The 49,700-nt window shown below is 46.9% G+C and carries 48 protein-coding genes and 1 tRNA gene; 22 read left to right on the top strand and 27 right to left on the bottom strand.

Going from position 1 to position 49,700, the window contains the following annotated elements:
- Positions 1-385: 385 nt before the first annotated feature.
- Complete coding sequence (locus MDMS009_RS00240) at positions 386-1,399, bottom strand: hypothetical protein (protein ID WP_043887662.1); 1,014 nt, start codon at positions 1,397-1,399, stop codon at positions 386-388.
- Positions 1,400-1,597: 198 nt separating this feature from the next.
- Positions 1,598-1,673, bottom strand: a tRNA-Phe gene (locus MDMS009_RS00235).
- A gap of 138 nt (positions 1,674-1,811) precedes the next feature.
- On the opposite strand from MDMS009_RS00235, the gene MDMS009_RS00230 reads away from it, so the two are divergent.
- Both MDMS009_RS00230 and MDMS009_RS00225 read left to right on the top strand, forming a co-directional pair.
- A complete protein-coding gene (locus MDMS009_RS00230; protein ID WP_008289795.1) occupies positions 1,812-2,918 on the top strand; it encodes an efflux RND transporter periplasmic adaptor subunit in 1,107 nt (368 codons plus the stop codon).
- A 41-nt stretch (positions 2,919-2,959) separates the two neighbouring features.
- A complete protein-coding gene (locus tag MDMS009_RS00225) occupies positions 2,960-6,043 on the top strand; it encodes an efflux RND transporter permease subunit (RefSeq protein WP_008289785.1) in 3,084 nt (1,027 codons plus the stop codon).
- 75 nt (positions 6,044-6,118) lie between these two features.
- Here the strand turns inward: MDMS009_RS00225 and MDMS009_RS00220 are convergent, their stop codons facing one another.
- The 5 genes from MDMS009_RS00220 to MDMS009_RS00200 all read right to left on the bottom strand — a co-directional run bounded on the left by MDMS009_RS00220 (position 6,119) and on the right by MDMS009_RS00200 (position 12,377).
- A complete protein-coding gene (locus tag MDMS009_RS00220; protein WP_043887660.1) occupies positions 6,119-7,249 on the bottom strand; it encodes a hypothetical protein in 1,131 nt (376 codons plus the stop codon).
- 25 nt (positions 7,250-7,274) lie between these two features.
- Complete coding sequence (gene mutL, locus MDMS009_RS00215) at positions 7,275-8,933, bottom strand: DNA mismatch repair endonuclease MutL (RefSeq protein ID WP_008289802.1); 1,659 nt, start codon at positions 8,931-8,933, stop codon at positions 7,275-7,277.
- A gap of 34 nt (positions 8,934-8,967) precedes the next feature.
- Positions 8,968-10,320 (bottom strand): N-acetylmuramoyl-L-alanine amidase, encoded by a 1,353-nt coding sequence (locus MDMS009_RS00210; RefSeq protein WP_008289791.1) that lies wholly within the window; start codon positions 10,318-10,320, stop codon positions 8,968-8,970.
- 98 nt (positions 10,321-10,418) lie between these two features.
- On the bottom strand, positions 10,419-10,874 hold the full coding sequence (tsaE, locus tag MDMS009_RS00205; protein WP_008289784.1) for a tRNA (adenosine(37)-N6)-threonylcarbamoyltransferase complex ATPase subunit type 1 TsaE: 456 nt from the start codon (positions 10,872-10,874) through the stop codon (positions 10,419-10,421).
- 12 nt (positions 10,875-10,886) lie between these two features.
- Entirely contained in the window at positions 10,887-12,377 is a 1,491-nt protein-coding gene (locus tag MDMS009_RS00200) for a bifunctional ADP-dependent NAD(P)H-hydrate dehydratase/NAD(P)H-hydrate epimerase (RefSeq protein WP_008289808.1), read from the bottom strand.
- Positions 12,378-12,424: 47 nt separating this feature from the next.
- Between MDMS009_RS00200 and queG the strand changes: the two genes are divergently transcribed.
- On the top strand, positions 12,425-13,495 hold the full coding sequence (queG, locus tag MDMS009_RS00195; protein WP_008289805.1) for a tRNA epoxyqueuosine(34) reductase QueG: 1,071 nt from the start codon (positions 12,425-12,427) through the stop codon (positions 13,493-13,495).
- A 60-nt stretch (positions 13,496-13,555) separates the two neighbouring features.
- Positions 13,556-15,502 (top strand): methyl-accepting chemotaxis protein, encoded by a 1,947-nt coding sequence (locus tag MDMS009_RS00190; RefSeq protein ID WP_008289809.1) that lies wholly within the window; start codon positions 13,556-13,558, stop codon positions 15,500-15,502.
- A 7-nt stretch (positions 15,503-15,509) separates the two neighbouring features.
- On the opposite strand, the gene phrB is transcribed toward MDMS009_RS00190, so the two are convergent.
- From phrB to orn, 6 genes are all read right to left on the bottom strand, one after another.
- On the bottom strand, positions 15,510-16,904 hold the full coding sequence (phrB, locus tag MDMS009_RS00185) for a deoxyribodipyrimidine photo-lyase (protein WP_008289804.1): 1,395 nt from the start codon (positions 16,902-16,904) through the stop codon (positions 15,510-15,512).
- Entirely contained in the window at positions 16,901-18,454 is a 1,554-nt protein-coding gene (locus MDMS009_RS00180; protein ID WP_008289829.1) for a cryptochrome/photolyase family protein, read from the bottom strand. The genes phrB and MDMS009_RS00180 overlap by 4 nt, the downstream gene beginning before the upstream one ends.
- Entirely contained in the window at positions 18,454-18,849 is a 396-nt protein-coding gene (locus tag MDMS009_RS00175; RefSeq protein ID WP_008289825.1) for a DUF3429 domain-containing protein, read from the bottom strand. Before MDMS009_RS00175 ends, MDMS009_RS00180 begins: the two co-directional genes overlap by 1 nt.
- The gene (locus tag MDMS009_RS00170) at positions 18,846-20,312 is read right to left on the bottom strand and encodes an exonuclease domain-containing protein (protein ID WP_008289797.1); all 1,467 of its coding nucleotides are present in this window, start codon (positions 20,310-20,312) and stop codon (positions 18,846-18,848) included. Before MDMS009_RS00170 ends, MDMS009_RS00175 begins: the two co-directional genes overlap by 4 nt.
- Positions 20,305-20,457 carry a DUF2256 domain-containing protein gene (locus tag MDMS009_RS15965; protein ID WP_008289783.1) on the bottom strand — a complete coding sequence of 51 codons (153 nt, stop codon included), beginning with the start codon at positions 20,455-20,457 and terminating at the stop codon, positions 20,305-20,307. Before MDMS009_RS15965 ends, MDMS009_RS00170 begins: the two co-directional genes overlap by 8 nt.
- Before the next feature lie 64 nt (positions 20,458-20,521).
- A complete protein-coding gene (orn, locus tag MDMS009_RS00165; RefSeq protein WP_008289806.1) occupies positions 20,522-21,079 on the bottom strand; it encodes an oligoribonuclease in 558 nt (185 codons plus the stop codon).
- Between the two features lie 106 nt (positions 21,080-21,185).
- Here orn and MDMS009_RS00160 point away from each other — a divergent pair, with 106 nt between their 5' ends.
- Together MDMS009_RS00160 and MDMS009_RS00155 are read left to right on the top strand one after the other, a co-directional pair.
- A complete protein-coding gene (locus tag MDMS009_RS00160; RefSeq protein WP_008289798.1) occupies positions 21,186-22,430 on the top strand; it encodes a M48 family metallopeptidase in 1,245 nt (414 codons plus the stop codon).
- Between the two features lie 28 nt (positions 22,431-22,458).
- Entirely contained in the window at positions 22,459-22,707 is a 249-nt protein-coding gene (locus MDMS009_RS00155) for a hypothetical protein (protein WP_237700435.1), read from the top strand.
- Here the strand turns inward: MDMS009_RS00155 and MDMS009_RS00150 are convergent.
- The 4 genes from MDMS009_RS00150 to trxB are packed head-to-tail and all read right to left on the bottom strand — an operon-like array spanning position 22,704 to position 26,525.
- Positions 22,704-23,738 (bottom strand): GGDEF domain-containing protein, encoded by a 1,035-nt coding sequence (locus MDMS009_RS00150; protein WP_008289814.1) that lies wholly within the window; start codon positions 23,736-23,738, stop codon positions 22,704-22,706. The two genes, MDMS009_RS00155 and MDMS009_RS00150, sit on opposite strands and share 4 nt — an antisense overlap.
- Before the next feature lie 60 nt (positions 23,739-23,798).
- A complete protein-coding gene (locus MDMS009_RS00145) occupies positions 23,799-25,076 on the bottom strand; it encodes an MFS transporter (protein ID WP_237700434.1) in 1,278 nt (425 codons plus the stop codon).
- Between the two features lie 6 nt (positions 25,077-25,082).
- Positions 25,083-25,529, bottom strand: a complete 447-nt coding sequence (locus MDMS009_RS00140) for a universal stress protein (protein WP_008289782.1) — start codon at positions 25,527-25,529, stop codon at positions 25,083-25,085.
- A 60-nt stretch (positions 25,530-25,589) separates the two neighbouring features.
- Positions 25,590-26,525: a thioredoxin-disulfide reductase gene (gene trxB / locus MDMS009_RS00135; RefSeq protein ID WP_008289821.1), complete on the bottom strand. Its 936-nt coding sequence runs from the start codon at positions 26,523-26,525 to the stop codon at positions 25,590-25,592.
- Positions 26,526-26,657: 132 nt separating this feature from the next.
- Between trxB and MDMS009_RS00130 the strand changes: the two genes are divergently transcribed.
- From MDMS009_RS00130 to MDMS009_RS00120, 3 genes are read left to right on the top strand one after another with little or no spacing between them, the layout of a single operon-like run.
- Positions 26,658-28,955 (top strand): DNA translocase FtsK, encoded by a 2,298-nt coding sequence (locus tag MDMS009_RS00130; RefSeq protein ID WP_008289811.1) that lies wholly within the window; start codon positions 26,658-26,660, stop codon positions 28,953-28,955.
- Between the two features lie 60 nt (positions 28,956-29,015).
- The gene (gene lolA, locus MDMS009_RS00125) at positions 29,016-29,654 is read left to right on the top strand and encodes an outer membrane lipoprotein chaperone LolA (protein ID WP_008289788.1); all 639 of its coding nucleotides are present in this window, start codon (positions 29,016-29,018) and stop codon (positions 29,652-29,654) included.
- Positions 29,651-30,976, top strand: coding sequence for a replication-associated recombination protein A (locus MDMS009_RS00120; RefSeq protein WP_008289819.1), 1,326 nt, complete (start codon positions 29,651-29,653; stop codon positions 30,974-30,976). Before lolA ends, MDMS009_RS00120 begins: the two co-directional genes overlap by 4 nt.
- Positions 30,977-30,988: 12 nt before the next feature.
- On the opposite strand, the gene MDMS009_RS00115 is transcribed toward MDMS009_RS00120, so the two are convergent.
- The 3 genes from MDMS009_RS00115 to MDMS009_RS00105 all read right to left on the bottom strand — a co-directional run bounded on the left by MDMS009_RS00115 (position 30,989) and on the right by MDMS009_RS00105 (position 33,292).
- Positions 30,989-31,759, bottom strand: a complete 771-nt coding sequence (locus MDMS009_RS00115) for a class I SAM-dependent methyltransferase (protein ID WP_237700437.1) — start codon at positions 31,757-31,759, stop codon at positions 30,989-30,991.
- Entirely contained in the window at positions 31,734-32,651 is a 918-nt protein-coding gene (locus tag MDMS009_RS00110; protein ID WP_008289816.1) for a YVTN family beta-propeller repeat protein, read from the bottom strand. Before MDMS009_RS00110 ends, MDMS009_RS00115 begins: the two co-directional genes overlap by 26 nt.
- A 77-nt stretch (positions 32,652-32,728) precedes the next feature.
- Positions 32,729-33,292 (bottom strand): SRPBCC family protein, encoded by a 564-nt coding sequence (locus MDMS009_RS00105; RefSeq protein ID WP_008289820.1) that lies wholly within the window; start codon positions 33,290-33,292, stop codon positions 32,729-32,731.
- A 214-nt stretch (positions 33,293-33,506) separates the two neighbouring features.
- Here MDMS009_RS00105 and MDMS009_RS00100 point away from each other — a divergent pair, with 214 nt between their 5' ends.
- The 10 genes from MDMS009_RS00100 to hisC are packed head-to-tail and all read left to right on the top strand — an operon-like array spanning position 33,507 to position 41,058.
- The gene (locus MDMS009_RS00100; RefSeq protein ID WP_043887652.1) at positions 33,507-34,325 is read left to right on the top strand and encodes an ABC transporter ATP-binding protein; all 819 of its coding nucleotides are present in this window, start codon (positions 33,507-33,509) and stop codon (positions 34,323-34,325) included.
- Positions 34,322-35,104: a lipid asymmetry maintenance ABC transporter permease subunit MlaE gene (gene mlaE, locus MDMS009_RS00095; RefSeq protein ID WP_008289807.1), complete on the top strand. Its 783-nt coding sequence runs from the start codon at positions 34,322-34,324 to the stop codon at positions 35,102-35,104. Before MDMS009_RS00100 ends, mlaE begins: the two co-directional genes overlap by 4 nt.
- 2 nt (positions 35,105-35,106) lie before the next feature.
- Positions 35,107-35,574 (top strand): outer membrane lipid asymmetry maintenance protein MlaD, encoded by a 468-nt coding sequence (mlaD, locus tag MDMS009_RS00090; protein WP_036315728.1) that lies wholly within the window; start codon positions 35,107-35,109, stop codon positions 35,572-35,574.
- A complete protein-coding gene (locus MDMS009_RS00085; RefSeq protein WP_008289792.1) occupies positions 35,574-36,212 on the top strand; it encodes an MlaC/ttg2D family ABC transporter substrate-binding protein in 639 nt (212 codons plus the stop codon). Before mlaD ends, MDMS009_RS00085 begins: the two co-directional genes overlap by 1 nt.
- Positions 36,209-36,514: an STAS domain-containing protein gene (locus MDMS009_RS00080; RefSeq protein ID WP_008289800.1), complete on the top strand. Its 306-nt coding sequence runs from the start codon at positions 36,209-36,211 to the stop codon at positions 36,512-36,514. Before MDMS009_RS00085 ends, MDMS009_RS00080 begins: the two co-directional genes overlap by 4 nt.
- Positions 36,515-36,562: 48 nt before the next feature.
- A complete protein-coding gene (locus MDMS009_RS00075) occupies positions 36,563-36,763 on the top strand; it encodes a BolA family protein (protein WP_406564436.1) in 201 nt (66 codons plus the stop codon).
- 22 nt (positions 36,764-36,785) lie between these two features.
- Positions 36,786-38,069, top strand: a complete 1,284-nt coding sequence (gene murA, locus MDMS009_RS00070; RefSeq protein WP_008289803.1) for a UDP-N-acetylglucosamine 1-carboxyvinyltransferase — start codon at positions 36,786-36,788, stop codon at positions 38,067-38,069.
- Positions 38,062-38,706 carry an ATP phosphoribosyltransferase gene (hisG, locus tag MDMS009_RS00065; RefSeq protein WP_008289786.1) on the top strand — a complete coding sequence of 215 codons (645 nt, stop codon included), beginning with the start codon at positions 38,062-38,064 and terminating at the stop codon, positions 38,704-38,706. The genes murA and hisG overlap by 8 nt, the downstream gene beginning before the upstream one ends.
- Entirely contained in the window at positions 38,699-40,003 is a 1,305-nt protein-coding gene (hisD, locus tag MDMS009_RS00060; RefSeq protein ID WP_008289832.1) for a histidinol dehydrogenase, read from the top strand. Before hisG ends, hisD begins: the two co-directional genes overlap by 8 nt.
- A complete protein-coding gene (hisC, locus tag MDMS009_RS00055) occupies positions 40,003-41,058 on the top strand; it encodes a histidinol-phosphate transaminase (RefSeq protein ID WP_008289831.1) in 1,056 nt (351 codons plus the stop codon). The genes hisD and hisC overlap by 1 nt, the downstream gene beginning before the upstream one ends.
- On the opposite strand, the gene MDMS009_RS00050 is transcribed toward hisC, so the two are convergent.
- Positions 41,055-41,732: a DUF4124 domain-containing protein gene (locus MDMS009_RS00050; protein ID WP_008289827.1), complete on the bottom strand. Its 678-nt coding sequence runs from the start codon at positions 41,730-41,732 to the stop codon at positions 41,055-41,057. The two genes, hisC and MDMS009_RS00050, sit on opposite strands and share 4 nt — an antisense overlap.
- 30 nt (positions 41,733-41,762) lie before the next feature.
- Here MDMS009_RS00050 and MDMS009_RS00045 point away from each other — a divergent pair, with 30 nt between their 5' ends.
- Positions 41,763-42,518 carry a sulfite exporter TauE/SafE family protein gene (locus MDMS009_RS00045; protein WP_008289823.1) on the top strand — a complete coding sequence of 252 codons (756 nt, stop codon included), beginning with the start codon at positions 41,763-41,765 and terminating at the stop codon, positions 42,516-42,518.
- 9 nt (positions 42,519-42,527) lie between these two features.
- Here MDMS009_RS00045 and pyrE read toward each other — a convergent pair whose 3' ends face one another.
- From pyrE to MDMS009_RS00015, 6 genes are all read right to left on the bottom strand, one after another.
- The gene (gene pyrE / locus MDMS009_RS00040) at positions 42,528-43,169 is read right to left on the bottom strand and encodes an orotate phosphoribosyltransferase (RefSeq protein WP_008289826.1); all 642 of its coding nucleotides are present in this window, start codon (positions 43,167-43,169) and stop codon (positions 42,528-42,530) included.
- The gene (metW, locus tag MDMS009_RS00035; RefSeq protein ID WP_008289796.1) at positions 43,169-43,771 is read right to left on the bottom strand and encodes a methionine biosynthesis protein MetW; all 603 of its coding nucleotides are present in this window, start codon (positions 43,769-43,771) and stop codon (positions 43,169-43,171) included. Before metW ends, pyrE begins: the two co-directional genes overlap by 1 nt.
- Positions 43,768-44,919: a homoserine O-succinyltransferase MetX gene (gene metX / locus MDMS009_RS00030; RefSeq protein WP_008289794.1), complete on the bottom strand. Its 1,152-nt coding sequence runs from the start codon at positions 44,917-44,919 to the stop codon at positions 43,768-43,770. The genes metW and metX overlap by 4 nt, the downstream gene beginning before the upstream one ends.
- 68 nt (positions 44,920-44,987) lie before the next feature.
- Entirely contained in the window at positions 44,988-45,554 is a 567-nt protein-coding gene (locus MDMS009_RS00025; RefSeq protein ID WP_008289787.1) for a YggT family protein, read from the bottom strand.
- Positions 45,547-46,380 carry a pyrroline-5-carboxylate reductase gene (gene proC / locus MDMS009_RS00020; protein ID WP_008289813.1) on the bottom strand — a complete coding sequence of 278 codons (834 nt, stop codon included), beginning with the start codon at positions 46,378-46,380 and terminating at the stop codon, positions 45,547-45,549. The genes MDMS009_RS00025 and proC overlap by 8 nt, the downstream gene beginning before the upstream one ends.
- 49 nt (positions 46,381-46,429) lie before the next feature.
- A complete protein-coding gene (locus tag MDMS009_RS00015; protein ID WP_008289822.1) occupies positions 46,430-47,125 on the bottom strand; it encodes a YggS family pyridoxal phosphate-dependent enzyme in 696 nt (231 codons plus the stop codon).
- A 90-nt stretch (positions 47,126-47,215) separates the two neighbouring features.
- Between MDMS009_RS00015 and MDMS009_RS00010 the strand changes: the two genes are divergently transcribed.
- A complete protein-coding gene (locus MDMS009_RS00010) occupies positions 47,216-48,253 on the top strand; it encodes a type IV pilus twitching motility protein PilT (RefSeq protein WP_043887648.1) in 1,038 nt (345 codons plus the stop codon).
- A 12-nt stretch (positions 48,254-48,265) separates the two neighbouring features.
- Entirely contained in the window at positions 48,266-49,408 is a 1,143-nt protein-coding gene (locus MDMS009_RS00005) for a PilT/PilU family type 4a pilus ATPase (RefSeq protein ID WP_008289812.1), read from the top strand.
- Positions 49,409-49,700 lie beyond the last annotated feature (292 nt).

The following is a 49,700-nucleotide window of genomic DNA, read 5'->3' as shown; positions in this document are numbered from 1 at the left end:
TTTAATTTCTCTCGTAACCGTACTGATTAACGGTTGAATGCTAATTTTGCACAGAAAAAAACTCATTGCAACACTTTTACAACAAAAAAGAGAATTTTGACGCATATTTCATATTTATGTGTCTTTTTTACAACAAAAGTGCTGTTTTGGTAATATAAACTCATAGTGGCTGCGGTGATGACGCGGTATTACACCCGTCTGAAAACAGTTGTGCGTTACAAACATTAGTGACTGTTTTGGCTTTTGTTGTACTCAAGCCAATGCTTAAAAAATCAGTGGCCCTACATTCGCGTAGGGCCCTGATAACTGGCAAAAGACAGTCATGGAGAGATGTTTTTAGCGTTATATGGACAAATTACTGATACGAAAAGCATACCTATGCTGACTAAAAGGTGGATGTGAGCTCCACGCCGACGGTTGTTACCAGCATCGTGTCGGTATCAAGCGAACTGGGAACAAAGGTATTGTTTGATGTTGCTCCGGTGGCATGTTTAATTTCTGGTACATCATTGATATAGGTTGTAGCGATGTTGAGGCCAAAAGCAACAGCAGGAGTCACTTGATAGCGGGCTGCTAACTTCAGGTCTGCGCTGTATGTGCCCTTGTGTAAGCTATGGTTTTGCTGAGATTGCCCATCTGCGTAGTGTTCGTCTTGCCCTTTATAACGTGTCCGCAAGGCCAGCGCAGAAATACCTAGCTCAGTTTCAACGGAAACCTGATTGGTAAATTGTTTATCTGCTGATACGGCAAAGCGGATGCCTCGGTAACGTGAGTCGAGCGACTCATAACGATTGTAGGTTGAGTTAGGGTCATTAATGGCCATCCCGTATAGGGTATAGTCTTGCTTTAGCCTCAGTAGTTGGGGGCCGACTTGAGTTCGTATTGTCCAGCTACCTAATTCAGACTCAAGACCAAGATCGAGTCTGGCACCATAGTAGTCGATTTCAGAGCGGAGTTTATAGTTTAATGGACCACCATCCGAGCTATTAAAACCATTAGAGCCATCGAATAATGCAAAACGGATATTGTTGCCATCAGGATCAGAGCCAAGCGTGGCATTGGCGTTTTCATTGCTCTTACTGTAAAAACCGGATGCTTCCAGAAATACGGTGCTATTCAACCAGTTAATATGTTTGTCTGTCAGTATGCCCCCTGTGAGGGTCAGCGATGAACCATTGTGATCGTCAGCTTCAGAGAAATAAGGGCCACTGACAGGTTCAAGTCCAACAACGCCATATCCATCTTGATACTCTGGTAAATCAAAAAATACAGCGCCTAGCTCAGCACTGAAATAAGCATCGTCTGTCGTGTTCTCTGCTTTTAGTGTGAGGGAGCTTATAAGAAAAAACAGAAACAGGAAGGGGAGAGCGTATACAGTGGTTTGCGGTTTGACAGACATCAGCATTATTCCTTTAACAGTGAAAGTGTAGTGTTTTTTTAGTTCGTCAGCGATATGCAACACTAGCAATAATCGTTGAATATCAGAGCTCCTGAGACACTATACAGAAAGCTGGTAAATGATTTGCTAAGGAGATAAGGCGGTGTGGCAGATACAAAAAAACCCTGTCAGAAAAAACTGACAGGGTTTTCATGTTCATGGTGGCTCGACCTGGAATCGAACCAGGGACACAGGGATTTTCAATCCCTTGCTCTACCAACTGAGCTATCGAGCCGATAAGGGTGCGTATTAAACCCTTTTGCGGGGGGGCGTGTCAAGGGAAAGCAGGAATATTTATGCGGGATGCTTGTCGCTAGCAATATGCCATGCTCTAATGATTTGCTGATTTAGTCGATTATTCAATGGATAACAGATGGTGTTACGCAGAAAACTGAGGTTCTGGTTCGTATTTGTTGCGGTGGTGTTAGTGGTCGGTGTGGTACTACCTGCCATCACTCAATTTTCATGGTCTGGTTTTATGACGACAGTTGTTTCTGACTATAACGAGGCTGCGGAACGTGCGGCAAGTTATGGTGAAGAGGATGACGACGATGAAGAAGATGAAACTAATCTGCAGCCAATGACCGTCACTCTCGATGATGATGCCATTGATTATGCCGGGGTTGAGACGATTCCCGTTAGCAAAAAATTGTTTTTCTCTGAGCTGATGGCTTATGCAAAGGTTGTCGATACACGAGATTTACTCCGCTGGCGTTCACGAATTAATCAATTGCAGTCCACGATACGCGTTGCTCAAGTCGGTGAGCAGGCAGCCAAACAAGAGTTGGAACGACTTCGTAAACTAGCAAATAACACAGGAAGTGTTGCCAGCAAAAATGTGAACTATGCGGATGCCAGTTGGCAGGAAGCGCGAGCGAATTTACAGGCAGCTCGCTTTCAATTGGAAGATGCAAAAACAGAGCTATTACAAGGCTGGGGGAATCCTATCGCGAGCTGGGTGCTGGACAAGCCTTCGAAAGAATTTGACCGCATAGTCAGTCGTCAAGATACCTTGATTCTGGTGACCTTGCCGGTTGGTGCCTCATTGACTGCGGATGTCAGCATGATTCGTGTGTCGCGTGAAGGGGATAGGGATTCGGCTCGGAAAGCGTATTACGTCTCACCTGCTTACCTTGCGACACAGCAGATTCAAGGTGAAACCTACTATTTTCGTATCAGTACGGGCAAGCTAAGGTTAGGTATGCGCTTAGATGCTTGGATCCCAAAAAATGATGAACCCAAAACGGGATTTCATATTCCGGAACAGGCAATCGTCTGGTATGCGGGTCAGCCCTGGACTTATATACAGCAAGATGAAGCCACTTTTAAGCGTCGGGCACTGGCTGATGGCGATATTGTCGTGGGGGGCATTTTTATCGAATCTGGGTTCGAAGCAGGAGATGCGTTGGTGATTTCGGGTTCACAAATGCTGCTTGCCGAAGAGTTTCGTTGGCAGATCCATGATGAGGATGATGATTAATTTGCGGGTTATGGATATAAAGACGTTAATTAGGATCGCCCATGCTATCTAAGGTTGTTGCCTTTTCTGTTCGTTTTCGTGGCATTGTTGTGGCGCTTGCTGTGCTGCTATTGGGCTATGGTATCTATAAATTATCCAATTCCAGCCTCGATATTTTTCCGGAGTTTGCGCCGAAACAGGTCATCATTCAGACAGAAGCTCGAGGATTAACAGCCGAGCAGGTGGAGGTGCTGGTCACCCAGCCACTTGAAAATGCCTTGGGTGGATTAGTGGGCATGGAGTCTATCCGCTCGCAATCAATTCCCAGCCTGTCAGTGCTGATTCTGACGTTTTATGACAGCACCGATATTTATTTAGACCGACAGTTAGTGTCAGAACGATTATTAGGTTTGCAAGCAGCACTGCCTGAAAGTGTAGGACCGCCACTTATGGTGCCATTGGAGTCATCGTCAGGCACGATTATGACAATTGGCTTGAGTTCAGATGAACACGACCTGATGAAGCTTCGGTCTTTGGTGGATTGGACCTTATCGCCAAGGCTTCTGAGTGTTGAGGGCGTGGCAGACATTAACGTTTTTGGCGGTCACGAAAAGCAGTTACAAATTCAGATAGATCCTCGCAAACTGGCACGTTATGGCATTTCAGTTGATGAAGTGACAACGGTGGCTAGAAAAGCGACTGGCATACTGGGCAGTGGTTATATCGAGAATCAAAACCAGCGCATGATGTTGCAAGTCAGTGGACAGCCTCTTACCGCAGAGCAATTAGCTAAAGTTGTTGTGCGTAAGTCAGGTGCGACCATTCTTCACATAGGTGATATTGCTACCGTCAAAAGCGCTCCAGCACCTGCAATTGGCGGTGCGGCGATTGGTGGCAAGCCGGGTGTGGTGTTGATGGTGATCGGTCAATACAAAGCCAATACGCTTGCGGTGACAGAGGGTATTGAAGCAGCATTAGATGAATTCAAGGATGGCTTTGCGGCCGAGAACATTACGCTTCACGACGATCTATTCCGGCCTGCCAATTACATCGAAACCTCTCTGCATAATATTCAAGAGCATCTCATGGTCGGGGGTAGTTTGGTCATGTTGGTGTTGTTCTTATTTTTATTTAATTTACGCACAGCGATTATTTCAATGACGGCGATTCCATTATCGTTGTTCGCGGCTTTAATCGTGCTGCTTGAGTTTGGTATCAATATCAACATTATGGTGCTGGGCGGGCTGGCAATTGCATTAGGTGAGGTGGTAGATGATGCCATTATCGATACTGAAAATATTTTCCGTCGACTGCGTGAAAATGCCGCTTTAGCCACACCAAAACCAACGATGGATGTGGTGTATCAAGCTTCAATGGAAGTCCGTAGCTCGGTGGTTTATGCCAGTTTTATCGTGATGCTGGTGTTTGTGCCCCTGTTGACCTTAAGTGGTGTGGCAGGCCGAATGTTTGAGCCTTTGGGTGAAGCTTATATTTTAGCGATTTTTGCCTCTTTGGCCGTCGCGCTGACGGTGACGCCAGCCTTATGTCATATTTTGCTAACACGGGGCAGCAGTCTTAGTCATAAAGAGCCACCTTTGGTTCGTTGGATTAAGCCTACCTACGGCAAAATACTGCGTGGAGTCAGCGTATTTCCGCGGCTAACCCTTTCTGGCGTACTTGTATTTTGCTTAGGCGGCCTGGCAATTTTGCCTTTGTTAGGTGGTAGCTTTTTACCTGAGCTGCGAGAAGGTCACTATATTATTCATACCGCCAGTGTGCCGGGCACATCAATTCAAGAATCACTACGTATGGGCGGGCAAATTGAGAAACGGGTTGCCGAAATACCGGGTGTGCGATCAACCTCACAATGGGCTGGTCGTGCGGAACGCGGTGCGGATACCTTTGGCACCCATTACAGTGAATATGAAGTTGACTTAGAACCGATGGATGGGCCATCGCAACAAAAAGTCTTGGATGAAATCCGTGAGGTTTTGGAAGCTTTCCCTGGCGTTAATTCAGAGGTGAATACCTTTCTGACCGAACGGATCGATGAGACCATTTCGGGGTATACCTCACCGGTGGTGGTGAACATATACGGTAAAAACCTCAATGCTCTAGATCAAAAAGTGCAGCAAGTGGCAGAGGTGATGCAGCGAATTGATGGTGCGACCGATGTACAACTGCGTGCGCCACCCGGTGAGCCACAGATAGAAGTGCGTTTGGATTTGGATAAGCTGGCTCGTTGGGGACTACGACCTGCTGAAGTCATGCAAACTGTTAGAACGGGGTTTGATGGCGCTATTGTAGGTCAGGTGTATGAAGGTAATCAGGTGTTTGATGTTGTTGTGGTCTTAACCGATGAACAACGCCAGCAACCAAAGCACGTTAAAGATTTACCAATCCAGACGCCTGATGGCATTACTCTCCGACTGGAGGAAGTTGCCAGTATTCAGCAAGTTTCTGGGCGGCATATGATTCAACACCGGGGCGGCCAGCGCTTACAGACAGTGACCAGTAATGTTTCCGGTAGAGATTTGGCCTCATTCTTTGATGAATTAAAACAACGCGTACACGAAGAAGTAAGCTTTACCGCCGACATTTACCCTGAGTTTACCGGTGCAGCTGTCGCTCAGGCACAATCACGTGAAGATTTGGTTGTGCACTCTACCTTGGCCGGTATTGCCGTGCTGTTACTGTTATATCTTGCCTTGCAGAGCATGCGCAATATGCTATTGGTTTTGATGAACTTACCGTTTTCATTAGTCGGCGGTGTGATTGCGGTGTTGATGACCAACGGCGTGTTATCCATTGGATCATTGGTTGGCTTTGTCACCTTGTTCGGTATCACCTTGCGTAACTCCATTATGTTGGTGTCGCATTATCAGTATCTGGTGGTGGAAGAAGGGGCTAAATGGAATTTGGATACAGCGATTCGTGGGGCGCAAGAGCGCTTGCCTTCAATCTTGATTACGGCGCTCGTGACGGCCTTGGCAATGTTGCCTATTGCAGTGAACTCAGACAGTCCAGGTCGAGAAATTATGGGGCCGATGGCAAGTATCATTATCGGTGGACTTATTTCGTCCACGGTACTGAATCTACTGGTGTTACCGAGTGTGATTTTACGTTATGGCCGTTTTAACCAGTAGCTTAGTCTAGCGGAATCAAAAACGCGGCGGCAATGATCGCGACCACAACAAAAAGAAATATTAAATCGAGCATTATTATTGAGAGATGGCGAAGCTTTGGGCCTGCTCGTTGCGTTGCTCAGCAAAAAAAACATAAATTTGTTTGAGTTCATTCGGTGAGAAATGAATCAGAATTAATTGCTGGCCGGGATGAATTAGATTAGGATCATGGCCCATGGTGTGTGTGCTGAAGTTATAAATATAACTCGAGGTGACTTTTTTATTCAGCACCTTACCCAGGAATGAGCTTAAACCTGTTGGTAGTGGCTCATCAGCATCAGCAGGGATAGTGACTCTGGCGAGTTCTTTGTTTCGGCTAATGCCTTCAAGCGCCAAGCCTTGGCGAAAACGCTGAATTAACCCTGATTGAATAATCCCCCAAAGCCCTTGTCGGTCACGTTCTGTGACGCGGTGAAGATAAAACAGGGCGTTATCGGGTAACTCCCCCGCTTGTACGATATCTTTGACTGATAACTCTTCAATGCCTTGGTTAATGGTGGCGATGACTTTTTGAGATGATGAAATATCAGATTCAGCTAACTCGCCGATTGTCAGTTGCTCTGTGCGGTTGTGTTCTTTAATCACCGTAATAGACGCGTTTTTATCCGCATCTTTTTCGTTCAGCAGATCGGCTAACGGCGCCTGGCGGCGTGTGCCATCTTTTTGTTCCAGCGTAATTATCTGCTTTTTATCTTCTATTGAATCATCCAAGGCTTGCAGCGTTGTGGTTTGCTTTTCGGTTTCGGTGAATTGCAGGATCACGGGAGTGTCAGCCGCTAACGTTTTATCCTGCGATAATTCACCCACAGTGGTATTTCTGTGCTCGAGTTTGGGAATAGCGATGATGCCATCGTGGCGAACAAACTCACCTTGTTGTTCGTTAATGGTGACTGCGGTGGTTTCGTCTGCCTCATCGTCTGCCGCGAGTTGTTCAACAAAAGACGCTGCTTCTTCCGCGATGATCTGTTGTTGATCTTGCGCTGGCATGATGGGTGCTTCATTGATAATTTCGAGTTCAGGATCGTCAAGTTCGAACGGAGGGTTCACGGTATGCTCAGTCCGTGAGGGCTGTAAGTCAGCAAATAAAATATATCCCAATACAAAGAGCACAATCAAAGCCAGAACGGCAGGGATAAGGGATGGGGCTGGACGAGCAGACTTGGCCATAACAATTCGCTTTGAGGCTGAAACGTTAGTTCGAGAATAAGCTAGTCAATGTTGTCTGATCAAGTTTCCGATAACTGCCGGTCTGTTTTAATTCGTCAATAGAATGCTGTGCCATAATCTGGCGGGCTTGCTCTGTTGTTATATTAGCTTGCTCGAACAGTCCGCTGAGTTGCTTAATAAGATTCAGCCTGTGGTCTTGTTGCGACTGCAACGCTGTCATTACGGCGGCAACGATGGTTTGTAAATCAATGTGTGAGAGTAAAAAAGGAATGCGTTTGACGGTGATTGCGTCAGTATTTACGGTGAATTCGAGCGCCAATTCTTTGAGTAATGCGTGATGGTGGTTAACTAACGCTAGCGCATCCGATGCGAGAGGAATGTTTAGCGGAACCAGTATGGGACGAGATGCTAAGGTTTTATTGTCCACTGCATCTAAAAACTGTTTCCGTTTGAATAAAAGCGCTGCTTCTTGTAAATCAAGCACGATGGGTTCTGGCGATGTCAGGAGTAAATAGCGCTGATGCAAAAGCACAAAGTCAGACTCGGGTGCAGAAACCGATGACGGAGGTGTTGCTGTCGTTAAAGTTTGGCTGACTGGATGAGGTTGATAGTTTTGACTACTCTCTTTGACTGCTGAAGTGTTCTCAGGCTTCGATAAAGGCAGTTCTGACTGACTAACAACGCCATGCTCATCTTGGGTTAACGCTTCCTGCACTGCGCGGGTAATCAGGCCATGAACTAAGCGAGCATCACGAAACCGTACTTCATGTTTAGTCGGGTGCACGTTCACATCAACGCGATCCAAAGGTAAAGTCAAATACAACACATAAGCGGCTTGTCTGCCTGCTGGTAGTGCATCACCATAAGCTTGTCGAATAGCATGGTTAATGATGCGATCTTTAATGACGCGACCATTGATGAAGAAATACTGCACATCGGTTTGAGCGCGGTGAGCAGCAAAATTTCCCACCCAACCGTGTAAGTGTATGGCTTCGAATTGTTGTTCTAGGTAGCGCGCTTGGCGAACAAAGGCTTGGCCACAAATACGCGCAATGCGTTGATAAAACAGCTTTGGATCTGTGATGGCAGGAAGCTTCAGTGTTGTCTGATCGGCCAGTTGAGCAGAAAAGCCAACATCAAAACGGCTGAGTGCCAGACGGTTTAAGGTGGTGGTGAGATGGTTTAACTCGGTTTTGTCACTGCGTAAAAAGCGGCGGCGTGCCGGTAAATTAAAAAATAACTCAGCGACACTCACTGTTGTGCCATCGGGATGTGCTGTCGGTTCAACGGTTTCGACATCTGAGCTAACCTGCCAGCCACAGTCTTGATCGGGCTGTTTGGAGGCGAGTGTCAGACGCGAAACAGAGGCAATACTGGGTAAGGCTTCGCCGCGAAAACCGAGACTGTCAATATGACTTAATTGTTCGCTGCTATGAATTTTGCTGGTGGCGTGACGACTGAGCGCCAGAGCCAAATCATCAGGGTGAATGCCATTGCCATTATCGCTGACTTTGATCAGTTGGTTGCCCGCGCCTTCAATCGTGATGTCTATCTGCGTTGCGCCCGCATCAATGCTATTTTCAATCAGCTCTTTTAATACTGAAGCCGGGCGTTCAACCACTTCACCCGCTGCAATCTGGTTAGCGAGGTGAAGGGGGAGGGCATGAATACGCTGTGAAATCATGGCGCTAGTTTAACAGCAAGCATAAGCCATAAAGCTAGGGTATCTGCAGTACATCTCCGATATGCAATGTCGTATTCGACATGTTATTCACATTTTTAATATCTGCCATACTGACTTGATAACGCTGAGCGATCATGCTGAGCGTATCACCGCTACTGACAATATGTTGCTGTGGTGAGGCTGTTCCGGGTAAGGGGTTACGTTGGAAATAGTTTCGAATACCGACCATCATCGCATGCGCTAATTTGTACTGATGCGCACCATTTCTGAGTTTGTCTTCTTCTTCAGGGTTTGAAATAAATGCTGTTTCCACTAGTACAGAAGGAATATCCGGTGATTTCAATACCACAAAAGCTGCCGATTCGACTTGTTTCTTGTGTACATTACCCACCCGTTTCAGGCCGGATAGTACGGTGTTAGCAACTTCGATGCTGGCTTCGAGACTGGCTGTTTGCGACAAGTCGAGTAGCACAGAGGCTAGCAAATCATCTTTATCTTCAAGACTGATCCCGCCAGCCAAGTCAGACGCGTTTTCGCGATCCGCTAAAATCTGTGCAGCTTCACTACTAGCGCCACGGTCTGACAATACATAGACAGATGAACCACGAGCGCTACGTTTGTGAAACGCGTCGGCATGAATGGAGATAAACATATCAGCACCATTCTCACGGGCACGACGAATACGTTGTCGTAAGCTGATAAATACATCAGAGTCACGCGTTAGATATGAACGCATTCCCGGTTCTTTATCAACCAGCGTTGCCAGACGTTTGGCGATAGATAAAACAATATCTTTTTCTTTAGTGCCACGTTTGCCAACAGCCCCTGAATCCTGCCCCCCGTGACCGGGATCGATTGCGACGACAATATCGCGGCGAGGCAGCACTTTATTACTTTTGACGACCTTGGCCTTAGCTTCATTGTCAGCTTGAACTTGTTTGGCTGGCGTTTTCGGCGTTTCCGCGTCTTCTTGTAAGGCAATGAGTGGCTGTTTAGCTTGTTGTGTGGTGTAACTGAGGTCGACCACCAGACGATGCGGGTAGGTTTTATTCGGACCTAGGGTTTGGGTTTCGAATTTCACTTCATGAGCCAGATCCAGCACGATGCGCAAGGTGTGTCGATCATAAGCAGCATAGCGAATGGCTTGGATGGGCGTATTGATGAGTGAAGGGATAATCAGTTTGTCTTGCTGCCGAAAGTCTTTGAAGTCAATGACAAAGCGCTGTGGATTATCCAGGGTAAAGGTTTTGTAGTTTGCTTTGCTATCGAGATCAAATACCAGGCGGGCTTTTTGATCGTCATGCGATACGCGGATGCCCTGAATCGATTCAGACCATGCCAGACCACTTGTTACTAACAGGAATAAGCTCAGTAGGAGGCGGACCATCTCATCAACCCTAAAATAACGTGCTTCTAATTGTGTCTTCGGCATGTATAAAAATCAAGTTTTCTTTTTAAATAAGTAAGATAGCTTGAAAAGTTGAACTATTTGTGAAGTTTTCCACAGATTTGTTCGCCTAATACTGATTTTGCTTCTATGACAGCATTTCGTGCGTGCTCATGATAGTTCAATTGCACTAATAAGTCGGGTTCAGGTAAATACTCACTACCACGTTGAGCCCACTCCAGAAGACAAATGGCATTGTCTCTAAAGTAGTCATCTAAGCCTAGAAATTCCAACTCGCCAGCATCACTAAGCCGATACAAGTCAAAATGAAATACGGCTCGATTTCCCAGCTGGTAGTGCTCGACCAGAGTATAAGTCGGGCTTTTCACATTCCCCTGATGTCCCATTGCTCTTAAAAAACCGCGTGTGAGCGTCGTTTTCCCAGCGCCAAGTTCACCTTCCAAGTGAATGATACACAAACTGTCCGGGCAGGCTTCAGCAAGTTGTTTACCGAGTGCGAGTGTTGCCTCTTCATTAGCGAGAAAATAGTGCAAAACAAACCTGCTTTAAAATTTAAGGTTAACGAGGTGCCGTAAATGTGGCATCAAATCCATTGCGAGCATGCCGCGCTCACCATCTTGTTCGGCTGCTTTGTCTGCCGCCATGCCATGTATGGTGACGCCGATACAGGCGGCATCCATCAAGCTGAAGTTCTGTGCCAGAAGACCGCCGATAATGCCTGCAAGTGCATCCCCCATACCACCACTTGCCATGCCAGGGTTGCCACATGGGGATAGTCGAATAGGATTCTCGCCATTATAAATCAATGTGCCCGCGCCTTTTAATACAATAATGCCGCCATAGCGCGCATGTAATTGGCGCACGGCATCGAGTCGGTTTTCCTGTACTGTTTTTGTGCTACAGCCAAGTAATCTAGCGGCTTCACCGGGGTGAGGGGTTAAAATCCAATGTGGGTTTTGCTGCGGTTGTCGACTTAATAGGTTCAAAGCATCAGCATCCACTACCATCGGGTGTTTGCTTTCAGTCGCTTTATTTAATAGGGCTTGACTCCATTGCGATTGTCCCAGGCCTGGCCCAATGGTGACGACATTTGCAGTGGTTAGAAGCGGCGTCAGCTCGTCTATTATTTCCACCCCATGACTCATTAGTTCGGGGCGGGTCAGGTTTATCAAGGCACTGTGCGATGGGTGTGTTGCAATACTGACTAACCCGGCGCCAACTCTAGTTGCTGCTTCTGCGGCGATACGGGGGGCTCCCGACATGCCAAGATTGCCGCCAATGACCAATAAGTGACCAAAATGACCCTTGTGGGAAGTACGTTGTCGTGGTGCCAGTTTTAGGGTGGCCTGGTGATCGAGATCTAAGCGGTATGTTGTTGCTTCAATGGCCTCAAAAACGCTATCGGGTACGGCGAGTGCATCAAACACAATGCGACCGGTGTAATTAGGCGCGTCACCATTGAATAAACCAATATTTAGTCCAATAAAGCTGAGGGTAGCGGTGGCATGAACAGCAATGCCCAAGGCTTTTCCAGTATCAGCATGAATGCCGGAAGGAATATCGAGCGATAACACAGGCGTGTTTTCAACATGGTTAATCGCGTCAATCGCTTGCGCGAATGCGCCGGTAATGTCACGGTCGAGCCCAGTACCAAACAGCGCATCGACAATCATATCAGCAGCAGGCAGAACACCATCGAAAGCGATGGGCTCTGCGCCGGTAGCTAAATAAGCCTGTCTGGCTGCGGTAGCTTCATCACTCATTTTATCGGTACGACCCACCTCAACGAGCACAACCTGACACTGTTTCTCAAGCGCCTGCCGTGCGATTTCGTAACCATCACCCGCGTTATTGCCACTGCCGCAGAGAATAAGTAGTTGCTTGGCATCGGGCCACTGCGTGAGGATAAAATTGAGCGCCGCGGTGCCAGCTCGTGTCATCAGTGTTGCCGCTGGAATAGCGTGTTGCTCAGTGGCTATACGGTCGAGTTGTCGGGTTTCTTCAGCTGTATAAAGTGGGTAAGGCAGGTGTTGCATGAAGCCAATCTCAAATTAACGTCGCGGAGATCTTTATAATAACGTGCATGGCTGAAAATTACACAGACACTGATGGTCAAAAGTTGTTATCACGCATGCAACGCTGGGCGCGTTCGCTCGGATTTCAGGCCATGGGTGTCAGTGATATTGATTTGCGTGATGCCGAAGCCAAGTTGCAAGATTGGCTGGCGAAAGGCTTTCATGGTGAGATGGGCTTTATGGCAAAGCACGGCAGCATGCGTACTCATCCTGAGCAGTTAGTTGAAGGTACGATTCGTGTGATTAGCTTGCGCATGGATTATTGGCCTGGCGAAGCCGCTGAACCCTGGAAAGTATTGGACGATGGCAACAGAGCATTTATTTCCCGCTACGCATTAGGCCGTGATTATCATAAGTTAATGCGTAAACGGCTGGCGAAACTCGCTAAGCGCATTGAGCGTGAAGTAGGCCCAATGGGGTTTCGAGTCTTCACCGATAGTGCGCCAGTGATGGAAAAAGCTATTGCTGAAAAAGCGGGGTTGGGCTGGATTGGTAAACACACCAATGTGCTGAATCGTGATCATGGTTCATATTTCTTTTTGGGTGAAATATACACTGACCTGCCATTACCGGTGACCGATGCTACCAGCGCACATTGTGGTAGCTGTAGTGCCTGTATTGATATTTGTCCGACACAGGCGATAGTGGGTCCTTACCAACTCGATGCTAGGCGCTGTATTTCTTATCTGACCATTGAGTTGCGCGGTGCGATACCGGAAGAGTTCAGACCCATGATGGGTAATCGTATCTATGGCTGTGATGATTGCCAACTGGTTTGTCCCTGGAATAAATATGCGCAATCGACGGTGGAGCCAGATTATTTGCCACGTGAAGGGTTGGATGCCCCACAGCTGATCGATTTATTCAATTGGACTGAACAAGAATTTCTCAGCCGCCTGGAAGGATCACCCATTCGTCGAATCGGTTATGAATGCTGGTTACGCAATATTGCTGTAGCGCTAGGGAATGCAAAAACCTCAGCCCCTGTGGTCAACGCATTACAACAAAAAGCTGAGCATCAATCAGCTTTAGTGCGTGAGCATGTCACGTGGGCGTTAGATCAGCATCAACTGTCATAAAGCTGTCATCAAAACAGGCTATCGTCATAGGTTGCCTGTTTTTCTGTTGAGAGTGATTGAGTGAAACTTTCCACTGTATCTCGTAGTTTAATTATCGCTGTAATCACGTTGCTGACGTTGTCTGCGGCTATCGGTATTTGGGGCTGGCGACAGTTGGATAAGCCTTATCAAATCTCAGAACAGTTTAAGCAATACCGTGATGTGTTCGATATTGATGCCCGTATCTTGTTGGAACGCTATTTAGCATCTGGTCAAGCTAATTTACTCCTGGAGGCTGAAAATAAGCTTGAAAAAATGGCGGCAGAGTCGCTTGACTGGCTCTCACCTGAAGAAAATCAACAGATCCTCGACGCCATTGCCGAGTTACGAGAACAGGTTAGTTTGGTTAGGGCGGCCGGTAAACTGGCAGCAAACCCTCAGGGCCTGTTAATCAATAATGAACGTGAACGTGGTGGTGATCTGGCACTGCTGGTGGATTATGCGCAACAGGCAGATTACGAATACAGTACGGTCAAGCTACGTTTCCTCAAAACCTTGGCTGAGCTGGGACAGGGATTAAATAAGATTTCATTGCAGCGTCAGCTTTACATAGAAAGCGCTGATGAACAGCGTGCTCAGGCATTGCTGTCAGAAAATACCCGTTTTGCTGACTTAGTCAGTGAACTGGAAAATATGCCGCGGTTTGGTATTTATACTGACGTGGATGAAGAGGCTTTGATTCCTCAAGAACCGGATGAAGTCGGCGAATTGAGCATCAGTTCTTTACGGAGTCTGACCCGTCGCTACGAAAAAGAAATTGCGAATACCGCTGAGCTCGAGTCACGGATGGCTGAGAGTCGCGAACAGTTAAATACCCAAATACAGGCTTTACAATCCCTATTGGGTCAGTTTCAGCAACGTATAGGCGATATTAAAGCGTCTATTACCAATCAAGTTCGCTGGGCATTGCTGGTGGCGGTGGCATTAATTATTCTGGCGCTGACTGCACAATTTCTGTTGCAAAACAGAATGATTGGCTTTTTGTTGCAATTGGAGCGTTTCTTTAATGCCATGTTGCGTGGTAATTACACACAAAAACTGGCATCAGAGCTGCCGTTTGATGAAACGCAATCCGTTGAAAAGTCGGCCAATCATTTACAGAGTTATCTCGCAGAATTAATTACCAAACTTGAAGTACAGGCAAGAGATGTCACCGATGCAAGTCAAGCGATGCAAGCTATTTCGCAGGCCACGCTGGATTTGACCGTACAGCAGCAAAGCTCAACGGATCATGTTGCTACCGCCGTTACAGAGCTCTCTTATTCATTCAAAGAAGTGGCGAATAATGCCTCTAAAGCCTCAAACTCAGCCACTGAGGCAAACAAAACAACATTACAAGCAAGGCAAACGCTGGGTGTGGCCACACAGGCTAGTGAGAAGTTGGCTGCCGACTTAATGGAAGTCGAAAATGTCATGGGACGTCTGGAGCAGGACGGTAAAAATATTGGTGCTGTACTAGAGGTGATCCAAGGCGTTGCCGAACAAACAAATTTACTGGCCTTGAATGCGGCGATTGAGGCCGCCCGTGCCGGTGAACATGGTCGCGGTTTTGCTGTTGTGGCAGATGAGGTCAGACAATTAGCATCGCGCACCACCCAGTCTACAGAAGAAATTCGCACAATCATCGAACAGCTTCGAACCTCCGGCACTGAGGCAACTGAGATTGTGACAAGGCAGAGCTTAGCGGCAAAAGACTGTGCTAAACAAACGGCCGATGCCGGTTTGGCGATTGAGCCTGTGGTGGTCTCCATGGATACCATCACACAGATGAACGCTGCGATTGCAGCGGCAACCCAAGAGCAAACATCAACCGTGGATGAAATTGCCCGCAGCACCGAGCAGATTAAATTTGACTCAGAGCGGGTGAACCAACAGATTGCCGATATCAGTCTTGCAGGTGACGGTTTAACCTCTATCAGCCAAACCTTGGAGCAACTGGTAAGAAGGCTGAAAGCAGAAAAAGACTAATTGATAGCTAGTTTTTTAAGTCTGCAAAGGCATCAATTGCGGTTTGTCTGGCAGGTTTGTAGTCGATAATGGGCATTGGGTAGCCGGTTTCCGTTCTTAATTGATCCGACGGGTTATGAATCTGCTTGCCAGAAAGTTTTTTTAGTTCAGGTACAAAACGGCGAATAAACTCACCATCCGGATCAAAACGTTCTGACTGACGCGTCGGATTAAACACTCGAAAATAGGGCGCGGCATCAACACCCGTAGACGCACTCCATTGCCAGCCACCATTGTTAGCGGCAAACTCACCATCCAGCAAATGTTGCATAAAGAACTGCTCACCACGACGCCAGTCGATAAGCAGAAGTTTGGTGAGAAAACTGGCGGTAATCATACGTAGCCGATTGTGCATCCAGCCAGTTTGTTGAAGCTGGCGCATCGCTGCATCAACAATCGGAAACCCTGTTTTACCCTCACACCAAGCGTGAAAACCGGTTTCATCATCACGCCAAACCACATTATCTGTTTCCGGTTTAAACGGTTTTTCCATACTTAGACGAGGAAAATGGAGTAGCAGTTGGCGATAGAAATCGCGCCAGGCCAGCTCACGTAGCCAGTCATTATCCTGCCAATGTAAACCCTGCTCGCTACAGTGGTACTGGATACTGGCAAGTAGGCGACGCGGTCCGATGCGACCAATCGACAGGTAAGGAGACAGAGTACTAGTGCCGGACTCAGCAGGAATGTCGCGGTATTTTGGATAAGCTTTGACTTTATTGCGGCAGAACTGGCTCAGTTTTTTGAGTACGCTTGCTTCATCAGCAGGCCAGAGGTCATCCCGGTAATCGTCGGACCAGCCTGGCTTGAGCAAGTCCACAGCAATGGCTTCGCCTTGTTTGTCTGGAACAGGATAAGGCGGCTTTTGGGTCTCTTGTAAGATTTGTAACCAACGGCGGTAATAAGGGGTAAAAACTTTAAAGGGCTCATTCTGTTGCGTCAGAACGGGTACGGTGACAATTAGGTCAGCATCAAGCGCATGGCAGTTCACGCCAAAGCCTTCCAGCACGTCTATAACAGCATCATCACGGCGTCGTTCATCAAGCGGTGTTTCTTGGTTAAACCAGATATCCCTTATGTTTTTTTGCTGGCAAAACGTTTTCAATAATTTGGGTATGTCCGCAAACCAATCTGTTTCCAAAATAGTGAACGGTACGCCTAGCTTGGCAAGTTGTTGGTTTATATCCTCAATGCTGGCGGCTTTTAGCCCTTGCTTGGCAGCTGATTCATCATGTTGTTGCCATTGCTTGGGCGTTGCAATAAAAACAAGGTGCAAATCGCCCTGTTGTTGAGCTTGCGAAATGGCAGGGTTGTCGTCCAGTCGTAAATCATTTCTGAGCCAGACCAGTTGCGTCGGATTCATGCCTGTTCCTTTCTATTATCTTTATCCAAATGTGAAAACAGCCACGTGGCTCGCTCACGGATGTGTTGTTGTTCGGTTTCAGCTTTATTGAACCAGTTCCTGACTTGCATGCCCAGTCTTGGGTTTTTAGCCAACCAGACTTGGTTCTGATCGATAAAATGCCAATACAAGGTGGTAAACGGGCAGGCATCTTGGCCTGAGGCCTGTTTGGGCTTATATGCACAGTGCTGACAATAATTCGACATTCGATCAATATAGGCGCCACTGGCAATATAGGGTTTTGAACCGACAATGCCGCCATCGGCATACTGGCTCATACCCAGGGTGTTGGGTATTTCGACCCAGGCGACGGCATCGACATACATGCCCAGATACCAACGATGAATCGCATCAGGCTTGATGCCCCACAACAATGAGAATAATCCCGTCACCATCAGCCGTTGAATATGATGGCCGTAGCCATGCTCCAGGACCTGAGAAATAGAATGATGCATGCATTTCATGTCTGTATCGGCATGCCAGTAAAAGCTGGGCAAGGCTCTTTGATGATCTAATGCGTTATAGTCGAGCCAGTGTTCACGATAGCTCCAGTAAAGCCCGCGAATATACTCGCGCCAGCCCAAAACTTGCCGGATAAAACCCTCAACAGCATTTAAAGGGGCATTGTTCTCATAATAAGCCTGCTCTGCCTTGTTAATGACTTCCAGTGGATTGAGCAACTTCAGGTTAAGGCTACTTGAGAGGCAGGCATGAAACAGGAACGGTTGCTCTGTCCACATCGCATCTTGATAGTCACCAAATGAGGGCAGGCGATATTTAATAAACGCATCTAGTTGCTGCAAGGCCTGCTTGCGCGTTACGGGCCAGTTGAAGTCAGCAAGACTGCCTGGTAGTTCGGCACAGAATGTTTCCACATCCTGAATAACGTGTTTTGTTATCGCATCATGCTTGAAGCGGCTGTTAGAACTGGGCAGTTGCGGCCCTTTTTTATCGAAGCTGCGGCGGTTGTCTTTATCAAAGTTCCACTGGCCACCGATCGGCGCTTGATTGTCGTCCATCAGGATCTGACGGTCTTTCCTCAGATGGCGATACCAGTGCTCCATTCGCGGCTGTTTGCGTTCATCCAGCCACTGCTGAAACTCGCCTTGCCGGGTTATAAAGTGTTGATCGGCAAGCCACTCAATACTGAGGTTATATTGCGAAAAAAAGCTTTCTAACCTTGAGACTACGGTCATATCACCGGCCAGCACGCAGCGCACACGACTGACATTGTTATTTTTCAGCGTAGCTTCGAGTGCCGACTCAAAACTCGCTTGTTCATCGGCAAGTGTTGTGTAGCTGAGTCGATAACCTTTGCTTTTAATGTCCTCAGCAAAATGGCGCATGGCAGACAGAAATAGAGTTGTACGCTGTTTGCTCGATGGGGTTTGTGACGACTCGTGTTTTACCTCAGCCATCCAAAACAGATCATGCTGTTTATCGGCATCCTTCCAGATAAGGCTGTCCCAGTTGAGTTGATCACCGAGAATAAGGTTGAGTGTTAGAGACATTAAAGGCTACTGAGCAGTAAGGATAACGCGGCGACCAGAGAGAGTTGTCCGCGTAACTTTAAAAAGTCTCTGTTCACACGCTGCTTTAGCAAAAACCATTCATACAACCAGAGCAGGACAAACGATAAAGCCGCTGGTATCAACCAGTCATAGCCCGGCATCAGTAGCCACAGCCAAGCCCACAGCATACAACTGATGGAAACCAGGCTGACATGCGGTGCTAAGCTGAGTTGTAAGCTACAGCCCCAAAGAATACCACCTAAAAAACTAAAAATCAGCGCCGCATAACTGAGCAGAAAGAAATGAGCATGCTGGATACCTGCCAATGACGCCAGACTCAAAACGATAAAGGGGATTAAACCCGCATAGCCCAAATAACGATGCCATGACGTCATGATGCATGCTCCAATTGTTCAATAGAAATAGGTTTGATCCGTAAATGATGGTGTTTTTGTGGCGAGGGGGTGAGTAAAAAACGCAGCAAGATTTTGTAAGCATCCAGATCAAATGATACGGGTGTATGTTGACGGCGAGACAAGGTGGCCAGGCATTCTTCGTTATCTATTACCTGACCCAAATAACACCACTGATCGATGAGATGAAAAATTACATCGTCCCAGTCATCATGAACAGGATGTTCTTCCACCACAATAGGCCCAGACCATGGCCATTGTTGATTCTTTAATTGTGCTAGAGCGAGTTGTAGTCGAAGGTTGTAAGTTTCTGCTGACTCATCCCCACAACAAGCACCGCGACATTTTTTTAACTGGTAGCCGAAGCAGGCACCACGCTGACTTTTTTCAATACCACACAACTTTTGACAAAGACGGTGTGTGTCGATGAGTTCCAGCATTTTTTTTTCAGCCTGTTTGCGACTTCTGAACAGCCCGTAGCGTTGTGTAATCGTGTTGATTTCGGTCATATCAGCGACCTCGGTTTTGAGGTGATGATAGCCTTGTTTATCTGTCGTCAGGGTAAGTTGATACAGTTTTTTTGTTTTAGTCTGGCGGCGGTTAAAGCGTGGTGAGTAGTGCTTTATTTCAGTATTCTCAAGCAGTTGTGCGCCGAAGTCTGACGGGGTTTGTTGGAACGTAATATGATGCAATTGCTGACTGATATCTAATTCTTTCCCGTGTTGGTGATCCTGACCAAAATGACTGAGTACTCGCTCACGGATATTGACTGACTTGCCAATGTAGAGCAGACCACCGTTGGCATCATAAAATCGATAAATACCTGCTGCCTCTGGCAAAAGGTCGATGTCAGACTGACTGACATGACTAGGTATGCTCGGACGTTTTAATTGTTGCTTACAGGCAGAGCGGATTGTTGTTGCAGGGAACTGTGCTGAAATGTGTTCAAAAAAAGCTAATAGAACTTCTGTGTCAGCCATGGCTCGATGACGATTATCGATAGTCAGCCCCAGTCGTTCGATAATACGATCAAGACCATGAGAACGATGTTCAGGGAAGAGCTGACGACTAAGTTTGACAGAGCATAGGGTCTTGTTGCCGAGCGTGTACCCACAGCGCTGAAATGACTGGCGCAGAAAACTGTAATCGAAGCGTGCATTGTGCGCGACGATGACTTTTCCATCCAAACACGCAAAAAGCTCATCCGCGATTTCATCGAATGTTGGCGCATCAGCCACCGTGGCATCAGTGATACCTGTCAATCGCGTAATCCACGGCGGGATCGGGCGAAGAGGGTTAAGTAATGTTTGCCAGCGTTTGACTACATGACCATCCTCGACTTCGATCAAAGCGATTTCAGTCAATCTATCTCGGCTGGCGCGACCACCGGTGGTCTCGCAATCGAGAATAACCATTGATGGGGGGAATGCAGACAAGTCAGTCATGCTGGCTGCGTTTATTGCTGCGTCGACAGCGTTGAGAGCAAAATTTAACCTGCTGCCAGTCACGTAGCCATTTTTTGCGCCACGTAAATAACCGTTGACAGTTAACGCAGGTTTTTTCTGGTAAATAAGGTTTGCTATGACTCATTGCACTGTTCACGAATTTTTCGAGAACAGTGACTAATAAGTCGTGAAAGCGGTGTGAACGTTATTTACTCAGCTTCAGGCAGCTTAATAAATAATTCGCGGTAATGTTCCAGCTCACGAATCGAATCTTTGACATCGTCCATGGCCAAGTGCGAGGCACTTTTTTTGAAGCTTTTCTCAACTTTAGGCGCCCAGCGTCTGGCTAGTTCTTTCAGACTACTGACATCAAGGTTGCGGTAGTGGAAAAAAGCCTCCAGCTCAGGCATACAGCGCGCTAAAAAACGACGATCCTGACAAATGCTATTGCCGCACATAGGTGATACGCCAGCAGGTACATATTTCCTCAAAAACTCGATTGTTTTTTGTTCTGCTTCGGCTTCTGTGACGGTACTATCCTTAACACGTTGTGTCAGTCCCGATTTGCCATGCTGGCGGGTGTTCCATTCATCCATGCTGTCTAAGATGGCATCTTGCTGGTGAATGGCGAAAATAGGGCCTTCTGCCAGCACATTTAATTTAGCGTCAGTGACAATCGTGGCGATTTCGATAATATAATCGTTGTTAGTGTCGAGACCGGTCATTTCCAGGTCAATCCAGATCAGGTTATTTTTACTTTTGGCCATGGTCTCCGTCTTTATTGTTGTGAGTCGAGTGAACTAACTTGCCAGAGATTGTATCAAAGGCTACTCTGCATGACATTTTATAAAGATACAAACTGGGCTTAATGGAATGAATGAATTTACTTGGATATTTATCGCTGCTGTGGTGTTGATGACAGCCGTGGAGTTATGGTTGTCCTTACGACAAGGGCGCTATGTGCAAGCTCACCGTGATGAAGTACCCGCTGCATTTAAGGATCAAATTAGTCTGGCAGCGCATCAGAAAGCGGCTGACTACACGGCGGCGAAGGGGAAATATAATCGCAGTGAGAGCGTTTACGGCATGGTCATTTTATTGCTGTGGACGTTGGGGGGCGGTCTGGCCTTGTTATCCGGTATCTGGTCTCAGTTCGAGTTAGGTCCGGTGATCGGCGGTATCGCGTTTTTCCTGAGTTTTCTGGTGATTGGCTCAGTGATTGAACTGCCATTTTCCTATTACAAAACGTTTGTTTTGGAAGATAAATTTGGCTTTAATCGCAATACGCCAGGCTTATTTATCGCTGACTTTTTCAAACAAACCCTACTTACTCTGGTCATGGGCGGCATCTTAATTTGGGTTGCTCTGTGGATGATGGGTAGTGCTGGTGACTACTGGTGGTTATATCTGTGGGCTGCCTGGATGGCATTCGCATTATTTATGATGTGGGCTTACCCAGCCTTTATTGCACCTTTATTCAATAACTTTACGCCACTTGAAGACGCCAACCTGCAAAAGCGCGTGGAAGATTTATTAGCGCGTTGCGGCTTTAAGAGTCAGGGTATTTTTGTGATGGACGGATCTCGTCGAAGCGGTCATGGGAATGCTTACTTTACTGGTCTGGGTAGCAATAAGCGTATTGTTTTCTTTGATACCTTGCTTAATACCCTCAATGAAGACCAGATCGAAGCTGTGTTAGCGCATGAGTTAGGTCATTTCCGTCGTAAGCATGTGGTGAAAAATATGTTTGTGATGGCGGGACTGAGTTTACTGGGGCTTGCTCTGTTGGGCTGGGCATCTGGTGAGGCTTGGTTTTATGAAGGATTGGGTGTGAGCACGCAATCCAACGCGATGGCATTGGCGTTGTTTATGTTGGTGATCCCTGTGTTCTTGTTCTTCCTGCATCCACTGATGACCTCATTATCACGCAAGTATGAATATGAAGCGGATGATTATGCGGCGTCTGTTTCAAATGCTGATGATTTAATTGCAGCACTTGTCGCCCTGTATCAAGAAAACGCCAGCACCTTAACGCCGGATCCCTTGGTGTCAGCGGTTTATGACTCGCATCCCCCAGCGGCCATGCGTATTGCACACCTGCAGACGAATACTGCCTGATATGCGGTTTATGCTGCTGTTGTTGGGAATGATGGCCTGCGCCGGTGTATCGGCGCAGGGCAAAGCCCTACATGATGCAGCCTGTCTGCAATGCCATGCATCGTTAAGCGGCGGTAATGCTTACCAGTTGTATCAACGGTCGGATCGTAAGGTTAAAACACCGGAAGGATTAACAAAGCGTGTGAAAAGCTGTGCGCTAGCGGCTGATGTTAGCTGGAATGAAGCTCAGCGTGAGGCTGTTGTGCGCTATCTTAGCGACAATTTTTATCGGTTTTAATTGAAGTTTACGCGGTTCCGGCCATCGGCTTTGGATTTATAAAGCGCCTTGTCTGCTCGCTCCAGCAAGGTCAGTGGCGTGTCACCCAACTGTAATGCACTAATACCAACTGAAACGGTTATCTGACCGATCGATTCTTCACTGCCTTTTTTCTTCAATCTGCTTGAAGCAAACTGTTGGCGAATGGATTCAGCCATGAGGAAACTTTCTTCCAGGTTACTGTGCAAGAAAATCATTGCCATTTCTTCACCACCATAACGGGCGGCAATGTGAATATCATCTCGATGGTCATTAAGTAAGGTAGCAAAGTATTGCAACACTTTATCGCCCAAGACATGACCAAAAGTATCATTCAGACGTTTGAAATTATCGATATCAAATAATGCCAGTGACAAAACCATATCACCCTGTGAGCAGAGGTTTTGCAATTCGCGGTTAAAGGCGCCGCGGTTTAAAAGTCCCGTCAGACCATCAGTGCGTGCCGTCTGTTTGACCGCTTCAAGTTCGTCACGCAGTTTGATAATTTCTTCTGTAGAACGCATCAGTTCTGTTTTGAGTTCAGTACTGCTTGATGTGAGCTGTTGCGTGTTGAGTAAAATCTGACTGACTAAGGTCTTCAGCTCTTGCACATCATCACAGTTTTCCAGATCTGTCTGACTTTGTGTCAAGCCACTAGTACATTGCGTTGCGGTAGCTTCAACGCGATTGATATTTTCCAGTGTATTATCGACAACTAGCTTGAGGCCGCTGTTGGTTTTATCAATCCGTTCTGGCATGCCCATCAGCACATACTTTTCGTAAAGGTATTGCGTTACTTCAGCGGTGATAGGCTCTTTTTTGCTCAGCCGGGTATCAATGGCACTGGTCAGTGCTTCGTTATCACCTGAAACATATTCATACCAAACGGCATAGTTGACTGGATTAACGGGCGTTTTGAACTGATTGACAAAGGGCAGTGTACGTCGAAGGTGCTCGGAGGCTTGTTGAAATTCATCATCATAAATCGGGGGGAACGACGACGATTTAGTCACTTATCAGCTCACATTTATTGACATTTATTAACGCAAGAATTACTGAGTTTTGTAGTAATATCAAGCTCTCCGAGCTTTATTAGAACGCCAAACCAATAATAGGGCAAGTATCACCGTGATGATTGGAATGGCGTGAATCATTGTTTTGCTGGCGATTGCGGCGGATGCGGCCAAAAACGTAATGATAAGAAAACTAATCATGACCAAGTTCTGAACCCAGTTGTTGCCAGCCAGAATCGTACCTATTTGCGCTATCGGCGCATGCAATTGAATCAATGCGTTGAGGGGAATGATAAAGAGTCCGCCAAACAGACCAAACCCCATTATTGCGAATGCAAAGCTTACCGTCGTACTAAGATGAGGTAAAACAAACAGCACGCAACACATTCCAATTGCACCAAACGGGATCAAGACCGTTTTGATATGGCCTTGCGAACTGGAACCTGCAATAAATGAACCGATGATAATGCCAACACCTGAACAGGCCAGTAGGCCTTGGATAATGATGGTGTTGTCTTCTGCCAAGGCAATTTTGGCAAACGCTGGAAAGGTAGCGAGAAAGGTTTGGGAGATTCCCCAAAACATGGATAAGCCAAGAATGGCGTACCAGATAACGGGATTGTGGCGGATTCGGCGCCAGTTCTCTTGTAAAGTCCAACCACGCAAATAGCCTTGCCAATTAAATCGGGTGGATGCTTGTTCTGTGGCGGAGGCGGGTAAGCGACAAGCTAGAAGAAACTCGATACAAGATAACAAAACCAACAACCAACCAATAACCGCGATATGCTCAATGAGTTGCGATTCATTGTTGTACACCTGTCCGGCTAAAGTCAGTTCAAACAGGATGGTGAAAACAAAAATACCACTCAGGATGGCGATAATAGTGGTGGCCTGCATGAAACCATTGGCCGGTGATAATTTATCGTTGCCTGCCAATTCACGAATATAGCCATACTTAGCAGGCGAATAGATAGCGCTTTGCGCGGCAAGGACTAAGGTCATGGCGAAAGCAAACAAAAACCAGCCTTGATAATAAGCGAGAGTAATCAGCAGTGTGATGATGATGGCAGAAAAGGCGGTATAGCGCATGATTCGCGGCTTGGCAAAACGATCTGATAAAAAGCCTGCGGGGGTGAACAGTAATATGAACGGCAACAGAATGAGACTATTGATAACAGCGGTCAACGCGACTTGGGCTGCATCATCATAAACTTTAAAAATCGTATTCTGAATCAAAATTTTATGACCCAGATCGACCATGGCATTAATAAAAGCAACCGCTAAAAAACTCATAAACCCCGGCAGTTTTGCCGTGGCTAACAGGCTGGATGATTTCACGCTAAATTAAGAGTCCTGTAATCTGACAGCCAAAACGTCACAGTGGGCGTGGTGCAGTACCGCATTGGCGGTTGAGCCCAACAGTAACTTGAAGCCATGGCGACCATGGGAACCGACAACAATCAAGTCAACGTCATTATCATCGGCAATTCTGACAATGTCATGACCCGGGCTGCCACATTCAATCCACTGCTGTGTGGTAGGCACAGCAAGCGTGTCTGCTAATTTGGCGAGTTGTTTTTTACCTGCATTGAGCAATGCGTCACGCATATCAATATCAACGCTGATCATTGGCTCATAGGCAAAGTCGGTAAGGGGAAAGTCTTCCACAATGTGACAGATACTGAGTTTCGCCTGATAGCGCTCAGCGAGCTGTTGTGCTTTGTTACAGATTTCGTCGCTATGACTGGAAAAGTCGGCGGCGATCAGAATATGTTGATAGTCCTTGCTCATACGCTATTCTCCCAACAAAAAAGGGGCAGTTGTCTACCCCTTCATTGTACGACTAATTTGTTAGTCGTTGTCTAGGAAACGCTCTGCATCCAGCGCCGCCATACAGCCGGCACCAGCTGAGGTAACTGCCTGACGATAAATAGGATCTGACACATCACCCGCCGCGAATACACCCGGAATACTGGTTTCCGTACCTTTCTTCAGAATGATGTAGTCGTGCTCCATTTCCAATTGACCTTTGAAAATACCGGTGTTGGGCTGATGACCGATGGCAATAAACACACCTTGCACGTCGACTTCCTGCGTGCTGTCGTCTTTGGTGCTTTTAACACGAATACCGGTCACACCAGCGTCATCGCCTAGGACTTCATCCAAAGTGTGATCCCACAGAATTTCTACATTGCCTTCTTCGGCTTTTTTCAGCAGTTTATTACTGAGGATTTTTTCCGAACGGAATGAATCACGGCGGTGAATAACGGTGACTTTAGATGCGATATTAGACAGATACAGTGCTTCTTCCACCGCAGTATTACCACCACCGACAACCGCAACGGGTTGGCCTTTGTAGAAAAAGCCATCACAGGTTGCGCAGGCAGACACGCCGCGACCCTTAAAGGCTTCTTCAGACTCCATGCCCAGGTATTTAGCAGAAGCACCCGTTGCGATAATTAACGCGTCGGCGGTGTACTCGCCGGCGTCACCAATCAGCTTAAACGGACGCTGACTCAAGTCTGTGGTGTGGATATGATCGAAAACAATCTCGGTGCCGAAGCGTTCCGCATGTTTTTGCATGCGCACCATTAATTCGGGGCCTTGTACGCCCTGGTCGTCACCTGGCCAGTTATCTACATCAGTCGTGGTGGTTAACTGACCTCCTTGCTCAATACCAGTAACCAGTACAGGCTCTAATGCTGCACGCGCAGCATAAACGGCGGCAGTGTAGCCTGCTGGACCAGAACCAAGAATCAGTAAACGACAGTGTTTGCTGTCAGCCATAAGAATGCCTCCGAAAGGATAATCAAGTGTTTGCAGTAGAGTACCCACTGCTGTGACTTTGGACAAGCATGCAAGTTCAAAAGCTGTGTTAAAATCAGGCGTTAATTTATTGGCTGAGTTGGAAATATCACAGTGGCACAGGCAACACGAGTAAATGACAAGCAGAAACAGGACGCCAACTCTGGCGCAGTCGGTTTCCGTCTGCGTGAGGCTGCGCTGATTTTAGCCGTGGCATTAGCCGCCTATTTACTGTTGTCTTTATGGAGCTATCAGCCAACAGATCCCGGTTGGTCGACAACCGGAGCGAATGATTTTATTGCAAACAGCGGTGGCATTGTCGGCGCATGGTTGGCTGATGCCTTGTTGTATGGGTTTGGCTTTCCTGCTTATTTATCACCCTTGATGCTAGGGTTCAGTGGTTGGTTATTGTTCAGCTGGGGTAAGCGTGCAGACAGTGAAGATGCACTCCATTTCTGGGTGCTGAAAATGGTGGGCTTATTAATGGCACTAGCGGCAGCAAGCGGATTGTCGACGTTGAGCTTTAATGCGCATGCTCAGCTAATGCCGCTTGGTGCTGGCGGTGTGCTTGGCGAAGTTGTCGGTCATGGCTTTGAAGCGGTATTTGGTGCGTCAGGCACCAGTTTGTTGCTATTGGCTGTATTACTTACCGGTGTAACGTTGTTTACCGGATTATCCTGGTTGATGGTCATTGACAAGCTGGGCGGTGTTGCGATCATCGTAGTGACCTCTGTCGGTCGCTGGTTACGTGAAATGCAGGATGAGTTGCAGGCGCGCCGCACTAAACAACAGCGTGAAGAAAGCTTTCGCGAACAAACCGAAAAACTCCAACACAAGGCCAAAGTTCGCATTGAGCCAGTGTTAGAGAAAAAAGAACCTAGCAAGCGTGAAGAAAAAGAAAAACAGGTGCCGCTATTCGAGACGGCTGATGCGCCTGGCATGCCGGCGTTAGCATTATTAGATATGCCGCAGGCCAGTAAACAAGCTTACAGCGAAGAAGTGTTGCAAGCGTTGTCACGTCAGGTTGAACTTAAACTGAAAGATTTCGGCGTGCAGGTTCAGGTCGTAGAAGTGCAGCCGGGGCCGGTTGTTACTCGTTTCGAACTACAGCCCGCGCCCGGTATAAAAGTCAGCCGTATTAGTGGTTTGGCAAAAGATTTGGCTCGAGCCTTGTCAGTCAGCAGTGTGCGTATTGTCGAAGTTATTCCCGGTAAGCCGGTTGTCGGTTTAGAAATTCCAAATGAGTCTCGCGAAATAGTTCGCTTACGTGAAATTCTGGCCTGCGAAGACTACGAGAACAATAAATCAATGCTGATGATTGCATTGGGTAAAGATATTGCTGGTCGTCCTGTGGTCGCAAACCTTGAAAAAATGCCACATCTTTTGGTGGCAGGGACAACGGGGTCAGGTAAATCGGTTGCAGTGAATGCGATGATTCTAAGCTTGTTGTACAAGGCGACACCTGAGCAGGTTCGCATGATCATGGTAGATCCTAAAATGCTTGAACTGTCGGTTTATGAAGATATTCCGCATTTGCTGGCGCCCGTGGTCACAGATATGAAAGAAGCGGCTAACGCGCTGCGTTGGTGTGTGGCTGAGATGGAACGGCGTTACCCGTTAATGGCTGCACTGGGTGTCAGAAACATCGCCGGTTACAACAAAAAGGTGAAAGAAGCGATAGAGCGTGGCGAGCCGATAAAAGATCCGACGATGGATGTCGAACCCGGTGAAGTTGCACCTACATTGGAGCCATTACCGTTTATCGTCGTCGTCATCGATGAGTTAGCCGATATGATGATGGTGGTGGGTAAGCAGGTGGAAGAGCTGATTGCGCGCTTGGCACAAAAAGCCAGGGCGTCTGGGATTCACCTGATTCTGGCGACACAACGACCGTCAGTTGATGTTATTACAGGCTTGATTAAAGCCAATATTCCGACGCGGATGGCCTTTCAAGTGTCATCGCGAATAGATTCCCGTACCATCCTGGATCAAATGGGTGCTGAGCAGCTGTTGGGTCAGGGTGACATGCTGTATTTACCTCCGGGCTCAGGCTTGCCAGAACGTGTTCATGGTGCTTTTGTTGATGATCATGAAGTGCATCAGGTGGTTGACCACCTCAAGAAAAATGCCGCGCCTAATTATCTGGAAGAAATTACCCAAGATCCGGCGGGGGATGACGATGGCAGTGCTTTAGGTGATCCGAGTGATGCTGAATCTGATCCGCTTTACGATCAGGCGGTACAAATTGTGACAGAAAGCCGACGCGCCTCCGTATCCGGGATTCAGCGTCGTTTGAAAATCGGCTATAACCGTGCGGCACGGATAGTCGAAGCGATGGAAGCTGCAGGTGTGGTCTCGGCGATGCAGGGTAATGGTAGTCGTGAAGTGTTAGCGCCACCGCCACGCGATTAAGCGGGAACCAGACTTTCTTTGAGCAGTCTGCTCACTATAAATAAGACAACGGAGTCGTTAATGACGATGAAACAAATCATGGCAGGCCTATTTTTATCGCTGCTGTTAGTGACTGGCTTGAGTCAGGCGCAAACGACAGGTGAAGATAAGTTAAATCAATTTGTGCAACATGTTGAAACCTTTCAGGCAGCCTTTGAACAAACGGTTATTGATCCTGAAGGTCAGGTTATGGAACAGGCTCAAGGTCTTTTTGTGTTGTCACGGCCGGGTAAATTTCGTTGGGACTATGAAACGCCATACCCACAAAAAATTGTGGCTGATGGTAAAAATATTTGGTTCTACGATGTTGATTTGGAGCAGGTGACGGTTAAATCTCAGCAAGAGGCGTTGGCTGAAACACCGGCAACGCTATTATCTGGTGAGTTAGTACCGGAAGATAAGTACAACATTAACAATCTGCCATCAGACGATGGCTTATTATGGGTTGAACTCACGCCAAAGCAAACCGAGTCTAACTTTCAGGCTGTGACGCTGGCATTTGATGGTGATGTATTACAGCAGATGATTATGCGTGACAGTTTTGATCAACGTACACGCCTGACGTTTACGCAAGTGATTGAAAACCCGAAATTTAAACAGGATATGTTTAAATTTACACCGCCCACAGGTATTGATGTCGTAGGTGAAGCGCAGCAGTGAGTTTGTTCGATCAAGTGGATGATTTGGCCAGCCGACCGCTGGCTGACCGTATGCGTCCTAAAACGCTGGATCAATATATAGGTCAGGCTCATCTTCTGGGAGCAAGTAAGCCCCTAAGACAAGCTATTGCTTCTGGCCATCCCCATTCAATGATTTTTTGGGGGCCGCCTGGTACTGGTAAAACAACGCTGGCTAAGTTGATCGCTGGATACTGCGATGCTGAATTTATGACGATTTCAGCGGTTTTGGCTGGGGTAAAGGAAGTACGTGCCGCGGTAGCAAGAGCGCAACAGCTGCAGCAAGAGCAAGGCAGACGCACCATGTTGTTTGTTGACGAGGTGCATCGCTTTAATAAGTCTCAGCAGGATGCTTTCTTACCTTATGTGGAAGACGGCACATTCACTTTTATTGGTGCGACTACCGAAAACCCGTCTTTCGAGCTTAACAACGCCCTATTATCACGAGCCCGTGTGTATGTGCTGAAGTCGCTGGAAACAACGGATTTGCGACAGATCATTGATAGAGCCATGTCCAATGCTGAATTAGGTTTAGCAGAGCGTGGTATTGCTATCGCTGATGAACTGCGTGATCAATTAGCTCAAACGGCTGATGGTGATGGTCGTCGCGTGCTGAATTTGCTCGAAATTGCTATCGATCTGGCAGACAGCAAGGGGCAGGCGAAGGTAGATGAAACGGATCTGGCGGAAGTGCTTTCCGGCACTTTGCGTCGTTTTGATAAAGGTGGCGAGGCATTTTACGACCAGATTTCGGCATTACATAAATCGGTGCGAGGTTCTTCACCGGATGCAGCCCTGTATTGGCTGTGTCGCATGTTAGATGGTGGTTGCGATCCGGTTTATTTGATGCGACGCGTGGTGCGAATGGCGGCAGAGGATATTGGGAATGCTGATCCGCGCGGGTTACGTATTGCCCTGGATGCTTGGGAAAGCTTCGATAAACTGGGTACGCCTGAAGGCGAGTTAGCCATTGCACAGGCGGTAGTGTATCTTGCCTGCGCTCCCAAAAGTAATGCTGTCTATACTGCTTTTAAAGCCGCCATGCATGATGCCAAGGCTCACGGTAGTGCAGAGGTGCCGGTGCATTTGCGAAATGCGCCGACCAAGCTGATGAAAGAACTCGGTTATGGCAGAGAGTATCGTTACGCCCATGATGAGCCCGAGGCATACGCAGCAGGTGAAGAATATTTTCCTGAATCGATGCGAGAGCGAACGTACTACGAACCTGTTAATCGTGGTTTGGAAATAAAAATTGGTGAAAAAATGGCTCGACTGCGAGAAATGGATAAACAAGCCAAACGTTAAATATCGAGTTATTTAAAAAGTAGGATAAATATCAAAGCGGGTGTTTTTACTTTCGATAGACACAGATGGTTTCTGCTGACCAACATAATCGGCGCCTTTAGGCCGTTTGACCACGACTCTTTTCAGCGCTTTTTTCCGCGCTACGCTCAATAAATCATCACTATTCAGATCAGGGCCTATAAGCTGATGCAGTAACTGCATTTCCTTTTTCACTAAGGCGGATTTTTCTCTGCTGGGGTACATCGGGTCCAGATAAATGACATCAGGTAATGTACTTAGTTGTTTGAGATAATCAACGGCGTTGCAGTGATGGATCGATAGTCTTTGAGTAATATCAGCAATCTCATCATTACGAAGGCCATGTGTGATTGCCTGCTCAATTAACAGGCTCATTACCGCACTTTGCTCCAACATGGTCACCTGACAACCGAGACTGGCTAGAACAAAAGCATCACGGGCAAACCCGGCTGTGGCATCAATCACATTCGGTGTTTGGCCTTTTTTAAGACCGATGGCTTTTGCTAAAGGTTGGCCGCGTCCGCCACCAAATTTTCTACGGTGATCATATTTTCCTGAGGCAAAATCAAGGGTAATTGGCTTACCTAGATCAGGAATCTGCAAGGCGATAAAGTCAGTACTTACGTGGATTTGTGCCTCAGCATGAGAAACAGGCACGACTGTTAGACCAAGCCGCTCTGCCACAGCATTGGCCTGTGGCAGGGCATCTTGAGTTATGGCAGATACGGAACTGAGTAGCTTATTCAATGTGGCTAATGAAATCACCAAATGCACGGCTGCCTTTTGCCGTTTCAATCACCCTCAATGGCTTTTCAGTCTGAGCATCAATAACGGTCATATTGCCGCTACCCCAGTTGGCCACATAGATTAGGCTACCATCGGCGGTGGTGTCGATACCCTCCGGCGCATCTTCAACCGGAATGGTGTTCGTGACTTGGTTTGTCTGGGTATCAATGACCGAAATGGTGCTGTCGTCCTGATTGGTAATGTAGAGCTTTTTACCATCCGGACTGACAACCGCACAATAAGGCCACTCCCCAACGGGAATAGTGGTGACGACTTCTGCAGTTTGTGTATTGATGACGGTGACATCGCTGCTTTGAACATTCACACTGTAGACGAACTTACCATCTGGGGAGATGGCCATGCCAAAAGGCGCTTTGCCGGTATCAACACTTCGAACGACGTGTTGGTTGTTCAGATCAATAAACGCGACAGCGTTATCATCACGGTTGGCAACATACAGTCTTTGTTGGCTTTCATCCAGTACCATGCCTGCAGGTGATTGACCTACGGTGATGGTCTTAATGATAGCGCCGGTATCTACCTCAATGACCATGATGTTGTTGTCATACCAATCAGCAACATACACGTATTTACCTGCCTTATCAGCAATAATGCCGACAGGCCCAGGCCCAACAGTCACCTGTCGCGTTTCAGCCAAGGTGTTTAGGTCAATAAAGGAAACCGTCTGACTGTCTGGATTAGTGACAAAAGCCAGTTGTTTAGTCTGACTAATACTGATGCCAGCTGGACTATCACCGACAGTAATGCTTTTGATTACTTGCTGCCTATTGATGTCAATCACGCTGACATTATTGGCGAGTTGATTGGTGATCAGAGCATATTCAGTTTCATCACTAAAACAGCCGCTCACTAGACAGCTAGCTAATAATAAAAAGGCGACCCTACTCAGAGTCGCCTTTTTGATTTGCTTGTTAAGCGGTGCCAGCATTATTTTTCCATGATGGCTTTCAGGTTGTTCAGGCCTGATGTGTAAACCCCAGTAATGGCGTCAACAGCATCTTGGTCCGCCTGACCTTCTGGCACTGGTGGGTTGTCCATGAATGAACGGTAGAATTTACCTTTCCATTTCACTTCTGAACCACCGTCTTTTGCTTTGACTGACAACCATGATTTGTAGTTGTTAACAGGGAAGGTGTAGTAAGGCGTGTCTTTACTATTGAATGTGATGGTTTTAACAACGCTCATATCTTCAATTTTGTAGATCATCATCATTCTTTCATCGTCTAGCTTATCAAGCTTTTCGGTGATGGTAGGATTACCTTCTGACTTCAATGTCAGTACACGAGTTTTATCGTCTTTCAGTTCGGTGCTTGCAACAGCTGGATGCCAGTTATGTAAACCACCGAAATCTTTTACCATCGCCCAGACTTTTTCAGGGGCAGCATTGATAAAGATTGTTTCTTGAACTTGTTGACGAGTAGGGCCGTGAGCACTGGCCAGCATTGGCATGACCATCATGGCAGCAGCAAAAAATTGGAACAACTTCTTCATATTATATTTTCTCCGTTTTTTTTCAGTAGGTGTGTCAGTAACGTTAGCACACGGATTCTGAACACAATCTGAACAAAAAACGCGGCTAGGAGTTCCTATCACCAGAAACTGGATTGCACACTCTAGCGGAACTCGTGCGGATTTTCCATACACAGATTTGACTTAGTCGGGGTTATTCACGAAAATTGACGGCCTTTATTCTAGACTTAATACAATGCTGGAGAGACCTGTGCCACTGGTAAAGATCAGGGACTTGCACTTTTATCGTGGTAACCGTGCCATATTCGACGGCGTCAATATTGATATTGAGCGCGGTAAAGTCACGGCTATTATGGGCCCAAGTGGCACTGGTAAAACCACTTTGCTGAAACTCATCGGCGGTCAACTTCGTCCCCATCAAGGTACGATTGAAGTCGACGGTCAGGATGTTCACAAACTTTCTCACTCGCAACTTTATGAGCTGCGTAAACGAATGGGTATGCTATTTCAAAGCGGTGCCTTACTCACAGATTTAAATGTTTACGATAATGTGGCTTTTCCATTAAGAGAACATACTGATCTTCCTGAGTCATTAATTCGCGATCTGGTGTTAATGAAGCTGCAATCGGTGGGATTACGGAACGCCCGTAACATGTCACCGAATGAGTTATCCGGTGGTATGGCGAGACGTGTTGCTTTGGCACGTGCGGTTGCGCTTGAACCGATGATGATTATGTACGATGAGCCATTTACAGGTCAGGATCCTATTTCCATGGGAACACTTGTCAATTTGATTCACCGCATGAATGATGCGATGGGATTGACCAGTATCGTGGTCTCTCATGATGTAGCAGAAACCGCCGAAATTGCCGATAACATTTACTTACTTTCAGACGGCAAAATTATTGAGCAGGGCACAACGTTGCAACTTAAGCACTCTAGCTCTCAGTGGGTACAACAGTTCATGCAGGGGCTACCTGATGGCCCTGTGCCGTTCCATTACGGTGGCCGTGATTATGCAGACGATCTATTAAACCCTGAGGAGAATGCATGATAAACCTGATTCGTAGCCTAGGACGCTGGGGCTTAGGTACGTTTGAACGACAAGGCCGTGCGCATTTGTTTTTGTTCAATATGTTGCTGGGCATTCCGGGCTTATTTCTACGCTTTTCCCTGGTCGTTCAACAATTGTTCTCAGTGGGTGTGTTATCAATCCTGATTATTCTGATTTCAGGCCTGTTTGTCGGCATGGTATTAGGGTTGCAGGGTTACAATACGTTGGTTGATTTTGGTGCCGAGGAATCATTAGGTGTTCTGGTGTCGCTGTCGTTAGTGCGTGAATTAGGGCCAGTCGTTAGTGCCTTATTATTTGCTGGGCGAGCGGGCTCAGCGTTGACCGCTGAAATTGGACTGATGAAAAGTACTGAACAGTTGTCAGGTATGGAAATGATGGCTGTTGACCCGATTAGACGAATTATAGCCCCGCGCTTTCTTGCAGGCATTATAGCGATGCCGTTATTGGCGGCGATTTTCAGTGCTGTGGGTATTCTTGGTGGGTTCTTGGTAGGTCATGGCCTGTTGGGTGTCGATGATGGTGCGTTCTGGTCGCAAATGCAGGCCAAAACGGATTTATACGATGACATCCTCAATGGTGTGATTAAAAGTGTGGTCTTTGGTTTTGTTGTGACATGGATCGCTTTATTTGAAGGGCATGATGCCACGCCGACGTCGGAAGGGGTCGGTAGAGCAACCACGCGCACAGTTGTGCACTCCGCGTTTGCTATTTTAGGGCTAGACTTTGTGCTGACTGCGTTGATGTTTGGAGATGAGTAAAAATGATGCAGAATAAGAGTACCGAAATTTTTGTCGGGATGTTTGTTGCCGCCGGTCTGGCTGCTTTATTTATGCTTGCGATGAAAGTCAGCAACTTGGGGGATTTTACCGATGAAACCGGTTATCAAGTCACGGCTGAATTTGAAAACATCGGTGGTTTGAAGGTTCGTTCTGCGGTGACGATGGCAGGAGTACGTGTCGGTCGAGTGGCATCCATTAATTTGCATCCAGTGACGTATAACGCGGAAGTCACCATTAACATGTATCCACAATTTGACAATCTACCTTTAGATACCTCAGCCAGCATCTACACCGCCGGTCTGTTAGGTGAGCAATACATCGGTTTGGTAGCCGGTGCTGAGGAAGAATTTTTACAAGATGGGGATGTCATAGATTTAACTCAGCCTGCCTTAGTACTGGAGCAGGTAATCGGACAGTTCCTCTACAGCAAAGCGGAAGGTGATGAATAATGACCATGCCAACAACATTGATGAGTAAATTTATACTGGCGTTAGCGGCAATGATGCTTGCTTGCAGTCCAGTAGCGTTGTCAGCACAAGAAATGTCTGAGCCACAAGCTTTGGTCAAAAAAGCCTCTGATGACATGCTTGCGGCATTAGCAGAGAATGAAGTTGAACTTGAAGATAATCCTGACAAAATCTACGCCTTAGTCGAAGCTATTTTGATGCCGCATTTTGACTTTGAAAAAATGTCAAAACTGGCGTTAGGAAAGAATTGGCGTCAAGCCAATGCTGAGCAACGTGTGCGTTTTACGGAAGAGTTCAGATTGCTCTTGATCAGAACCTATTCCACTGCGATGCTGGAATACACTGACGAAGAAATTCGTATGTTGCCTTTCCGTGATGATATTAGCCGTAAACGTGTCAGTGTGCCCATGGAGGTCGTGCAACCTGCTGGCCCTGCAATTCCTATGGCCTTATCGCTGTATCAGAACAAGCAAGACGAATGGAAAGTGTATGATGTCAAAATTGACGGCATCAGCCTCGTTACAAACTATCGGTCTAGTTTTGCCAATGACATCCGTCAAGGTGGAATGGAAGGCTTGATAGAAAATCTAGCTAAACGTAACGAAAAAGTTAAAGTATGAGCGATTTATTCAGCATTCAGTTTGATAAGGATGCCCAACTATTTCGTGTCAGTGGTGAATTGACGCTGGACTCAGCCTCGGCAGTGATGGCTGAAACAGAGACCCTGTTCGATACGAAATCCGAACTGGATATTGATCTGGCTGGTGTATCGAGAGCAGATAGTGCCAGTTTAGCCCTGCTGATCACATGGATGCGTCAGGCAAAACAATCAGATAAAACCATTAGTTTTCGTAATTTGCCCAATCAAATGCGGGCGATTGCTGGAGCCAGTGGTCTTGATGAGTTTTTACCCATTCAATAAGCCTCCAAAAATAGACAGAGATTAATGAAAGCCTCAGATATAAAACACATGATCGAAGCTGGAATGCCAGATGCCGAAGTAGAAGTACTAGGGGATGACGGTCAGCATTTTGATGCCCGTGTTATCAGCCCTTCTTTTGCCGGGAAAACACTGGTGCAGCAACATAAAATGGTCAAAGAAACGTTGGGTGATAAGTTTGCCAGCGGCGAATTACACGCACTATCTTTGAAAACCTCTGCGCCGCAGTAAACGGCACTTCCGGCAAATAGCTATGGATAAACTGATAATTAATGGCGGCGTTGCACTAGACGGCGAAATCCGCATTTCTGGTGCTAAAAACGCGGCATTACCTATCCTTATGGGCGCCTTACTAGCCGATTCACCGGTGCGTATTGGTAATGTGCCACATCTGCATGATATTACAACGACCTTAGAGCTTCTGGGCCGCATGGGTGTGACGCTGACAGTGGATGAACGCTCTGGTGTTGTCATTGACCCCAGCACACTGACGGATACTGAAGCGGCATATGATCTGGTTAAAACCATGCGTGCGTCGATTTTGGTACTCGGTCCGTTATTGGCGAAATACGGTAAAGCCGATGTGTCTTTACCGGGTGGTTGTGCGATAGGTTCACGTCCGGTTGATTTACATTTACGTGGTCTTGAGCAGATGGGCGCTGACATCAAAGTGGAAAACGGCTACATCCGTGCCACTGATGGTAAAGGCCTAAAAGGTGCTCACATCTTTATGGATCAAGTAACGGTAACAGGTACCGAAAACTTGATGATGGCCGCCACGCTAGCTGAAGGTACAACGACGATAGAAAATGCTGCCCGTGAACCTGAGGTGGTGGATTTAGCTAATTATCTCAACACGATGGGTGCCAAGATCAGTGGTATTGGTACGGCAACATTGGTGATTGAAGGTGTGAAATCGCTGAGTGGCACACAATACAAAATACTGCCAGACAGGATTGAGACCGGTACTTATCTCGTTGCTGCGGCGCTAACGCGCGGTAGGGTTAAACTGAAAGACACCGATGCTAACCAACTTGAAGCCGTTTTGCTGAAGCTGGAAGAAGCAGGGGCCGAGATCGAAGTAGGAAAAGACTGGATTAGCTTGGACATGAAGGGAAAACGTCCGAAAGCGGTCAATATTCGTACCGCCCCTTACCCTGCATTCCCAACCGATATGCAGGCACAGTTCACCGCGTTAAACAGTGTTGCCGAAGGTCAGGCAACGATTGTTGAAACAGTCTTTGAAAATCGCTTTATGCATGTGCAGGAAATGCAGCGTATGGGTGCAAACTTACAGATCGAAGGTAATACCGTGGTATGCCAGGGACGTGATGCACTGACAGCCGCGCCAGTGATGGCAACTGACTTGCGTGCTTCGGCCTGTTTGGTACTGGCTGCATTAGTGGCAGAAGGTGAGACCGAAGTTGAACGCATTTATCACATCGATCGTGGTTATGAATGTATTGAAGAAAAATTACAACAATTAGGCGCACGCATTCGTCGTGTACCTAGTTCAGCGAGGAGAGCCAATGCCTGATTCATTGACCCTGGCATTGTCAAAAGGGCGCATTTTTAAAGAAACGCTGCCATTACTGAAAGCGGCGGGTATTGAGCCTTTAGACGATCCTGAAACCAGTCGAAAGCTGATTCTGGATACCAACGTTCCTGATGTGAAATTGATTATTGTGCGCGCTTCAGATGTGCCCACCTATGTTGAGTATGGTGGTGCGGATATTGGTGTGGCAGGTAAAGATGTGTTGATGGAACATCCGCATGCCGAACTGTATGAGCCTGTCGATCTGAATATTGCCTGTTGTAAGTTAATGACGGCGGGTAAACCTGACCAATCAGTCAGCAATGGCCGTTTGAAAGTAGCAACCAAGTTCGTTGAGAGTACCCGCCGCTTTTACGCTGAAAAAGGCGAGCAGGTAGAAATTATTAAACTTTATGGCTCGATGGAGTTGGCGCCTTTAGTTGGTTTGGCAGATCGTATTGTTGATGTGGTTGATACCGGTAATACCTTACGTGCCAATGGTTTGGTACCGATGGAACATATTGCGGATATAAGTTCACGTTTAGTAGTCAATAAAGCATCAATGAAAATGAAACATAAACGGATTCAGACATTTATTGATCAAATCCGTAATGCAGTCCGAGACAAGAGTAATGATTGATATTAAACAATTAGATGCCGCCGCCGCTGATTTCTGGCCACAGTTGGAAAAACTGCTGGATTGGGAAGGTGTGTCTGATGAAGCAGTAACTAACATTGTCAGAGAGATTCTAGCCGCTGTGAAAACGCATGGCGATGCTGCTGTTATTGAATACAGCCAGCGATTCGACCGTGTGAAAGCGAAAACTATGGCTGATCTGGAAATTTCTCTGGAGAGAGCTAAAGCCGCGTTAGAGAGTATTCCGCATGCTCAGCGTGAAGCGCTGGAAGCGGCGGCGGAGCGTGTTCGTATTTACCATGAACATCAAAAGCAAGATTCATGGAGTTATACCGAAGACGACGGCACTATTCTTGGTCAACAAGTGATGCCTTTAGATCGTGCAGGTTTGTATGTGCCTGGTGGTAAGGCAGCATACCCATCATCTGTATTAATGAATGCAATCCCGGCCAAAGTGGCTGGTGTGCAAGAACTGATTATGGTGGTGCCAACACCAGATGATGAAGTCAACGAGTTGGTATTAGCCGCTGCTGCGGTTGCTGGCGTTGATCGTATATTTGCTGTCGGTGGTGCGCAGGCTGTGGCAGCGTTGGCTTATGGCACCGAGACAATTCCACAGGTCGATAAAATTGTTGGTCCGGGTAATATCTTTGTGGCGACAGCGAAAGGTATGGTGTTCGGCACGGTGGGCATCGATATGATCGCCGGACCATCCGAAATCTTGGTGATTTGTGATGGTAAAACGGATCCGGACTGGATTGCGATGGATTTGTTCTCACAAGCAGAGCATGATGAAGATGCCCAGTCTATCTTGATTTCACCAGATGCCCAGTTCCTGGAACAGGTTAAGGCGTCGATTGAACGCTTATTACCGACAATGGAACGTAAAGACATTATTACGACGTCATTGACTAGCCGTGCAGCCTTAATTCATGTCGAGAACATGGATACAGCGATAGATGTTGCTAACTTTATTGCAGCAGAGCATTTAGAGTTGTCGGTTGATGACCCTATGGCAATGGCGAAAAAAATTCGTCATGCCGGTGCGATTTTCTTAGGGCGGTATACGCCTGAAGCTTTGGGCGATTATTGTGCTGGCCCTAACCACGTGTTGCCGACGTCACGCACAGCGCGATTCAGTTCACCGTTAGGTGTATATGATTTCCAGAAACGCTCAAGTTTAATTCAGGTATCAGAATCAGGCGCACAGAGCTTAGGCAAGATAGCCTCAGTGCTGGCTCGCGGTGAAAGCCTGACAGCTCATGCGCGTAGTGCTGAATATCGTTTAAAGGATGACTAATGAGCCGCTACTGGAGCGCGTTTGTCCACAATCTTGAGCCGTATGTACCTGGTGAGCAGCCTAAGATAGCAAACCTGATCAAACTGAATACCAACGAGAACCCATACGGGCCATCACCGAAGGTATTGGAAGCCATTCATTTTGATGTCAGCGACAAATTGCGTTTGTATCCTGACCCAACCTCGCGTGAGCTTAAAGAGGCCATCGCCGATTTTTACAAGGTAAATACGGCCAACGTGTTTGTAGGTAATGGTTCTGATGAGGTGCTTGGGCATATTTTCCATGCTTTGTTTCAGCATGAGCCGCCCTTGCTGTTCCCCGACATTACCTATAGTTTCTATCCGGTTTATTGTCAGCTTTACAAGATCGACTATCAGACCATTCCTCTGACGAATGATTTTCAGATTGATATAGCTGATTATTTGCGAGATAACGGCGGTATTATTTTCCCTAACCCCAATGCACCGACAGGCTGCTTATTGGCATTAGCTGACATTGAACGCTTGTTAAAGGCCAATACCGAGTCCGTGGTTGTTATTGATGAGGCCTATATTGATTTTGGTGGTGAAACGGCGATATCGCTGGTCGATAGCTATCCCAATTTGATAGTGACACAAACGTTTTCCAAGTCTCGGTCTTTGGCGGGAATGCGGATTGGCTTCGCAGTAGGTCACCCCGATCTGATTGAGGCCTTAGTCCGCGTTAAAGACAGCTTTAACTCCTATCCGCTTGATAGCTTGGCTACTAGCGCAGGGGTAGCAGCAATAAAAGACGATGCTTATTTCCGTGATACCTGTAACAAAGTTATTAGCAGTCGTGACAAGTTAACAGCATCACTGAATGAGTTGGGTTTTGAGGTTTTGCCATCTGCCGCCAACTTTATTTTTACCCGTCATCCAGCGTTTGATGCAGCAGATTTAGCGATGAAGTTGCGTAAAGAAGGCATTATCGTGCGTCATTTTAATAAGCGCCGCATCGATCAGTTTCTACGTATTACCATCGGTACACCATCAGAAAATCAGCACCTTTTATCCGTGCTGGATGGTTTGGTCTAATTATTACGCTCAGAACGTCTTTGCAGCAAATAACGTAAACGTTCCAACTCTATCGCATACTCTGCTGACAAAGATTCGATTTCTGCCCGGTATTGTTGAATCGCTTGGTTGCGAATAGCGATTTCTTCGTGTGCAGCATCTAATCTTTTTTGCATGTTATCGCTAATTTTACTGCCACTCAGCTCACGTGCTGCCGCCTGTTTCTGAACGTCTATTAAGTGTTGTTCTAACTTAGGGAGTTTGGCAAGGTGTAAGTCAATTTGCTCTTTACGATAGTTAATATCTTTATCGCGAGCATCTATCAAATCTTGCTCTGTGGGGTATGTAATAAGCAATGTACGATCAAAACTGGCTTGCTGTTGACGGTGTTTCTGAGCTTTTTCAGCTTCTAGCTTAGCTTGTTTTTCCTGCTCTTTTGCTTTCGCTTGTTGCGCTTTGATTTCAGCAATTTCTTCTTCTGTTGGCGCAGGAGCGACGCGCTCAATGACGCGCATCGTTTTATCATCCAAAATAACGTAGCCTTTTTGGGCGGCTTCTGGCGGCAAACTTCGGCTCAACGTTAAAACACCGTTTTCATCTGGGAAACGATAGAGTCTGTCAGCTATGGCTGAAAACGATAACGTCAACAAAGATAGGATGCAGATGCTGTGAGAGAGAAATTTACGTATCATCATTCGCTTATTCTAAAGTGAGTTGTTGGTAATTTGAACCTTTTAGAGCAATTTATCCTGTTTCTGGTGTCATTGGTAGCAAATACCTTTTCAGCGTTTAGCGGAGGGGGGGCTGGCCTGATTCAGTTTCCGGTTTTAATCTTCCTTGGCCTGACATTTGGCGTTGCTTTAGCGACACATAAAGTGGCCAGTGTCGCCTTAGGTATCGGTGCCGTCTTACGTTACTTTAGAACCAGTCGTTTGGAGCGGCAATTTGTTTGGTTGATGCTTCTTGCCGGTGTCCCTGGTGTCGTGTTGGGGGGTAGTGTGATTTTGTTAGTACCAGATCGATGGGCTGAGATTGCCCTGGGGTTACTCACCGGTGGTCTAGGTATCTATTCCATGCTGAAAGCGCAGCTAGGCCAGAGTTATGATCCAATTAACCGAAGTCGCAGAGGCTTTTATATTGGTGGTTTGGTGTTATTTTTTCTGGGCTTTCTCAATGGCTCATTGACATCGGGGACGGGCTTGTTTGTGACCATCTGGCTGGTGCTATGGTTTGGTATGGATTACCAACGCGCAGTCGCGTACACGCTGACAATGGTGGGATTGTTCTGGAATGGTTCAGGTGCGATTACCTTAGGCATTCTGGGTGATATCCGCTGGGATTGGTTACCGGCTCTATTGCTGGGCTCCTTGATCGGCGGCTACTTGGGCGCGCATCTAGCTTTAAAGCATGGCAATCGGTGGATTAAACGTGCTTTTGAAGTGGTAACCTTGTTGATTTCAGTAAAGCTGATCTGGGGCTAACAAATCAGCTCACACCCCATACTGCTCGCGATAGGCTTGAACAGCTGGCAAAAATTCAGCTAATTCATCACTGTTTTGCAAATAACCAAGTAGGTCATTTAAGGAAATGATGCTGAGCACAGGTATATTATGCTCTGCCTGTACTTCTTGAATCGCTGACAGTTCACCTTGCCCACGCTCTTGTCGGTCTAGCGCAATAATGACGCCGGCAGGTTCTGCACCAGCCGCGCGGATAATATCGACAGACTCACGTACAGAGGTTCCTGCAGAAATCACATCGTCGATTATCAACACCTTACCTTTGAGTTCTGCACCGACCAGTTGCCCACCTTCGCCGTGATCTTTCTTTTCTTTCCGATTGAACACATAAGGCACATCACGTTGTTGCTGATCTGCTAGCGCCACCACCGTTGTCGATGCGAGGGGAATGCCTTTATAGGCTGGGCCAAATAAAACATCAAACTCAACCTCTGACTCGGCAATTGTTTGCGCGTAAAAACGGCCTAATTTCGCTAAGCTGGCACCACTATTAAACAGACCACTGTTAAAGAAATAGGGGCTCTGACGGCCTGATTTAAGGGTAAATGAGCCAAATCGTAATACGCCGGTTTCAAGGGCAAATTCAATAAATTCTTTCTGGTAAGTTTTCATTATGATGTTTGTTTTTGAACAAGATAGACGGCAATCTGACCAAATAAATTAGGCAGCAGTTTAATACCGAGACTGTCTTTGTGTTTATGGTTAACGATACTGTGGTTCAATACGTCAAGGCGATGATCGTCACAAAGGCGTTCAAAGTCTTGAATAGTGCACAGGTGAATATTAGGGGTTTCATACCAAGCATTAGGCAAGGTCTTTGATACCGGCATACGGCCTGCCAAAGCTAATTGGGCACGGCATTGCCAATAGCCAAAGTTAGGGAAGCCGATAATGCCTTTTTTACCAACGCGAACAATTTCCCTCAATAGAAAGTCAGGTCGCTGAATGGCTTGTAAGGTTTGAGATAGGATTACAAAGTCGAAGCTTTGATCGGCAAACTGCGATAAGCCTTGGTCCAAATCGGCTTGGATAACATTGATGCCAGCTTTAATGCACTCTGCAAACTTGCTGTTATCAATTTCAAGACCGTAGCCAGTGACTTGGCGTTGTTGCAGATGATTGAGCAGTGTGCCGTTGCCACAGCCCAAATCAAGTACTTTGGCACCATCGGGAATCCAGTCACTGATAATTTGTTGGTCGACGCGTAAATTCATCGATTTTCCCCTTCGTTAGCCACTTGTTGCATATAGCTCGCGAATATTTCCAGATAACGGGGGATAGGCATCAGAAACGCATCATGGCCTTGGTGAGCTTCAATTTCGGCATAGCTGACCGACTTGCCAGCTGCCAGCATCGCATTGACGATTTCTCTCGACCGTACTGGTGAAAAGCGCCAATCACTGGTGAAGGAAATAATTAGCGATTTTGCTTTTATATTTGCCACTGTAGCGGTCAGGTCATCATCGAATTCTTTGGCCGGGTCGAAATAATCTAACGCTTTGGTCATCAGCAAGTAGGTGTTGGCATCAAAGCGTTCGACAAAGCTGGTGCTTTGGTAGCGCAGATAACTTTCGATCTGGAATTCCACATCATAACCAAATTGAATCGCACCGCTACGTAGTTCACGACCGAATTTTTCACCCATAGCCTCATCGGACAGATAGGTAATATGACCCAACATACGGGCAAGGCCTAAACCTTGTCGAGGTAGGGTATTCTGCGCCATGTAATAGCCATCATGAAAGTCGGGGTCGGATTTGATGGCGGTACGGGCGACCTCGTTGAAAGCAATATTCTGTGCCGATAACTTTGGTGCCGCGGCGATCACGACCGTGTGGCGAACCCGTTCCGGTAAGCTGATGGCCCACTGCAGAGCCTGCATACCACCCAAGCTGCCCCCAATAACAGCGGCCCACTGTGTAATCTGCAGTTTGTCAGCGAGCATGGCCTGACTTCTCACCCAATCTGAAACGGTGACGATAGGAAAGTCAGGACCATACAATTCGCCGGTTTCGGGATTAATAGTATTAGGGCCCGTAGAGCCTTTACAGCCGCCCAGGTTATTGACAGAAACAACGAAGAATCTATTGGTATCTATCGCTTTACCGGGCCCTATCGCCGTATCCCACCAACCGGGTTTGCGATCTTCCATCGTATGGAAGCCTGCAGCGTGATGATCACCAGACAGTGCGTGACAGATCAATACGGCATTACTGTGCTCGGCGTTGAGCTCACCATAGGTTTCATAAACCAGATCATAATGTGGCAAAACGCGACCGCAATCCAGCTTCAGTGGATCATCGATGTGCAGTGTTGATGGGCTTACCAAACCAACTGAGTCGGCTGGTATTGATTCCGGCATAAGGGAGTGATTCCTTTAAAAAAGCGTTAAGTCTAATCAGACTGCGGCCTGAGCGCAATCCTGAAGGCTTAGATTTGTCCTGTTAGCAGTGGCATGACCAGCATTGATAATACTTGCAGACCAAGCAATACAAATAGTGGTGATAAATCTATTCCGCCCAGAGAAGGGATCAGATTTCTGACTGGACGTAGTAATGGCGCATTCATGCGACTGACCAATGGCGCCACTGGATTGTAGCTGCCTGCTGGTGTTACCCAACTGAGTATAACTTCAATAATAATACTGACAGTGAAGATACTGATAAATAATGAAAAGATCTCGGCCAAAAGCACGCTGAGCCACATCAGACCATTAGGTAATGCTCCGATGATAAGGCCTACTGCCAGCAGCTTGGCGAAAGTCACCAGTAACAGTAAGACAATTGTGGCTGTGTCCCAGCGACCCAATGCAGGTATAAATTGGCGTAAAAACTTTACCGGTACTTGGGTTGCTTTGATGATGAATTGGACTAAAGGGTTGTGGTATTCCCAATTGGCCCACTGCATGACGAGTCGTAACGCGACGACGATCATGTACAGGTAAAATAAGGTATCAACGATAAAAATCAGTGGGTTGGCAAGGTAGCTACTACTCATGATCTTGTCCTAGTTGCGTGGCTAATTCGTCTGCTCGTGATGCGGCCGCTGTTAATGCTTTGCTGAATAAACCCCGTAAATCACCCTTTTCAAATTCGTCGAGGGCGCGTTCCGTGGTGCCGCCGGGAGAGGTAACTCGCTGACGTAACACACAGGCTGACTCATCGCTTTCCAAAGCCATTTTTGACGCACCAAAAGCCGTTTCCAGTGCCAGTAGGCGGGCAGTCTCTTCAGGTAAACCCAACTCCATACCTGCTGTTTGCATTGCTTCCATCACTAAAAATAAATACGCAGGGCCGCTGCCAGACAGAGCAGTGACTGCATCCATTTGCTGTTCGTGTTTTACCCACAGCGCTAATCCCACTGCTCTTAGAATGGATTCAGCTAATTCATGCTGCTCTGTTTCAACATGATCATTAGCACACAAAGCAGTGGCGCCGGCTTGCACCAGAGATGGAGTATTTGGCATTGCCCGCACAATCGCTGCTTGTTCTTGTCCCAGCCAGCGCGAAATGTCATCTAAACGGATGCCAGCCGCAATGGAAATAAGTAATTTGTCTTTACTCCAGTTAGCACTGAGTTGCCGTGTCACTGCCTGCAATTGTTGAGGTTTAACAGCCAGAATCACGACTTCAGCATCAGCGATGGCGGCTGTATTGTCGGTAAAGGTTCTTACAGGGTATAAATTGGTCAGAGTCTGTAATGTTTCATTGCTGGAATCCGCGACATGAATGTTGTCTGCGGCAAAGCCATTAGTGATAAGACCACCGATCAGGCTGCGAGCCATGTTTCCACCACCGATGAAAGCGAGTGTGCATTGTTTCATTGATTGACCTTCGTTTTTTTCTATAGTGATTGATTAAGTGTAAAGCTTATCAGTCTTGTCGGGTATGGCGTTGACCAAAAAGAGCAGTACCGATTCTGACCATGGTGCTGCCATGTTGAATAGCGAGTTGCCTATCTGCTGTCATGCCCATCGATAAAGTATCAATACCATCAAACTGGCTCTGTAGACTTTGATAAAGTTCGAATGCACGTCGAAACGTTTCTGCTTGAGCTGTTTCATTGTCATGGCGGGCTGGGATAATCATTAATCCGCGCAACTTAAGCTTGTCGAATTGTTGTATCGCTTCGGCAAGTGGTTGGATTTCTTCAACCGAGACACCAGATTTACTGTCTTCATTGTCGATATTTACTTGAATACAAACATTAAGCGGTGGCAACTGTTGTGGGCGTTGGTCGTTAAGCCGCTTCGCAACTTTGAGTCGATCCACTGTTTGTGCCCAATCAAAAAATGTCGCGATATCACGTGTTTTGTTTGATTGTATGGGCCCAATGAAGTGCCATTCCAGTTCCAAATCTGCAAGCGCATGAATTTTGTCTAACGCTTCTTGAAGATAATTCTCACCAAAGCGTGTTTGGCCTAAAGCGGCAACTGTACGAAGTTTCTCCGCGGGCCATGTCTTACTGACAGCAAGAAGTTGTACCGCTTTTTCGGCACGGTTTGCATCCGATTCAGCCTGACGGATACTGCTGGAAATGGTTTCGAAGCGTTTTTTTATCTCTGTCATGTTGCAAGCCTGCGATGAGCGCGCTACCTTTATATCAATTGCTTTATTCTTGAGCCGCTTAGGTTACTACAATCATTCTAGGGAAAGTGGATGGATATTACTGAATTGCTTGCTTTTAGTGCAAAGAACAAGGCTTCGGATTTACATGTTTCCGCCGGTGAACCGCCTATGATTAGGGTCGACGGCGATGTGAAGCGGATAAACTTGCCGCCGATGGAGCATAAAGAAGTTCATGCGATGATTTATGACATCATGAATGATAAGCAGCGCAAGGATTTCGAAGAGTTTCTGGAAGCGGATTTTTCATTTGAGATTCCCAATTTAGCGCGTTTTCGTGTTAACGCCTTTAATCAAAACCGTGGTGCGGCGGCGGTATTCCGGACCATTCCTTCCGAAGTGCTAACTCTCGAGGACTTAGGGGCGCCGGAAATATTCAAAACCATTGCCGATAATCCACGCGGTATTGTCTTGGTTACTGGGCCTACGGGTTCAGGTAAGTCAACGACGCTAGCGGGCATGGTGGATTACCGCAACGAGAAAGATAACGAGCACATTTTAACGATAGAAGACCCGATTGAGTTTGTGCATCAGAGTAAGAAGTGTTTGGTGAACCAGCGTGAAGTGCATCGCGACACCTTAGGCTTTAGCGAAGCATTACGCAGTGCTTTACGTGAAGATCCCGATATCATCCTTGTCGGTGAGCTGCGTGATCTTGAAACGATTCGCTTGGCGTTAACAGCCGCAGAAACAGGTCACTTGGTGTTTGGTACTTTGCATACCTCGTCGGCGGCAAAAACTATTGACCGTATTATTGATGTCTTCCCGGCAGCTGAGAAAGATATGGTGCGTTCGATGCTATCGGAATCACTTCGCGCAGTAATTTCACAAACCTTGATGAAAAAAGTCGGCGGCGGACGTATCGCTGCGCACGAAATTATGATTGGTACACCGGCAATCCGAAATCTAATTCGTGAAGACAAGGTGCCGCAAATGTACTCCGCGATTCAAACTGGTGGTGCCATTGGTATGCAGACCTTAGATCAATGCTTACAAGATCTGGTTAGACGTCAGCAAGTGACTAAGGCAGAGGCGTTACCTCGAGCTGTTAATAAAGATCTATTCCGTTAAGGAGCGACAACGATGGAAATCGTGACTATTTTAAAAGCGGCGGTGAAACATGATGCCTCGGATATCTTTGTAACAGCTGGTCGTCCCGTTACCCTCAAAGTTAGTGGTCGCATGGCGACGTTGTCGCAGGACTCACTTGCTGATGATGAAGCACGTGATTTGGTGTTAAGCACCATGTCTGATGAGCAGAAAAAAACGTTTGAGCGAGATAAAGAATGCAATTACGCGCTTGATACTAAAGGTGCAGGACGTTTTCGGGTGAGTGCCTTGTATCAGCGAAGTAGAGTGGCGATGGTGCTACGTCGCATCAAGGACGAAATCCCCACTATTGAAGAGTTGAATGTTCCTGAAATCATCAAAGAGCTCGCCATGACCAAGCGAGGGTTAGTGATTTTTGTCGGGGCAACCGGTAGTGGTAAATCGACGACACTGGCATCGATGATAGGTTACCGGAACAAAAACAGTACCGGACACATTTTGACGATAGAAGATCCCATTGAATTTGATCATAAACACAGTGGTTGTGTAGTAACTCAGCGCGAAGTAGGTATTGATACCGACTCATATGATATTGCCCTGAAAAACTCACTACGCCAAGCGCCTGACGTTATTATGATTGGTGAAATTCGGGCGCGCGAAACAATGGATTATGGGATTGCTTTCGCTGAGACCGGTCATTTATGTCTTTCTACTTTGCACGCGAATAATGCCAATCAGGCGATGGACCGTGTCATTAACTTTTTCCCTGAAGAGCGGCATAAGCAGCTGTTTTTAGATATGTCATTAAATCTAAAAGCCGTCGTTGCGCAGCGACTGATTCCTAAAAAAGATGGAAGCGGTAGAACCGTTGCGGTAGAGGTCTTGCTCAATACACCGCTCATTGGTGATCTGATAGAAAAAGGTAAAGTTTCAGAGATCAAAGACGTTATGAAACGCTCGCGAGAGTTAGGCATGCAAACATTTGATCAAGCGGTGTATGATCTCTACAAAGCGGGTGAAATCACTTATGAAGACGCAATCAAAAATGCAGATTCAAGCAATGAAGTTCGTTTAATGATCAAGCTTGGCGCAGAATCTGGCGAGTTACCGCAAGATGACGCGGTTAAAGGACTAGCATTGGAAGCAGAAGATGAAGGCATAATGAATAGGATGTAAGGTTTGTAGCATTTTTGATACAAAATTAAACGAAAAAACAGAAATTTATTACAAGACACTTGAAATTAGCCCCTGTATGTAGTCAAACTACAACAGTCTGATGTCTGTATGGAATAAGCCATCCTGATATCAAATACGATTTTTTACTTACCTAACGGGAAGAGAAGGAAGGCAATATGAAACTAACAGGTAAATTAGTAGCAGTAGCGTTTGCGGCTGCATTACTCGCTGGGTGCGCTGGACCGGCCAAGCGTGACGCAGGAACGAACTTTATGTGTGCCTTAGGTGGTGC

Origin of the sequence: Methylophaga thiooxydans DMS010, from assembly GCF_000156355.1 — a bacterium.
In the GTDB taxonomy this organism is placed as follows: Bacteria; Pseudomonadota; Gammaproteobacteria; order Nitrosococcales; family Methylophagaceae; genus Methylophaga; species Methylophaga thiooxydans.
This window is presented reverse-complemented; position numbering and strand designations above follow the sequence as displayed.

Coding starts and splice junctions, on each gene's coding strand:
- MDMS009_RS00240 (WP_043887662.1), bottom strand. CDS start 1,399: ATGTCTGTCAAACCGCAAACCACTGTATACGCTCTCCCCTTCCTGTTT.
- MDMS009_RS00230 (WP_008289795.1), top strand. CDS start 1,812: ATGGTGTTACGCAGAAAACTGAGGTTCTGGTTCGTATTTGTTGCGGTG.
- MDMS009_RS00225 (WP_008289785.1), top strand. CDS start 2,960: ATGCTATCTAAGGTTGTTGCCTTTTCTGTTCGTTTTCGTGGCATTGTT.
- MDMS009_RS00220 (WP_043887660.1), bottom strand. CDS start 7,249: ATGGCCAAGTCTGCTCGTCCAGCCCCATCCCTTATCCCTGCCGTTCTG.
- mutL (WP_008289802.1), bottom strand. CDS start 8,933: ATGATTTCACAGCGTATTCATGCCCTCCCCCTTCACCTCGCTAACCAG.
- MDMS009_RS00210 (WP_008289791.1), bottom strand. CDS start 10,320: ATGGTCCGCCTCCTACTGAGCTTATTCCTGTTAGTAACAAGTGGTCTG.
- MDMS009_RS00200 (WP_008289808.1), bottom strand. CDS start 12,377: ATGCAACACCTGCCTTACCCACTTTATACAGCTGAAGAAACCCGACAA.
- queG (WP_008289805.1), top strand. CDS start 12,425: ATGGCTGAAAATTACACAGACACTGATGGTCAAAAGTTGTTATCACGC.
- phrB (WP_008289804.1), bottom strand. CDS start 16,904: ATGAATCCGACGCAACTGGTCTGGCTCAGAAATGATTTACGACTGGAC.
- MDMS009_RS00180 (WP_008289829.1), bottom strand. CDS start 18,454: ATGTCTCTAACACTCAACCTTATTCTCGGTGATCAACTCAACTGGGAC.
- MDMS009_RS00175 (WP_008289825.1), bottom strand. CDS start 18,849: ATGACGTCATGGCATCGTTATTTGGGCTATGCGGGTTTAATCCCCTTT.
- MDMS009_RS00170 (WP_008289797.1), bottom strand. CDS start 20,312: ATGACTGACTTGTCTGCATTCCCCCCATCAATGGTTATTCTCGATTGC.
- MDMS009_RS15965 (WP_008289783.1), bottom strand. CDS start 20,457: ATGAGTCATAGCAAACCTTATTTACCAGAAAAAACCTGCGTTAACTGT.
- orn (WP_008289806.1), bottom strand. CDS start 21,079: ATGGCCAAAAGTAAAAATAACCTGATCTGGATTGACCTGGAAATGACC.
- MDMS009_RS00160 (WP_008289798.1), top strand. CDS start 21,186: ATGAATGAATTTACTTGGATATTTATCGCTGCTGTGGTGTTGATGACA.
- MDMS009_RS00155 (WP_237700435.1), top strand. CDS start 22,459: ATGATGGCCTGCGCCGGTGTATCGGCGCAGGGCAAAGCCCTACATGAT.
- MDMS009_RS00140 (WP_008289782.1), bottom strand. CDS start 25,529: ATGAGCAAGGACTATCAACATATTCTGATCGCCGCCGACTTTTCCAGT.
- trxB (WP_008289821.1), bottom strand. CDS start 26,525: ATGGCTGACAGCAAACACTGTCGTTTACTGATTCTTGGTTCTGGTCCA.
- lolA (WP_008289788.1), top strand. CDS start 29,016: ATGACGATGAAACAAATCATGGCAGGCCTATTTTTATCGCTGCTGTTA.
- MDMS009_RS00105 (WP_008289820.1), bottom strand. CDS start 33,292: ATGAAGAAGTTGTTCCAATTTTTTGCTGCTGCCATGATGGTCATGCCA.
- MDMS009_RS00100 (WP_043887652.1), top strand. CDS start 33,507: ATGCTGGAGAGACCTGTGCCACTGGTAAAGATCAGGGACTTGCACTTT.
- mlaE (WP_008289807.1), top strand. CDS start 34,322: ATGATAAACCTGATTCGTAGCCTAGGACGCTGGGGCTTAGGTACGTTT.
- mlaD (WP_036315728.1), top strand. CDS start 35,107: ATGATGCAGAATAAGAGTACCGAAATTTTTGTCGGGATGTTTGTTGCC.
- MDMS009_RS00085 (WP_008289792.1), top strand. CDS start 35,574: ATGACCATGCCAACAACATTGATGAGTAAATTTATACTGGCGTTAGCG.
- MDMS009_RS00080 (WP_008289800.1), top strand. CDS start 36,209: ATGAGCGATTTATTCAGCATTCAGTTTGATAAGGATGCCCAACTATTT.
- MDMS009_RS00075 (WP_406564436.1), top strand. CDS start 36,563: ATGATCGAAGCTGGAATGCCAGATGCCGAAGTAGAAGTACTAGGGGAT.
- murA (WP_008289803.1), top strand. CDS start 36,786: ATGGATAAACTGATAATTAATGGCGGCGTTGCACTAGACGGCGAAATC.
- hisG (WP_008289786.1), top strand. CDS start 38,062: ATGCCTGATTCATTGACCCTGGCATTGTCAAAAGGGCGCATTTTTAAA.
- hisD (WP_008289832.1), top strand. CDS start 38,699: ATGATTGATATTAAACAATTAGATGCCGCCGCCGCTGATTTCTGGCCA.
- hisC (WP_008289831.1), top strand. CDS start 40,003: ATGAGCCGCTACTGGAGCGCGTTTGTCCACAATCTTGAGCCGTATGTA.
- MDMS009_RS00050 (WP_008289827.1), bottom strand. CDS start 41,732: ATGATGATACGTAAATTTCTCTCTCACAGCATCTGCATCCTATCTTTG.
- pyrE (WP_008289826.1), bottom strand. CDS start 43,169: ATGAAAACTTACCAGAAAGAATTTATTGAATTTGCCCTTGAAACCGGC.
- metW (WP_008289796.1), bottom strand. CDS start 43,771: ATGAATTTACGCGTCGACCAACAAATTATCAGTGACTGGATTCCCGAT.
- metX (WP_008289794.1), bottom strand. CDS start 44,919: ATGCCGGAATCAATACCAGCCGACTCAGTTGGTTTGGTAAGCCCATCA.
- MDMS009_RS00025 (WP_008289787.1), bottom strand. CDS start 45,554: ATGAGTAGTAGCTACCTTGCCAACCCACTGATTTTTATCGTTGATACC.
- proC (WP_008289813.1), bottom strand. CDS start 46,380: ATGAAACAATGCACACTCGCTTTCATCGGTGGTGGAAACATGGCTCGC.
- MDMS009_RS00015 (WP_008289822.1), bottom strand. CDS start 47,125: ATGACAGAGATAAAAAAACGCTTCGAAACCATTTCCAGCAGTATCCGT.
- MDMS009_RS00010 (WP_043887648.1), top strand. CDS start 47,216: ATGGATATTACTGAATTGCTTGCTTTTAGTGCAAAGAACAAGGCTTCG.
- MDMS009_RS00005 (WP_008289812.1), top strand. CDS start 48,266: ATGGAAATCGTGACTATTTTAAAAGCGGCGGTGAAACATGATGCCTCG.